49 protein-coding genes (1 of these 49 cut by a window edge) are annotated in these 57,340 nt (G+C 60.1%); 24 read left to right on the forward strand and 25 right to left on the reverse strand.

What is annotated here, in order from left to right:
- From carB to ACIX8_RS06610, 6 genes are all read left to right on the forward strand, one after another.
- Positions 1-2,904 carry the 3' portion of a carbamoyl-phosphate synthase large subunit gene (gene carB / locus ACIX8_RS06585; protein WP_014264553.1) on the forward strand. It extends 381 nt beyond the left edge of the window, so the window shows 2,904 of its 3,285 coding nt (coding positions 382-3,285); the start codon falls outside the window, past its left edge; the stop codon is at positions 2,902-2,904.
- An 8-nt stretch (positions 2,905-2,912) separates the two neighbouring features.
- Complete coding sequence (locus tag ACIX8_RS06590; protein ID WP_014264554.1) at positions 2,913-3,974, forward strand: dihydrodipicolinate synthase family protein; 1,062 nt, start codon at positions 2,913-2,915, stop codon at positions 3,972-3,974.
- 117 nt (positions 3,975-4,091) lie between these two features.
- Entirely contained in the window at positions 4,092-4,721 is a 630-nt protein-coding gene (locus tag ACIX8_RS06595) for an FMN-binding negative transcriptional regulator (RefSeq protein WP_014264555.1), read from the forward strand.
- A 209-nt stretch (positions 4,722-4,930) separates the two neighbouring features.
- Complete coding sequence (locus ACIX8_RS06600) at positions 4,931-6,058, forward strand: TIGR03435 family protein (protein WP_014264556.1); 1,128 nt, start codon at positions 4,931-4,933, stop codon at positions 6,056-6,058.
- A 71-nt stretch (positions 6,059-6,129) separates the two neighbouring features.
- Positions 6,130-6,435, forward strand: a complete 306-nt coding sequence (locus ACIX8_RS06605; protein ID WP_014264557.1) for a PadR family transcriptional regulator — start codon at positions 6,130-6,132, stop codon at positions 6,433-6,435.
- Positions 6,432-7,289 carry a hypothetical protein gene (locus ACIX8_RS06610; protein ID WP_014264558.1) on the forward strand — a complete coding sequence of 286 codons (858 nt, stop codon included), beginning with the start codon at positions 6,432-6,434 and terminating at the stop codon, positions 7,287-7,289. The genes ACIX8_RS06605 and ACIX8_RS06610 overlap by 4 nt, the downstream gene beginning before the upstream one ends.
- A gap of 130 nt (positions 7,290-7,419) precedes the next feature.
- On the opposite strand, the gene ACIX8_RS06615 is transcribed toward ACIX8_RS06610, so the two are convergent.
- From ACIX8_RS06615 to ACIX8_RS06640, 6 genes are all read right to left on the reverse strand, one after another.
- A complete protein-coding gene (locus tag ACIX8_RS06615; RefSeq protein ID WP_014264559.1) occupies positions 7,420-8,388 on the reverse strand; it encodes a tetratricopeptide repeat protein in 969 nt (322 codons plus the stop codon).
- A gap of 92 nt (positions 8,389-8,480) precedes the next feature.
- On the reverse strand, positions 8,481-9,251 hold the full coding sequence (locus ACIX8_RS06620; RefSeq protein ID WP_014264560.1) for an OmpA family protein: 771 nt from the start codon (positions 9,249-9,251) through the stop codon (positions 8,481-8,483).
- 101 nt (positions 9,252-9,352) lie between these two features.
- A complete protein-coding gene (locus ACIX8_RS06625; RefSeq protein WP_014264561.1) occupies positions 9,353-10,690 on the reverse strand; it encodes a PD40 domain-containing protein in 1,338 nt (445 codons plus the stop codon).
- A 63-nt stretch (positions 10,691-10,753) separates the two neighbouring features.
- Positions 10,754-11,548 carry a TonB family protein gene (locus ACIX8_RS25865; RefSeq protein WP_014264562.1) on the reverse strand — a complete coding sequence of 265 codons (795 nt, stop codon included), beginning with the start codon at positions 11,546-11,548 and terminating at the stop codon, positions 10,754-10,756.
- Positions 11,549-11,566: 18 nt separating this feature from the next.
- The gene (locus ACIX8_RS06635) at positions 11,567-11,974 is read right to left on the reverse strand and encodes an ExbD/TolR family protein (protein ID WP_014264563.1); all 408 of its coding nucleotides are present in this window, start codon (positions 11,972-11,974) and stop codon (positions 11,567-11,569) included.
- A 2-nt stretch (positions 11,975-11,976) separates the two neighbouring features.
- The gene (locus ACIX8_RS06640) at positions 11,977-12,756 is read right to left on the reverse strand and encodes a MotA/TolQ/ExbB proton channel family protein (RefSeq protein ID WP_014264564.1); all 780 of its coding nucleotides are present in this window, start codon (positions 12,754-12,756) and stop codon (positions 11,977-11,979) included.
- 960 nt (positions 12,757-13,716) lie between these two features.
- On the opposite strand from ACIX8_RS06640, the gene recN reads away from it, so the two are divergent.
- The 9 genes from recN (at position 13,717) to ACIX8_RS06690 (ending at position 24,132) form a co-directional block, all read left to right on the forward strand.
- Complete coding sequence (gene recN, locus ACIX8_RS06650; protein WP_014264566.1) at positions 13,717-15,408, forward strand: DNA repair protein RecN; 1,692 nt, start codon at positions 13,717-13,719, stop codon at positions 15,406-15,408.
- A gap of 472 nt (positions 15,409-15,880) precedes the next feature.
- A complete protein-coding gene (locus ACIX8_RS25870; protein ID WP_190273750.1) occupies positions 15,881-16,057 on the forward strand; it encodes a hypothetical protein in 177 nt (58 codons plus the stop codon).
- Between the two features lie 105 nt (positions 16,058-16,162).
- Positions 16,163-17,188, forward strand: coding sequence for a 4-hydroxy-3-methylbut-2-enyl diphosphate reductase (locus tag ACIX8_RS06660; RefSeq protein ID WP_014264568.1), 1,026 nt, complete (start codon positions 16,163-16,165; stop codon positions 17,186-17,188).
- A 48-nt stretch (positions 17,189-17,236) separates the two neighbouring features.
- Positions 17,237-19,267, forward strand: a complete 2,031-nt coding sequence (shc, locus tag ACIX8_RS06665; RefSeq protein WP_014264569.1) for a squalene--hopene cyclase — start codon at positions 17,237-17,239, stop codon at positions 19,265-19,267.
- A 54-nt stretch (positions 19,268-19,321) separates the two neighbouring features.
- On the forward strand, positions 19,322-20,476 hold the full coding sequence (gene hpnH, locus ACIX8_RS06670; protein WP_014264570.1) for an adenosyl-hopene transferase HpnH: 1,155 nt from the start codon (positions 19,322-19,324) through the stop codon (positions 20,474-20,476).
- A 2-nt stretch (positions 20,477-20,478) separates the two neighbouring features.
- Positions 20,479-20,937: a hypothetical protein gene (locus tag ACIX8_RS06675; protein WP_014264571.1), complete on the forward strand. Its 459-nt coding sequence runs from the start codon at positions 20,479-20,481 to the stop codon at positions 20,935-20,937.
- A gap of 283 nt (positions 20,938-21,220) precedes the next feature.
- Positions 21,221-22,237 carry a hopanoid-associated sugar epimerase gene (gene hpnA, locus ACIX8_RS06680; protein WP_014264572.1) on the forward strand — a complete coding sequence of 339 codons (1,017 nt, stop codon included), beginning with the start codon at positions 21,221-21,223 and terminating at the stop codon, positions 22,235-22,237.
- Positions 22,234-22,914: a phosphorylase family protein gene (locus ACIX8_RS06685; RefSeq protein WP_014264573.1), complete on the forward strand. Its 681-nt coding sequence runs from the start codon at positions 22,234-22,236 to the stop codon at positions 22,912-22,914. The genes hpnA and ACIX8_RS06685 overlap by 4 nt, the downstream gene beginning before the upstream one ends.
- 138 nt (positions 22,915-23,052) lie before the next feature.
- On the forward strand, positions 23,053-24,132 hold the full coding sequence (locus tag ACIX8_RS06690; protein ID WP_014264574.1) for an alcohol dehydrogenase catalytic domain-containing protein: 1,080 nt from the start codon (positions 23,053-23,055) through the stop codon (positions 24,130-24,132).
- A gap of 38 nt (positions 24,133-24,170) precedes the next feature.
- Here ACIX8_RS06690 and ACIX8_RS06695 read toward each other — a convergent pair whose 3' ends face one another.
- Both ACIX8_RS06695 and ACIX8_RS06700 read right to left on the reverse strand, forming a co-directional pair.
- Positions 24,171-24,938, reverse strand: a complete 768-nt coding sequence (locus tag ACIX8_RS06695) for an anti-sigma factor family protein (protein ID WP_014264575.1) — start codon at positions 24,936-24,938, stop codon at positions 24,171-24,173.
- The gene (locus ACIX8_RS06700; RefSeq protein ID WP_014264576.1) at positions 24,935-25,468 is read right to left on the reverse strand and encodes an RNA polymerase sigma factor; all 534 of its coding nucleotides are present in this window, start codon (positions 25,466-25,468) and stop codon (positions 24,935-24,937) included. Before ACIX8_RS06700 ends, ACIX8_RS06695 begins: the two co-directional genes overlap by 4 nt.
- A 518-nt stretch (positions 25,469-25,986) precedes the next feature.
- On the opposite strand from ACIX8_RS06700, the gene ACIX8_RS06705 reads away from it, so the two are divergent.
- A complete protein-coding gene (locus ACIX8_RS06705; RefSeq protein WP_014264577.1) occupies positions 25,987-26,982 on the forward strand; it encodes a metallophosphoesterase family protein in 996 nt (331 codons plus the stop codon).
- Between the two features lie 131 nt (positions 26,983-27,113).
- Positions 27,114-27,752 carry a heme-binding domain-containing protein gene (locus tag ACIX8_RS24410; RefSeq protein WP_223295476.1) on the forward strand — a complete coding sequence of 213 codons (639 nt, stop codon included), beginning with the start codon at positions 27,114-27,116 and terminating at the stop codon, positions 27,750-27,752.
- 138 nt (positions 27,753-27,890) lie between these two features.
- On the opposite strand, the gene ACIX8_RS06715 is transcribed toward ACIX8_RS24410, so the two are convergent.
- The 10 genes from ACIX8_RS06715 to ppk1 form a co-directional block, all read right to left on the reverse strand.
- Positions 27,891-28,121, reverse strand: a complete 231-nt coding sequence (locus tag ACIX8_RS06715; RefSeq protein ID WP_014264579.1) for a hypothetical protein — start codon at positions 28,119-28,121, stop codon at positions 27,891-27,893.
- The gene (locus ACIX8_RS06720) at positions 28,118-28,888 is read right to left on the reverse strand and encodes a cytochrome c oxidase subunit 3 (protein WP_014264580.1); all 771 of its coding nucleotides are present in this window, start codon (positions 28,886-28,888) and stop codon (positions 28,118-28,120) included. Before ACIX8_RS06720 ends, ACIX8_RS06715 begins: the two co-directional genes overlap by 4 nt.
- Positions 28,889-28,908: 20 nt before the next feature.
- On the reverse strand, positions 28,909-30,627 hold the full coding sequence (locus ACIX8_RS06725; RefSeq protein WP_014264581.1) for a cytochrome c oxidase subunit I: 1,719 nt from the start codon (positions 30,625-30,627) through the stop codon (positions 28,909-28,911).
- Positions 30,624-31,388, reverse strand: coding sequence for a cupredoxin domain-containing protein (locus ACIX8_RS06730; RefSeq protein ID WP_014264582.1), 765 nt, complete (start codon positions 31,386-31,388; stop codon positions 30,624-30,626). Before ACIX8_RS06730 ends, ACIX8_RS06725 begins: the two co-directional genes overlap by 4 nt.
- A gap of 88 nt (positions 31,389-31,476) precedes the next feature.
- Complete coding sequence (gene pdxT, locus ACIX8_RS06735) at positions 31,477-32,061, reverse strand: pyridoxal 5'-phosphate synthase glutaminase subunit PdxT (protein ID WP_014264583.1); 585 nt, start codon at positions 32,059-32,061, stop codon at positions 31,477-31,479.
- Positions 32,062-32,121: 60 nt separating this feature from the next.
- Positions 32,122-32,850, reverse strand: a complete 729-nt coding sequence (locus ACIX8_RS06740; protein ID WP_014264584.1) for a DUF7003 family protein — start codon at positions 32,848-32,850, stop codon at positions 32,122-32,124.
- A gap of 49 nt (positions 32,851-32,899) precedes the next feature.
- Positions 32,900-33,910: a pyridoxal 5'-phosphate synthase lyase subunit PdxS gene (pdxS, locus tag ACIX8_RS06745; RefSeq protein WP_044178004.1), complete on the reverse strand. Its 1,011-nt coding sequence runs from the start codon at positions 33,908-33,910 to the stop codon at positions 32,900-32,902.
- A 263-nt stretch (positions 33,911-34,173) separates the two neighbouring features.
- Positions 34,174-35,625: a M16 family metallopeptidase gene (locus ACIX8_RS06750; RefSeq protein ID WP_014264586.1), complete on the reverse strand. Its 1,452-nt coding sequence runs from the start codon at positions 35,623-35,625 to the stop codon at positions 34,174-34,176.
- Complete coding sequence (locus ACIX8_RS06755; protein WP_014264587.1) at positions 35,622-37,208, reverse strand: M16 family metallopeptidase; 1,587 nt, start codon at positions 37,206-37,208, stop codon at positions 35,622-35,624. The genes ACIX8_RS06750 and ACIX8_RS06755 overlap by 4 nt, the downstream gene beginning before the upstream one ends.
- Positions 37,209-37,426: 218 nt before the next feature.
- Complete coding sequence (gene ppk1 / locus ACIX8_RS06760) at positions 37,427-39,673, reverse strand: polyphosphate kinase 1 (protein ID WP_014264588.1); 2,247 nt, start codon at positions 39,671-39,673, stop codon at positions 37,427-37,429.
- Between the two features lie 341 nt (positions 39,674-40,014).
- Here ppk1 and ACIX8_RS06765 point away from each other — a divergent pair, with 341 nt between their 5' ends.
- The gene (locus ACIX8_RS06765) at positions 40,015-40,368 is read left to right on the forward strand and encodes a hypothetical protein (protein WP_014264589.1); all 354 of its coding nucleotides are present in this window, start codon (positions 40,015-40,017) and stop codon (positions 40,366-40,368) included.
- 143 nt (positions 40,369-40,511) lie between these two features.
- Here ACIX8_RS06765 and ACIX8_RS06770 read toward each other — a convergent pair whose 3' ends face one another.
- The 6 genes from ACIX8_RS06770 to ACIX8_RS06795 form a co-directional block, all read right to left on the reverse strand.
- On the reverse strand, positions 40,512-42,068 hold the full coding sequence (locus tag ACIX8_RS06770; protein WP_014264590.1) for a CoA-acylating methylmalonate-semialdehyde dehydrogenase: 1,557 nt from the start codon (positions 42,066-42,068) through the stop codon (positions 40,512-40,514).
- Positions 42,069-42,372: 304 nt separating this feature from the next.
- Entirely contained in the window at positions 42,373-45,135 is a 2,763-nt protein-coding gene (gene ligD, locus ACIX8_RS06775) for a DNA ligase D (RefSeq protein ID WP_014264591.1), read from the reverse strand.
- 10 nt (positions 45,136-45,145) lie between these two features.
- A complete protein-coding gene (gene ku, locus ACIX8_RS06780; protein ID WP_014264592.1) occupies positions 45,146-46,090 on the reverse strand; it encodes a non-homologous end joining protein Ku in 945 nt (314 codons plus the stop codon).
- An 83-nt stretch (positions 46,091-46,173) separates the two neighbouring features.
- Positions 46,174-46,938, reverse strand: a complete 765-nt coding sequence (locus ACIX8_RS06785) for a 2-keto-4-pentenoate hydratase (protein WP_014264593.1) — start codon at positions 46,936-46,938, stop codon at positions 46,174-46,176.
- Positions 46,939-46,987: 49 nt separating this feature from the next.
- Positions 46,988-50,275: a glycoside hydrolase family 2 protein gene (locus ACIX8_RS06790; protein ID WP_014264594.1), complete on the reverse strand. Its 3,288-nt coding sequence runs from the start codon at positions 50,273-50,275 to the stop codon at positions 46,988-46,990.
- 191 nt (positions 50,276-50,466) lie between these two features.
- On the reverse strand, positions 50,467-51,261 hold the full coding sequence (locus ACIX8_RS06795) for a TIGR00282 family metallophosphoesterase (RefSeq protein ID WP_014264595.1): 795 nt from the start codon (positions 51,259-51,261) through the stop codon (positions 50,467-50,469).
- Between the two features lie 44 nt (positions 51,262-51,305).
- Between ACIX8_RS06795 and ACIX8_RS06800 the strand changes: the two genes are divergently transcribed.
- A complete protein-coding gene (locus tag ACIX8_RS06800; RefSeq protein ID WP_014264596.1) occupies positions 51,306-52,376 on the forward strand; it encodes an aminotransferase-like domain-containing protein in 1,071 nt (356 codons plus the stop codon).
- 12 nt (positions 52,377-52,388) lie between these two features.
- A complete protein-coding gene (locus ACIX8_RS25570; protein WP_014264597.1) occupies positions 52,389-53,123 on the forward strand; it encodes a hypothetical protein in 735 nt (244 codons plus the stop codon).
- Positions 53,124-53,258: 135 nt separating this feature from the next.
- On the opposite strand, the gene lysS is transcribed toward ACIX8_RS25570, so the two are convergent.
- The gene (gene lysS / locus ACIX8_RS06810; protein WP_014264599.1) at positions 53,259-55,049 is read right to left on the reverse strand and encodes a lysine--tRNA ligase; all 1,791 of its coding nucleotides are present in this window, start codon (positions 55,047-55,049) and stop codon (positions 53,259-53,261) included.
- 87 nt (positions 55,050-55,136) lie between these two features.
- Here lysS and ACIX8_RS06815 point away from each other — a divergent pair, with 87 nt between their 5' ends.
- From ACIX8_RS06815 to ACIX8_RS06830, 4 genes are all read left to right on the forward strand, one after another.
- A complete protein-coding gene (locus ACIX8_RS06815) occupies positions 55,137-55,388 on the forward strand; it encodes an AtpZ/AtpI family protein (protein WP_014264600.1) in 252 nt (83 codons plus the stop codon).
- On the forward strand, positions 55,388-55,798 hold the full coding sequence (locus tag ACIX8_RS06820) for an ATP synthase subunit I (protein ID WP_014264601.1): 411 nt from the start codon (positions 55,388-55,390) through the stop codon (positions 55,796-55,798). The genes ACIX8_RS06815 and ACIX8_RS06820 overlap by 1 nt, the downstream gene beginning before the upstream one ends.
- Positions 55,799-55,842: 44 nt before the next feature.
- Complete coding sequence (gene atpB, locus ACIX8_RS06825; protein WP_014264602.1) at positions 55,843-56,574, forward strand: F0F1 ATP synthase subunit A; 732 nt, start codon at positions 55,843-55,845, stop codon at positions 56,572-56,574.
- Between the two features lie 132 nt (positions 56,575-56,706).
- Positions 56,707-57,012 (forward strand): ATP synthase F0 subunit C, encoded by a 306-nt coding sequence (locus tag ACIX8_RS06830; protein WP_014264603.1) that lies wholly within the window; start codon positions 56,707-56,709, stop codon positions 57,010-57,012.
- Positions 57,013-57,340 lie beyond the last annotated feature (328 nt).

A 57,340-nucleotide genomic window follows, 5' to 3' on the forward strand; every position in this document is an offset into this window, starting at 1 on the left:
CTCGAGGCGATCAAGAAGGCCGAAGACCGTCTGCTCTTCAAAGACGCGATGAACAAGATCGGGCTCGACATGCCGAAGTCGATGCTCATCAATAACCTTCGCGATGGGATTGAGTTCGCCGCGAAGCTGGGCTTTCCGGTGGTCATTCGCCCGAGCTTTACGCTGGGCGGATCGGGCGGCGGCATCGCCTACAACCGCGAAGAGCTGATGGAGATTCTGTCGCGCGGCCTCGACCTTTCGCCGGTGCACGAGTGCCTGCTCGAAGAGTCGGTGCTGGGCTGGAAAGAGTATGAGCTGGAGGTGGTGCGCGATCTCAACGACAACGTCATCATCATCTGCTCGATCGAGAACTTCGATCCGATGGGAGTGCATACCGGTGACTCGATCACGGTTGCTCCCGCGCAGACGTTGACGGACCGCGAATACCAGGTAATGCGTGATGCGGCGATTGCCGTCATTCGCGAGATCGGTGTCGAGACCGGTGGAAGCAACGTGCAGTTCGCGGTGAATCCGCAGAACGGCCGCATGACGGTCATTGAGATGAATCCGCGCGTCTCGCGTTCTTCGGCGCTGGCGTCGAAGGCGACGGGATTCCCCATCGCGAAGATCGCCGCGCGTCTGGCCGTCGGCTACACGCTCGACGAGCTGCAGAACGACATTACGAAGGCCACGCCTGCCTGCTTCGAACCGACGATCGATTATGTCGTCGTGAAGATTCCGAAGTGGCAGTTCGAGAAGTTCCCCGGCGCCGATGAGATCCTTGGGCCGCAGATGAAGTCTGTCGGCGAAGTGATGGCGATTGGCCGCACCTTCAAAGAAGCGCTGATGAAGGCGGTACGCTCGCTCGAGACAGGCAAGAAGGGCAGTGGGGATACGATCGATCCACGCAGATTGCGGCAGCGTCTTGTCACTCCGCATCCTGAGCGCCTGGCGTACCTGCGTTATGCCTTCGATCAGGGCATGAGCGTGCGCGAGGTTGCGCACTTCACCGGCATGGACCCCTGGTTCCTGCACCAGATGAAGACCATTGCGGAAGAGCTGAAGACGGTTGCGGAGAAGGGCATTGCCCTGGATGCGCATGAGCTGCACTCGGCCAAGCGCATGGGACTGTCGGATGAGAGACTGGCTGCGGCGTTTGGGCTCAACGGCAAAGACGCAACGGCGCAGGTGCGGTCGCTACGTGAGAAGCTCGGTGTGCGTCCGGTTTACAAGCTTGTCGATACCTGCGCGGCGGAGTTCGAAAGCTTTACGCCTTATCTCTACTCCTGCTTCGACGAAGAGGATGAGGCTGCGCCCACGGCGAACAAGAAGGTCATCATTCTCGGCTCCGGGCCGAACCGTATCGGGCAGGGCATTGAGTTCGATTACTGCTGCTGCCATGCGGCCTTCGCGCTGCGTGAAGATGGCTACGAGACCATCATGGTCAACTGCAATCCGGAGACGGTTTCGACCGACTACGACACCAGCGATCGCCTCTACTTCGAGCCGTTGACGTTTGAAGATGTGCTCGCGGTGTATGAGCATGAAGCTTCGGCGGGCGCGGAGATCGGGATGATCGTCCAGTTTGGCGGACAGACTCCGTTGAACCTGTCGCTGCCCCTGAAGGCAGCCGGTGTGCCCATTATCGGCACGTCGCCCGAGTCGATCGATCTTGCCGAGGACCGCAAGCGGTTTGGCAAGCTGATTACGGAGCTTGGTATTCCTCAGCCTGAAGGTGCGATGGCGACCAGCGTGGAAGAGGCGCTGGCCGGCGCGCGGCGTGTGGAGTATCCCGTGCTGGTGCGGCCTTCATACGTGCTGGGCGGACGTGCGATGGTGATTGCGTATGACGACGAAGCGGTCGTCCGCTATATGTCGACTGCGATCGAGTACTCGCAGGAGCGGCCGGTGCTGATCGACCACTTCCTCGAAGATGCGCAGGAGGTCGATGTCGACGCGCTGTGCGACGGCAAGGATGTGGTCATCGCCGGGATCATGCAGCACATCGAAGAGGCTGGCGTGCACTCGGGTGATTCCTCATGCGTACTGCCCGCGGTCGATCTCTCGGCTGAGGTGCTCGAGACGATTCGCAGCTATACGCGGCAGCTTGCGCTGGCCTTGAATGTGATCGGTCTCGTGAATCTGCAGTTTGCGATTCAGCGTGGCAAGGTCTTCGTGATCGAAGTGAATCCGCGCGCTTCGCGCACGGTGCCGTATGTTTCAAAGGCGACGGGCATTCAGCTTGCGAAGGTAGCTTCGCGCCTGATGACGGGCCGCAAGCTAAGCGAGTTGCTTCCGGAGCAGCTTGCGAGCGGACGCGATCTAGGCACGGGCAATCACTTCTTCGTGAAGTCGCCGGTGTTTCCGTGGGGCAAGTTCCAGGGCGTCGATCCGGTGCTTGGGCCGGAGATGCGCTCCACCGGCGAGGTCATGGGTGTGGCCGCAACCTTCGGTGAGGCCTTTGCGAAGGCCCAGACCGCGGCTGGCCTGCATCTTCCGCGTGAGGGCACGGTCTTCTTCAGTGTGAACGAGCACGATAAGGAGTCTGTCGCGAGCCTGGCACGCCGCTTCGTTGAGATGGGCTTCCATCTGGTGGCGACGCATGGCACCGCCGAGGTACTTGAGGACAGTGGCCTGCAGGTCGAGCGCGTATACAACGTGAACGAAGGTAGACCGAACGCCGTCGATCTCATCAAGAGCGACCGTATTCAGCTCGTGGTGAATACACCGCGCGGGCAGGAGAGCGTCTTCGATGAGCAGGCGGTTCGCCGTGCCGCGGTGACCGGCCGTGTGCCGACCATTACGACGCTGGCTGCTGCACGGGCTGCGGCGGATGGAATCGAAGCGCTGCAAAAGGGCGAGTATCGTGTTGAGTCGTTGCAGGCATTGCATGCAGCACGCAAGAGTGAAGCGGTTCTGGCGTAGGTTGCGGAATGTCTGGTGAAGCTATGTTGATCGACGGAATTCATATCCCTCTGACGGTGCCGTTCTATCGCGATGGCAACAGCTATCTGCGCAAGCTGGAGCACAACGTTGGCCGCTACTCGCTGACGCCTGCTGCTGGTCTGGTAGCTCTTGGACCGGGCAGCGAGGGGAGTACGCTCTCTGACGTTGAGACGGACGAGGTGCTGCAGGCTGTCGGCCAATCGGCGGCGCGCGAGAAGGTGTTGATCGCAGGGATCGCAAAGGACAGCGTGCGCCGTGCGGTGGCGATGGCGGAGAGCGCGGAACGTGCGAGCTTCGATTCGGTGCTGCTCGCGGCTCCGCACACCTTGCTGCCTGACGCTGAACTGGCGCTCTTCTTCCGCGCCGTTGCGGATGCTTCGCCGCTTCCGGTGCTGCTCTGGAGCCATGCGACGGCGCCGTCCCGGCAACTGCCGATTACGTTGGTCGCTGAGTTGGCAGAGCATGCCAATATCGTTGGACTGTATGATGCGGACCTGTCCGTTGAACGCTATGGTTTGATTGCTACAGCCACGGCTTCAGTGCGCCGGGATGTAACCGTGACTACGATCTTTGCGCCGGTGACGCGCCGGATGGTTGTGCCTGAGAGTGGTGAGGGGCCTGCGACATTCGTGTCCGCCGAATCGCTGGGTGGTGGCGCAGCCCTGGCCGTTGCCACGCCGAAGGCGACGATCAAGACACGCACGAAGACAGTTGGATTCCAGGTGATGGCTGCTGGAGATGCCAGTGAACTGTTGCCTCTGCTGGAGGCAGGTGTTCCGGGAGCGTTGCCGCGGCTGGCTGCGTGTTCTCCGCAGGCTTGCCATGAGGTCTTTGCGGCCTTCAAGGATGGCGATCCCGCGTTGTCCGCCGAGAAGGCGAAGCGGCTTCGCATGGCGGATGAGGTGATGCGGAAGCTTGGTGTCGCCGGGATCAAGTATGGTTGCGATCTGAACGGTTATTTCGGGGGATCGCCCCGGTTGCCGCGTCTGCCGTTGAATATTGAGCAGCGTGAGCTAGTGGAAGTGGCGTTGCGCGAGCTGCGGAACTAACAGCCAGTTCATCGGTGATTTGAAGTTCTGCGGTGGGGCTGGTTTGCGTTCAGCTACGAGCTGCGAGGTTGCGAGCTACGAGTTGAAAGGGTTCTCGTGCTGCGCGTAGGAGGGGCCGTGTACATTCCGAAGGTGAATGAAGAAAAACGGATTCCGGTTATCCATGCGTTGATTCAGGCTCATCCGCTCGCGTCCCTGGTAACGATGAGTTCCTCCGGTCTTTTTGCTTCGCACATTCCGATGGTGCTTGAGGCAGATGGTTCGGAGTTTGGTGTGTTGAAGGGGCATATCTCTCGCGCCAATACGCAGTGGCGCGATCTGACGCCGGACGTCGATGCCCTGGCCATCTTTGCAGGGCCGCAACATTACATCTCGGCTTCCTGGTATCCGGGCAAGCACGAGCATGGCAAAGAAGTGCCTACGTGGAACTATGCCGTCGTTCATGCCTACGGTCCGCTGAGGGTGATTCATGAAGCCGATTGGCTGTTGAAGCACCTGGAGGGGTTGACCGATATTCATGAGGCGTCGTCGGCCGTTCCATGGAAGGTCAGCGATGCGCCGGAGACGTTTATTCAGGCCTTGTTGAATGGGATCGTTGGATTTGAACTGCCGATCCGGCGGCTTGAGGGCAAGTGGAAGGTGAGCCAGAACCGCAATGAGCGCGACCGCTGCGCCGTGGTTGAAGGTCTCGATGCGCTCAACACTCCTGAGAGCCTGGCGATGAAGTCGCTTGTCGAAAAGATTTAGTTTTACCGTGGGCGTACTGTTTCTTGCAGTCAGTCTTGCTGGTGAAGTGCGGGTAAGGGCATCCGGAATTTTGTGGTGGGCTGGTTTGCGTTCAGCTACGAGCTGCGAGGTTGCGAGCTACGAGTTGAAACGGTTTTCTTTTGCCATATTGCTGAAGCGCAGTGTAACTTGTGCAGGTACACACCAGGATTCAAAAGAGGGATTCCAGCATGAGAGTGATTGCGCTTCGACTTGTCGCGGTTTTGCTGTTTGCAATTGGGGTGCTTCAGTCACAGGCCCAAGATCTCTCAGGAAACTGGCAGGGTACTCTGCAGGCGGGTAACGGTCTGCGGATTCTCCTGAAGATATCCAAGGCGGACACTGCTGGATGGAAGGGTGTGATGTACAGCATCGATCAGGGTAGTACCCCTATCAGCATCACCTCCATAACAGTAGACAAGCCGAGCTTTGGTTTTACCGTCAAGCCTCTGGATCTGACTTACGCCGGAACGCTGAATCCCGATGGGACCTCGATCGAGGGTAACTCGACGCAAAACGGCACGCCGCATGTGCTCAACCTCACCCACGTCACTCCGGAAAATACCTGGGCCATTCCCGAGCCACCGAAGTCTATGCCGACGGATGCGAAGCCCAAGTTTGATGTGGTTACAGTGAAGCCGAGCGACCCAAACAAGCCCGGGAAGCTATTTACGATTCGCGGGCGGCAGGTCTTAACGATCAATACCACGGTCAACGATCTCATTACCTTCGGTTATTCTCTGCAGACAAAAGAGATCTTGAACGCTCCTTCATGGATGGACGAAAAGTACGACGTTGACGGCGTGCCGGACGTAGAAGGCCAGCCGAATATTCAGCAGATGCGATTGCTGATACAGGATGCTCTGGTGGCGCGGTTTGGACTGAAGTTCCATACCGAGCAGCGGGAGATGACGGCCTATGCTTTGACCGTGGCCAAGGGCGGACCGAAGCTCACTCTGACTTCCGATCGGCCAAACTCGCCGGGAAATTTCATCTTCGGCGGCCTGGGCAAACTAAGAGTGACCAATTCCACCATGAAAGACTTCTGCCACGGCATGCAGGAGGCGGTGATGGACAAGCCGGTAGTGGATCAGACTGGATTGACCGAGCGGTATGACTTCAACCTGAACTGGACGCCTGACCAATCTCAGTTTGCGTCGTTCGGCGCGCATATCCCTCTACCGAATCCCGATGATCCGAACGCCTTGCCCAGCCTCTTTACCGCGTTGCAGGAACAGGTGGGGCTGAAGATGGATGTGACGAAGGCGAAGGTTGATGTGATGGTGGTCGATCACATCGAAAAGCCTTCCGGGAACTGACGCGCTCTTAGCCGCTACTGTAACTCGGTAGGGAGTAGTGTGCTACATTGTGATAGCATACTACATAGTTCATGAGTACCCCTCGTCTCTCCCATAGCGCGGCTCTCATCCTCAAGACACTCAGCCTCGGCTACTGCTTCGGCTTCGATGTCATGGAGGTCACCGGTCTGCCCAGCGGTACCGTGTATCCGGCACTCCGCCGTCTTGAGCGCGACGAGCTTGTTACCTCCAAGTGGGAAGCAGAAGAAGAAGCCGCGACCAACCAGCGTCCGGCCCGCCGTTACTATGAGGTCACGCGCGAAGGCAAAGCAGCCGCGCTCGCTGCCACTGAGCGATATCCACTCCTCGCCCGCCTTGTTTCGGAGAAGCACTCATGAGCCACTCCCTCCCCTCGCCTCTGCCGCTCTTCGATCGAATCCTCCTGCGCATCCTGGGGAAGGCCGTTCCTGCTGCCGAACGCGAAGAGTGGTTCCACACCTGGCAAGCTGAGCTTTGGCATATTCACCATCGGACTCGTAGCCGTCGTTCCCAGGCCCTGAGTGTCATGGTCGATCTCTCGATTGGTCTCATGCGTGATGCTCTCTGGCTCCGCACCGATAGCTGGAGACGCGCCCTAAGCGGTACAGCCACTCTTTGCCTCTCCTTGCTCTTCGCTCTTTGCCTGCTTTCCGCGCTGGCCTCCCTGGCGCTTAGCGGAGGTTGGCATGCGCTCAGCCTCAATCTAAGCAACCCCTCCAGGCGTTTCCTTATCGAAACGCCTCTTGTAGCCTTTGTCACGTTTGCTACGGCCTCACGCAGACATGTCAAACCCAGTGCAACCGGAAAAACAATGTACTGGATCAAGCGGCAGCTCTTCTTCGCTGCAAAGGCAACGCTTGTTCTGGCGCTCTCCTTTCTGTTGAGCACGGATATTTGCCAGCCCCTTCACGCTCCTCTGCCTATTACGGCAGACCTGGCTCAAGTGCTCATTTCCGCCTGCATCTCGCTGGTTGGCCTGCGCTGGGCCTTCCACGATCAGGGGCAGCGTTGCAACCAGTGTCTCCGCGTGCTTTCCACACCTGCGCGCGTAGGCCGTCCCTCGCATAATCTTCTTGAGTGGAACGGCAACGAGCTGGTCTGCCGGCAAGGCCATGGCATGCTCAGCATTCCAGAGATGGAGACGAGCTGGTGTCGGTCGAGCGAATGGATCACGCAAAATCCCGGGTGGGATCGGGTCGCAGGCGTTAGCTAGAGCTTTGGCAGAAGCAGATTCGCTGCGGGAATGACAACAAGAAAAGCAAAAGAAAAGGCTGAAGGCCAGATCTATTCGTGAATACCACAATAGGTCTAAGCTTCAGCCCTCTTCTTGTATTGCGCTGTTTTTACCGGCGCGGTGTAATCGGCACGCCCATGCCGTTGAGTTTGCTGCGGGCCTGGGAGGCCTCCGGAGACTGGGGGAAGCGCTGGATCAGCGAACGCAGTTCGCGGATACCGGCGTCGTTTTGCTTCATGGCGAGCAGGGCCTCACCCTTGTGTAGGTGGGCCGCCGGAATCTTGGCGTTGTCCGGGTAGCGTTCGAGCAGGTGGTCGTAGCTCTTGACTGCCGCTGTCGGCTTCTGGGTCTTGCTGTTGATCTCGCCGATGTAGAAGTAGGCGTTGCCCGCAAGATTGTCATCCGGATAGGCCTTGATGAGATCGTCGAACTCGGACGAGGCGAGAGCGTACTTGGCTCCCATGTAGTCGCTGTAGGCGGTGCGATACATGTCGGCTACTGGAGGAGCATCAGAGGCTGAGGGCTTGGCGTCGGGTCTTGTGATCGGTGCGGCGGGCTGATCGGCGGGGCCGCCGTTGTCGCTCGGTGCTGTGGGGGGGAGGACGTTGGAAGGCTGGGTCTGGGGCTGGGCTGCTGCCGGTGCGCCGGTTCCCTGGGGCAGGTTGCCCAGGATGGCGTTCGCCGACTGCTGCTGGTTCTGAATGTCGCTCAGCGTCTTTTCCATGCGCGCCATGCGGGCCTTCAGCTCGTCGAGCGTGTCGTTGAGAGATTGAACCTGGCCGGAGAGCTGATCGGACTTTGCGCCCGCTGCCTCCTGCTGGTTTTGCAGGCGCAGCTCCATTCCGTTGACGGCTACAGACATCTTGTTCACGGCGTCGGCGGTCTGCTGGACGAGATCTTTCATGACGCCCATGCGTTCGTCGTTGGATTGCTGCAGCCGCGCGACGGCGTCCTGCAACTGTTGAATCTGCGTCTGCAACTGGATCATGTCCTTGCTCACAGCGTGGGCGGGCAGACTCGAAAGCCCTGCAAAGAGCAGGGCTACAGCAGCGAAGCGTACAGGACGTGAATGGAACATGGGTGCAATCTCCTCAGGCTGAGATGGTCGGGGAACGGCAAACGCCGCGCAGGAGGATGAAGCAAGATCCTGCGCGGCGTCTGTCCCGATCGTTACTTGTCGAGCGTGAACTGGGCGCGGCGGTTCTGCTGCCAGCAGCTCTCGTTCTCTTCGGTGCAGAACTGCTTCTCTTTACCGTAGCTTACGACACGCAGGCGGTTGGCCGAGACACCCGCGCTGACCAGTGCTGTCTTTGCGGCGTTGGCGCGGTTTTCGCCGAGCGTGATGTTGTACTCGGCCGAGCCGCGGTCATCGCAGTAGCCGCCGATCAGAACCTTGATCGCAGGATGTGCGTTGAGGTAGCTGGCGGCGTGCATCACCGAGGACTGGGCGTCAGGGCGCAGATCGAAGCTGTCGTAGTCATAGAACAGATCCTGCACGTTCTGGTGGAAGGCGGCCTCAGAACCCATGTCGCCGTCGGTGTTGTTATCGGCTCCCATGCTGGGGACGACAGGAACACGCACGGTGACTCGCACATTTGCTTCGGTCACGCCGCCGTCACCCTTGGCGATCAGGTGGAAGTTGGTCGAGTTCGAAGGCGAGACGGTCTGGGTGCCGTTGATGGGCAACTGTCCAATGCCGTCGATGGTGACGCTGGTGGCGTTGGTGGTGCGCCAGTTCAATACGACGGACTGGCCGAGATCGATGGACGGCGGATCTGCGGTGAGCGAAGCGGTTGGCGCGGGACCTCCCGAGTTGTCAGGAGCGCCTGCGTTCGCGGGAATGGCGGACGCGTGATCGTGGTGGCAGCCTGTGATGGTGAGGAGCGCGAACGTGGCACCTAGCAGCGTCGCTTTCCAGGTATTTGATTGGCTTGAGATCATGGTCGTCCTCTTTCTTGGTAAATCTTCTGTAATCTTATACTTCACTATCTGGATACTGCTGATTTCGCAGCTAATATCGTATCACGATGTTCTTGTGGCGCTTACTTCCAGCTCCAGTTCGGCATGTCCGAGCCGGCGCCTGTCAGGGCCTGCTTCTGTGTGCCATCGGCCAGCATGGACATGATGCGTGTGTGAGCACCGTTGCCATTCGCGAAGACGATGTGGCGGCCATCCGGCGACCAGGAAGGGAAGTCGCAGGGGCCGATGTCATGCGTGAGCTGGATCCACTTCTTGGAGGCGATCTCCATGACGTAGATGTCTTGTCCGCCGGGAGCGCCGGGGCCGTACTTGCGATCCCAGGCGAAGGTGAGGAACTGTCCGTTGGGAGACCACGAGGGCGAGGTGGCATAGCCGCCGTCGGTGAGGCGCTGCACACCGGAGCCGTCCGCATCCATGATGTAGAGCTGCGGCAGGTGGGTGCGTCCGCTGATCCAGGCAATCTGGCCGCCGGTCTTGGGATTCCAGGTGGGGGAGACGTCCGGGCCGATGAAGCTGGTGATCTTGTGCGCGACGCGGCCTTCGGGGTCGGAGATCCAGATCTCAGGATCTCCGGTGCGTGAGGAGGAGAAGGCGAGTTGCTGACCGCTCGGTGCCCAGGCCGGAGAGACGTTCGTTCCGCCCGCGGAGGTGAAGTTCACGAGGCGGCCAAGCAGCAGGGAGTACATCTTGATCTGGAAGCCGTCTTTGCCCAGGGAGCTGAAGGCCACGCGGGAGTTGTCCGGAGAGACGCGCGGAGAGATCGAGATGGCGCCCAGATGGGTGATCTCGTGCTGGTTGGCGCCGTCGTAGTCCATCTCCCAGATCTCTTTGCCGGTGCCTGTGCGCTTGGAGTAGTAGATCTTCGTCTCGGCGATGCCGGAGACGCCACCGCCGAGGCGGGCGATGATCTCGTCGGCAAAGCGGTGGGCGATCTGGCGCGCGCTGTCGTCGCTGGCGGCTTCGTTGTACTGCTTGGCGAAGACCTGCGGATACTGCGCATTCTTGGCGTCGTCGAGGAAGCCGTTGACGACGAGGCGATCGTTGGCTACGCCGACGTTGCCGAAGGCGATCATCGCCGCGCTGGCCGGAGCTGCCGACCACTGCGCGAGGCTGATCTCGGCCTGGGTGCCCGGGGTGCTCTGCGGGATCATGTCCTTGGAGACCATGTCGAAGAGGCCGGCGGCGGTGAGGTCGGCGAAGAGCGTGGTGTCGAAGGTGTGTTTGTAGGCGGCGGGATCGCCGGCCTGAGGCTTGAAGTTGGCAACGGCGATACGAATACGGGTGGCGCCGCCGCTGGTCTCCAGGTGAAACCAGTCCTGGGCGTGCATCGAGGGTACTGCGATCGACGCAAACAGGACGGCAAAGAGGCTAACGTTCTTCCCTGCACGGATGGATTTCATTGTCCCTATCATTCTTCTGTAATGGTAGACGCAGATTGCGTGTGAAGAGTGGTTTGATCACTATTAACGGTAATCAAACTTGTATTCGATGGTGATGGAGTTGCCTTCCGGTAACTGTGGAAAGTTGTCCAGATGTTGAATGGCCCGGAGCGCAGCGGTATCGAGTGTAGAGGAGCCGCTGCGGGTTTCGACGTGCAGGTTCGCAACTGATCCGTCGCGCTGAATGTCGAAGAGCACTGTCACGCTTTTGTTCATGGAGGCGTTCGGATCGGCCTGCCCTGAGTAGGTGGCGTAGCTCTGGTTGACCGCGTTGGCCACAATTCTCAGGTAATACGCATAGCGATTGCCAAAGACGCGGTTCTGAACGGTGAGGGCGGCGGTACCATTTTTGAGCTGGGATACCGATTGTGGCAGCTGTGTGGCAGCGTCTCCGCTCGCCGCTTTGGGCGTTACCGGAGCAGGCTGGGGATGCTTAGGCGGCACCGGTGTCTCGATGGGCGCGACCTTGGGGATGACCTTTGCCGGCGTCTTCGCCTTGATCAGCACATCGGTTGGCTTGGGCGGTGGCTGGGTGGCTTCCTTGGGCGGAGGCTTGGGTGTGGGAGTCACGTCCTCTGAGGCAAGCACCGAATCTTTGACAGGCGCGGCTTTGGGGGGCAGCGGAATTGCCGAGACCATGGAGGCCTGGATCGCTCCGACGGAGGCCGTGTTTTCACCCCAGTTCGGGGCGTGAACGTGTTCGAAGACGGCCACGGCGGCAAGCCCGCCGATCAGGGCGAGATGCAGCACGATCGCTCCGGCAAGACCGCTGCCGAACCGGTCGTCCCGTTCCTCGCTCGTGGTGGCGTAATTACTCATCTGTCTTTCGTTCTTTTTCTATTTTTCTAGTGGCTGCGTCACGATGCTGATATTTGTGATGCCTGCTTGTTTGACGGCATCCATGACGGACGCGAACGCCCCGAAGGGCACCTTCTGGTCGGCGCGGACGTAGACGACGCGCTTGGTGTTCTTCGCAGTCGGGCCCAGCGCCGCAGGCAGGTCATGGATGTTGACCGGCTTGTCCTGCAGGAAGACGTTCTGGTCCTTGTCGATGGTGATGACGCTGTGCTCTTCGGTGAGCTGGTTCACGGTGCGGGTATGTGGCACGGCAACTTCGACGCCGCTCTGCAGCACCGGTGCGGTCAGCATGAAGATGAGCAGCAGCACGAGCACGACGTCTACCAGCGGCGTGATGTTGATGTCGGCGAGCGCTGTCTGCGTGTGTCCTCGCGAGGAGAAGGCCATGGTTAGAGCGTCCTCCGGCGGGGCTCTTCCTGAACCGGCGGAGCAGGCGGCGGAAGCAGAGCCGCGTTTTCGATGGCGTTCAGAAGCTCGCGGCCGAAGTCGTCGCAACGTGCTGCGAACTCGCGTAGCCGCGCGGTGAGCTGGTTGTAGCCGACCAGCGCGGGGATGGCGACGACGAGGCCGGCGGCAGTGGTGATGAGCGCTTCGCTGATGCCCGGAGCGACGGCCCGCAGGGTAGCTGCGCCGGCGGTTCCGAGACCGTGAAAGGCGTCGACGATGCCCATCACTGTTCCGAACAGGCCGACGAAGGTGGCGGACTGGGCGATGGTCGCGAGCCAGGTCATGCGCCGTTCCATGATGGTCACGGCTTCGCTGGAGGCGGTCTGCGCGGCGCGTTCCATGGCCTGGGGATTGGGCGGTGTGCCGCGGCCTCCGCTCTGGCGCTGGTACTCGTCGTGGATCTCATGGAAGACGGTGACGAGCGGGCTGGGCCGGAACTGGTCGGCGACAGCGGCGATCTCGCTCAAGCGCCCCGACTTGCGGAACGCCCGGACGAAGCGGCGGTTCTGCTTGTTGGCGGCACCGAAGCTTCTCCACTTCGAGAGCATGATGGCCCAGGAAAAGATGCTGGCCAGCAGGAGAATCCCGAGCACGGTCAGGGCCGTGGGTCCGCTGTTGTGCAGCATTTCGGCGATTGCACCGGAGTGCGCCGCAACGGGAGGCGGGCCGAGTTGGTCGGGTGTTGCGTCCTGCAGGAGTAGAGCGAGTGTGAGCACAGTCATAGCGTCAGGTTTAGTGTACTTGCGGGATGCGGTTCAGGTGTACCCAGGCAGGTACGGGTTCAGAGTTTCGGGGTGAGGGCGATCAGTGCAGGGTGTGCATCAAACATGGTCGCGTCAGCCGCTTCCTGTAGGGGGGATCAGCCCTTTGGCTCGCCGCTTCAGGCTCGTTTTGTAAGGGAAAAGATTCCACGGTAACCGCACCGCACTCTATGGTAAAAATTCATGACCCAGCTTCAGGCCAAGTCGTTAGTCCCTTCGACTACTTGCAAAACTGGGAGACGACGATTGAACCGTGGAGTGGCTGATGATGGTAGACGCGAGAAGGTCTAGATTTTATGTCTTAGTGATCTTGGCTTCGTCTGCTTGCCTCTGCGCCGCTGCGAGCCACGCAGCCGGATCCAGCCGCACGCCGTCCACGGACCATGGCGCATCTGCCGCCGGGCATGAAGTTGATCGGATGCCATTAAGGCCTGGGATCTGGGAAATCAGTATTTATCGGGATATGCAGGTTGTGTATGGACCTGTTCGTCAGGAACTTTGTTCTGATTCGCTCTATGGATATTTTTTCCCGTGGTATCCCTCTACAGAGAACCTCGGACGTGTTCTTCCTGAAGAAATCATCAGAACTAAAAATTGGGTTTGGCAAAACCCGGACGGAAGATACAGGTTTACCGGCGCTCTGGGTACAACACGTGGTGGCGAGGTCAGGATTGTGCATCTGATTACATTGCACGGCGACGATCATTATGAGGACGAGTTGACTGTGAGCAGCCACGTGTACACTCACCCTCTGAAACATGTCTACATCGGCAGCGGCCGTTGGGTGGCCCCAGCTTCGTGTTCAGTGCCAACGAAATAGGCTCTCAACCTGTATGACCCAATGCACTAAAGCAGAAAACCATCGATCGTTTTGATGCGCTTTTCCTTCGCCCCTGTTATGCTCTCGGTGACGAGACTCTCATGCTGCTGGAACTGCGCGCTGAAAACTACGCCGTAATCGACCACGCGGTCGCGGTCTTTGGCCCCGGCCTGAACCTGCTGACGGGTGAAACCGGTGCTGGCAAGTCGATCCTGATCGACGCCCTGGTGCTGTTGCTTGGAGGCAAAGCCTCCAGCGATCTCGTGCGCTTTGGCGCGGAGAAGGCGGTGCTGGGCTGCGTCTTCGAATCGACGATCGGCGCGGATGCGATCCTCGAGCGCAATGGCATCGACCCGGAGTCGGGAGAGATTCTTCTGCGGCGCGAGATTGGCGCAAACGGCAAGGGCCGCGTGTTTATTAATAATCAACCGGCGACGGTGGGAGTGCTGCGGCAGCTTGCGCCGGAGTTGGCGCTTGTTCACGCGCAGTCCGAGACGCTGATTGCCTTCGATGCCGAACAGCAGCGGTTGCTGCTGGACCGGTTTGGCGATCTCAGCTCCGAGGAGGTTGCGAACGCCTTCGACGTTTGGAGGGGACTCCGTACGCAGATCGAAGAGCTGCGCAACGCCGAGCAGGACCGCATGCGTCTTGTAGACCTGTGGAGCTTCCAGTCGCGCGAGATTGAGGCTACCGGTCTTACCGACGCGGAGGAAGATACGCAGTTAGAGGCAGAGAAGCGTGTGCTGGCCAATGCCGAGCGGCTTCTGACCGGCGCGAACGCCGCACAGGAGCTGCTGTACGAAGGCGAGACCTCGGCGGAGTCGCTGCTGGGAGCCGCGCTGCGACACGTCGAAGATCTGGCGCGGTTTGACGAGCAGTTCCGCGAGACGGCGCAGCAACTGGCGTCGGCCAAGGCGGGCGTTGAAGATGCGACTTCCGCGCTGCGCAAGTTTGCGGGGGAGATCTCGGCTTCTCCGGAGCGGCTGGGTGAGATCGAAGACCGCCTGGCGGCGCTGGACCGGCTGAAGCGCAAGTACGGCGCGACGCTGGGCGAGGTGATGAGCTTTGGCGCGGAGGTTGCGGGCAGGCTGGCAGAGCTGGAGAATCGCGATGCGAGGCTGCGGGAGCTGGAAGCCCAGCTTGCGACTGCGGCGAAAGCCTACGAGGCCGCCGCGCACCGCCTGAGCGAAGAGCGGGTAGCGGCTGCGCGGAAGCTGGGCAAGGTGGCGGAGCGGCAGATCAACGAACTCGCGATGCAGGCCCGGTTTGCGGTGGATGTGGTCTCCGATAAAGCTGCAACGGCCTGGGCGGCACATGGTTGGGACAGCGTCGAGTGCCGTATAGCGACCAATCCTGGTGAGCCGGTGAAGCCGTTGACGGAGATCGCGTCGGGTGGCGAGATGTCCCGCGTGATGCTGGCGCTGAAAGTTTCAGTGGAAGAGGGCGCTGCCGCGGCGGCTAAACGCAAGCGTACGGCGCTGCCGCGAACACTGGTGTTTGATGAGATCGACATCGGCATCGGCGGCAGGGCGGCGGAGGCCGTTGGGCAGAAGTTGAAGACGCTGTCGCGGGCTCAACAGGTGTTGTGTATTACGCATCTGCCGCAGATTGCAGCCTTTGCGGATCAGCACTTCCTGATCGAGAAGTCGGAGCGGCGCGGGAGGACGCAGACGGGGGTTCGCCAGATGGAGCGCCCGGAACGCGTGGAGGAGATTGCGCGCATGCTTTCGGGCGCGAACCTGACGGAGACCTCGTTGCGCCATGCGGAGCAGATGCTGGCGTCGAGCGTATAGGCCTCGAAGTAGTTCTCCTCGGCGGAGATTCCCTCCGTGGCTAAAGCCACAGAAATAGAGCCCCGCGGCGGCGGGGCTGAAGCCCCGCCCTTTCAAAACGGCAGTGGCGACGGCAGCGCGGGCAATAGCATTAAATCCCCTCTTGTGCAAGCAACTCGGCGCCATGCGGACAGCTCTTATTGAGCAACTGTTATGCCGTAAGGAGACTGCCATGCCAGAACCCAGGAAATGCGGACACGCGAGTTGTTCCTGCATCTGCACGGATGGCAAGAAGTTCTGCTGCCAGATGTGCGAAGACAGCAAAAATGTTACGGATTTGAGGTGCGACTGCAAACACTCGTGTTGTGGATAGAGTTTGCTGAAACGATGTGAAGAAAAGTAGAGAGGAAGCACAACCGAGGCATTTTTTTCGTGTCTAGGCAGAGAGATGTTTTTATATCGAGGGCCGAATTCTATGTCGAGGGGGCCGAACATGATCGAATCGCCAAATTCCGCGAAACGCCTGTTGCTTGCAACCGTACGTCCGATCATGACTTCTCCTCTGGCGATGGCTTTGCCTGGGGTGTTGGTGGCGGCCAGTCTTGGCGGGGTGGGGGCGTCGGTGGCCCAGCTTCTTCCGCTTTTTCAGCAGCCCCCGTCTGACGAATAAGGGCCTGCCATTGGTTGCGGCTCGGACCTGGGCCGGACCCTGGGATGCACCGGATGTGGTTCAAATCGGGTGCGTTGCTGCAGGGAAACGCGTATACTTGGGGGTGTGAATGCAGCCACCCTTGCTCCCGAAGATATTAACCAGAACGTAACCGGTTCCCCGGCGAAACGCGTCCTCCTGCTGAAGCCCCGCGGCTTCTGCGCGGGAGTGGTTCGAGCCGTGGATATCGTAAAAATTGCCCTGGATACCTTTGGCGCGCCGATCTATGTCCGCAAGGAGATCGTGCATAACAGCTACGTGGTGAACGATCTTGCCGGCAAAGGCGCTATCTTCGTCAACGAGTTGGACGAGGTTCCGGCCGGCGCACGCGTCATCTACTCGGCGCACGGCGTCTCTCCGGCGGTTCGCGAGCATGCCAAGGAGCGCGGCCTGAAGGTCATCGACGCGACCTGCCCGCTGGTTACCAAGGTTCACGTAGAAGCCATCAAGTTCGCCAAACAGGGCTATTCGCTCGTTCTCGTCGGCCATCGCGACCACGAAGAGGTTGAGGGTACCCAGGGTGAGGCCCCGACCGTAACGCAGGTCGTTTCAACGGTTGAAGAGGTTGCAGCGCTGGTGGTGCCCGATCCGAACAAGGTGGCCTACCTGACGCAGACGACGCTTTCGCTCGATGAAGCCCGTTACATGATCGAGGCTTTGAAGAAGAAGTTCCCCAACATCGTTGGGCCGCATGCGCAGGACATCTGCTACGCCACAGAGAACCGTCAGACAGCCGTGAAGAACGTCGCACACGGCGCGGACGTGGTTCTGGTGGTCGGCTCGCGGAACAGCTCGAACTCCAATCGCCTCGTCGAAGTCTCGCAGAACCTGGGAACGAACTCCTACCTGATTGATAAGGCAGAGGATATCCGGGCGGAGTGGATTGAAAACGTTTCGACTGTTGCCATTACGGCAGGTGCCTCCGCGCCTGAGATTCTGGTGCAGGATGTCGTTCAGTATTTGCAGGGTAAGGGATACGGATCGGTAGAAGAAGTCGAAGTGATGCCGGAGAATGTACGTTTCGGCCTGCCGCCGGAGATTGTGCAGGCGATCGCCTCCGCGCCTCCGATAGCGAGAGACGTCACGGCATAACCAGCGGCTGACTGTTACGGCAGCCGTTGAGGGATAACCATTTTCAGGATGAGTACAACACCGATCAATCCGAGTAATCCGGGGGGTACGGCTCCAAAGCAGCCACGGTTCGGCCGGCTCGACATGGCCATGGACCTTGTCATTGGTGGCATCAACCGGTCGGTTGAATGGCTGATGGGCGAGCAGGAAGAGCCAGGCTACTGGTGCGGAGAGCTTGAAGCCGACTCGATGCTCGAGGCGGACTATATCTTCATGCATACGCTGCTGGGGTCTGGCGACCGCGGCAAGATGGAGCGGTGCATCAACGAGATTCTGCGCCACCAGAACGCCGATGGCGGATGGAGCCTGTATCCCGGCGGTCCGTCGAATGTGCACTACGGCGTGAAGTGCTATCTCGCGCTGAAGCTGATGGGCTGGAGCGCCGACGATCCGGTGTTGGTGCGGGCGCGTGAGAACGTGCTTTCGCTGGGTGGCGTGGTCGAGTGCAATACCTTCACCAAGATCTATCTCTGCGCGCTGGGTCAGTACGACTATGACGCGGTTCCGGCTGTTCCGCCGGAGATGCTGCTGTTTCCGAACTGGTTCTACTTCAATATCTACGAGATCAGCTCGTGGTCGCGCGGCATTCTGGTGCCGTTGTCGGTCATCTACTCGACCAAGCCGTTCAAGAAGCTGCCGCCTGAGCAGGGTATCGACGAGCTGTTCGTCGGCGGCCGCGCCAATGCCGACCTGCATCTGCGCTGGAACAAGAAGAAGTTCTTCTCCTGGAGTAACTTCTTCCTGATGCTCGATCGCATGATGCACTGGGCTGAGCGTATCCACATTCGCCCGCTGCGCAAGATCGCGCTGAAGAAGGCTGAGAAGTGGATGCTGGACCGGTTCGAGATGTCGGATGGGTTGGGCGCTATCTATCCCGCAATGATGAACTCCATCATTGCGCTACGCTACCTGGGCTACTCAGAAGACGATCCGCAGTTCATCCGCGCGATGGACGAGTTCGAGAAGCTGGGCATTGAAGAGCCCGAGGTTCCGGATGCAAACCCGGCACGTTTCCGCATGCAGCCTTGCATGTCACCCGTATGGGACACCGCATATGCGGTCTTCGCGTTGGGCGAGGCGGGTGTTCCCAAGGACGATCCCCGGCTGCTCAAGGCTGCCGACTGGATGCTGTCCAAAGAAGTGCGGCACAAGGGCGACTGGGCGGTCAAGGTCAAGAACGTCGAGCCCGGCGGTTGGTACTTCGAGTTCAATAACGAGTTTTATCCCGACGTCGACGATTCGGCGCAGGTGCTGCTGGCCCTGAACTGCGTTCAGAACCCTCGCGAGCGCTACCAGTACGAGGTCTCGCAGCGGGCGTTGAACTGGATCTTCGCGATGCAATGCAAGAACGGCGGCTGGGCTTCGTTCGACAAGGACAACACGAAGCAGATCTTCGAGTCGATCCCGTTTGCCGACCATAACGCGATGATCGATCCGCCGACGGTCGACATCACCGGGCGCATCCTGGAGATGCTCTCCGGCTACGGCTTCACGCGCAGTGATAAGCGCGTGGAGAAGGCGGTCCAGTTCATCCTCAAGGGGCAGGAGCCGGATGGCTCGTGGTTTGGCCGCTGGGGCGTCAACTATCTCTACGGAACATTCCTGGTCCTGCGCGGGCTGGAGGCGATCGGGTACTCGTACCTGGAGCCGGCAGTGCAGCAGGCGGCGGAGTGGATCCGCATGGTGCAGAACACCGACGGTGGATGGGGCGAGACCTGCGGCACCTATGACGATCCGAACCAGCGTGGCGTTGGGCCTTCTACGCCCTCGCAGACGGCCTGGGCGATCCTCGGATTGCTGGCTGCGAACGATACCCGTTCGGACTCGGTAGCCAAGGGAATTCGCTGGTTGATCGAGCGTCAGCATGAGGACGGCTCGTGGGATGAGCTGATGCCGGGCCGCAATGGCGAGAGCTATTACACCGGAACGGGCTTCCCTCGCGTCTTCTACCTGGGGTATCACCTGTACAAGCAGTACTTCCCGCTGTTGGCGCTGACGACGTATCGCAAGGCGCTCGAGCGTGAACAAGCCGAAGCCTAAGACCGTACAGCAACATCGAATACATTACACACGAAGTATGAAGGAGTACTCAGCATGGCCGTACCTATCTCACAAGCCTGGACCGTAGCAACCTACGTTCTCAAGCAGAAGCTTTCGGGACGCAAGCGGTATCCGCTGGTGCTTATGCTCGAGCCACTCTTCCGCTGCAACCTTGCCTGCGCCGGCTGCGGCAAGATCCAGTACCCTGCGCACATCCTGAAGGCCGAACTAACGCCGGAGCAGTGCTTCAAGGCGGTAGAAGAGTGCGGTACGCCGATGGTGTCCATCCCTGGCGGCGAGCCTTTGCTGCACCCCCAGATGCCGGAGATCGTCGCCGGCCTGGTGGCCCGCAAGAAGTATGTTTACATGTGCACGAACGCGCTGCTGTTGAAAGAGAAGCTGCATCTCTTCAAGCCGTCGAAGTACCTCAGCTTCTCCGTGCATGTGGACGGAGAACGCGAGCATCACGACTTCGGTGTCTGCCGCGAAGGCGGATACGACGTTGCGATGGAAGGCGTGCGCGCGGCTGTGGAAGCGGGTTTCCGTGTTACGACGAACACTACGCTCTTCGATGGCGCAGACCCGAACTCGGTGCGCCGTCACTTCGACCAGATGATGGAAGCGGGCGTGGAGAGCATGATGGTCTCGCCCGGTTACACCTACGACAAGGCCCCGGACCAGAACCACTTTCTGGGCAAGGCGAGGTCGCGCAAGCTCTTCCGTGCCATTCTCTCCAATCGCAAGAAGACGTGGGAGTTCAATACGCACCCGCTGTTCTCGGAGTACCTCATGGGTAAGCAGGACTTCGAGTGCACGCCGTGGGGTATGCCGACATACTCCATCTTCGGATGGCAGAAGCCCTGCTACCTCCTGCAGGACGGTTACGCCGATACCTTCCAGGAGTTGATGGAGGCGACCGGATGGGAGAAGTACGGCGCCAAGAGTGGAAACCCGCAGTGCGCTAACTGCATGGTTCACTCCGGGCACGAGGCTTCGGCGGTAGATTACAACTTCAGCTCGCTGAAGGGATTCTGGACAACGGCTAAGAAGTACATCTTCCGTCCTCAATATGAGGATGCGGATGCTCAAAAGCTGTTGAATGAGTGGAAGTCCGAGAGCCGCGGTCCGCTGGTGCAGATCGCCGGGCAGACGCCGGTGGTTGTGACGACCTCGGTCAATGAAAACATGACCAGCGTGGCGGGAGACTAACGATGGCGACACCACAACAGGAACGTCTGAAGATCGAACAGCTCCAACAGGTCTCGGCGGACGAGATCGAGACGATTGCAGGCCGTGAACGCGAGAATCTGGAAGGTTGGATTCCTGCGCTGGCGTCGGAGGATGAGGTTCGCGACGCGCTGGAGAAGGCGTTTGATTATCGCGGCGACATCACAGTGACGCGCAAGGACGGCTCGAAAGTCGAAGGGTATCTCTACGACCGCTTCAATGCGCCGACGCTGGAAGCCTCGGTGATCCGTATCATTCCGACTCCCAAGCCGGGCAATCCGACGGAGCGGGTGAACGTCCGCTATGTCGATGTAGCCGCACTGCAGTTTACCGGCCGCGATACGGCTGCTGGCAAGACGTTCGAGGCCTGGGTGAAGAAGTACTGGGAGAAGAAAGCTGCTGGCGAGAAGAATATTCAGATCGAGCCGGAGAAGCTGGACTAGTTCTTTCGCTTTCAGCTCAGGACGCAGCTTGGGTGCATTGGCAGGTTAGATACAGGGGCTGAGAGGCCGACTCATTGCAGTTACCCATGAGTCGGGCTTTCAGCCTTTACCTCTTTATAGATCTGATTCCAGGCCAGCGGGCCGGTTGGTATAAAACCGCGCCTTTAGTGCTGGATCTGGTGTCTAATCCCAGAAGCAGATTTTCTTTGAGAATGACAGAAGCAAAGCGCCTGTTTCCGTGTTGAAGATCGTAGGTTAGCAAATGGCAGGAAGTCTCTAGCGCATGAATCTCTTCATCACGGGAGCCACGGGTTTCGTTGGCTCTCATATCGCGACGCTCGCTGCAAGGCAGGGCGCAAAGCTTCGCCTCCTGACACGCAAGACTTCGAATCTCACGCATCTTCCTAAAGCCGCCGAACTTGTAAACGGCGATCTGCGCGAGCCTGCGGGATTCGCCTCTGCTCTGCAGGGCTGCGATGCTGTGCTGCATGTCGCCGCTGATTACAGGCTGTGGGTCCCTGATCCTGCCGATATGTATAAGGCGAACGTCGAGGGTACGCGTGAGTTGCTGCGCCTCGCGCGCGAGGCCGGCGTGCCGCGCGTGGTGTATACGAGCAGCGTGGCGACCATGGGCTTCAGGCGCGACGGGACGATCGTCGACGAGAAGACGCCGGTGAGTGAGGCCGATATGATCGGCCATTACAAGCGTTCGAAGTGGCTTGCCGAACAGGTCGCGATAGAAGCCGCCGGGGCCGGGCAGCACGTCATGATTCTCAATCCGACGACGCCCATCGGTGCGCTCGACACCAAGCCCACGCCTACGGGACGCATCGTGGTCGACTTCCTCAATCGTAACTTTCCGGCGTATGTCGATACGGGGTTGAACCTGGTGGATGTGTCTGAGATCGCGCGCACGCATCTTGCGGCGCTGGAACGCGGTACTCCGGGAGAGCGCTATATTCTGGGCGGCGAGAATCTTACGCTGAAGCAGATCCTGGATCGGCTGGCCGCGATTACAGGACTGCCTTCACCGAAACACAAGGTGCCGCATGCCGTGGCGATGGCGTTTGCGTTCTTCGATGAGAACATCACGGGCAAGCTGCGCGGCAAGGAGCCGCGCGCGACCGTGGAAGCGGTGCGCATGGGCAGGAAGATGATGTTCGCGAGCTCCGCGAAGGCAGAACGCGAGCTTGGGTTCCAAGTGCGTCCGGTCGAGGATGCGCTGCGTGAGGCGTGCCACTGGTTTATCGCCAACGGCTATGCTCCCAAACATACTTCCAGCCAGGCAGGACTCGTATGAGCGGCTGCGTCGCCATCATTGCTGCATTGCCTCGCGAGATCGCCGGTCTGGTGCGTGGAACGAAGCCCGATGTTGGATTGCTGCACCGGGGCATTCATCTGCATCGGCTACCGCATGCCATCGTTGTTGCTGCAGGCATGGGCTCGCAACGCGTGACGCTCGCCTTTGCAGAGGCCATTGCCGCCGCGTCGATTTCAACGGTGATCTCGACTGGCCTGGCGGGTTCCTGCACCTCAGGTCTTGCTGCAGGCAATGTGGGCGAAGCGTCAGCGGTGATCGAGGCGCGTACCGGAGAGCGGTTTGTCACGGTGTCGCCGCAGTCAGCTTATGTGCTGGCGACAACGGAGAAGATTGCTAGTGTTCGCGAGAAGGGCCGCCTGGCCGAAACGTATGCCGCGACGATGGTCGATATGGAAGCCGCTACGGTCGCAAGGCTGGCGGCAGCGCATGAGCTGCCGTTTCGTGCGATCAAGGCGATCTCCGATGCGCATGACTTCGAGCTTGCCTCGCTGGCACGATTTGAGGGGAAGAATGGGAACTTCCGCACGGGAGCATTTGCGATTCATACGGCGCTGCGGCCGCATCACTGGCCGAAGGCGATGAAGCTTGGCCGGGCAAGTACGCTGGCCTTGACGAATCTGCACCAGGCGCTGCGTGAGGTCGTAGCAGCGGCGTAAGGGCTCGTGGCTGGGTGGCTCGTCGCTCGTTGCTCCTGTTATTCCTGTGAGGTTTGGAACCCTGTTTTGGGTTCTGTTGAGCTAAGAGGTATGAGGGATTGAGGGATGAGGGGTTGGGCCTTGTATTCTGGATAGATCATGTCTCGTACCATGCAAGCCGCTGTTTATCGTGCTCCCGATGATGTTCGTACAGAAACGATTGCTGTTCCCGAGATAGGTTCGGGAGAGGTGCTTGTTCGCATTGATACCTGCGGTATCTGCGGAACGGACCTTAAGAAGATCCATACAGGCTCTCACTCCGCACCGCGTGTCTTCGGGCATGAGATGGCGGGGACGATTGCGGCTGTGGGCGAAGGCGTGCATGGGTTTGCTGTGGGCGACCGCGTGATGGCGTTTCACCATATTCCGTGCGGACAATGCTTCTACTGCCGCAAGCAGACCTTTGCGCAGTGCGAGCGCTACAAGCTGGTAGGAACGACGGCAGGCCTGGGCGCTGCGGCGGGCGGCGGTTTTGCGCAGTACATCCGCGTGATGGACTGGATCGTCGGCGATGGCGTGACTCCTGCCGGATTGATCAGGATTCCCGACGATATTCCGTTTGAGCAGGCTGCGTTTATCGAGCCGGTCAATACGTGCTTCAAGGCGATTCAGCTCTTGCATCTTGAGCAGGACGATACGGTGCTAGTGATCGGGCAGGGAAGCATCGGCATCCTGCTGGCCGCGCTAGCGAGGCAGACCGGGGCGACGGTGCTGACCTCGGATATGTATGCCGAGCGTCATGCCATTGCGGCGAAGTTTGGGCTGGACCATCCGCTGGATGCGCGCGGCGATGTTGTGGCGGCGGCGAAGGCGGCAACCGAAGGCCGTGGCGCCGATGTGGCCCTGGTGGCAGTGGGCGCGGATGCCCTGATCGCAACGGCGATGCAGGCGATTCGTCCCGGCGGCCGTGTGATGCTCTTCGCGAGCACGCAGCATGGGACAGCTCCCTTCGATCCGGCAGCGGTCTGCATGGACGAGAAGACGCTGATGGGTTCTTATTCTGCGTCGGTGGCGATTCAGCAGGAGGGAATCGATCTGGTGTTTGAAGGCTATCGCTCGGGCAAGCTCGATCTCACGCAGTTGATCTCGCACCGGTTCTCGCTGGACGATGCCGCCTCGGCGGTTCACCTGGCGTCGAACCCGCAGCCGGATTCGATGAAGATTGTGTTGAAGCCCTAGGTGTGTCATTCTTCGACGAACTAAAAGACCCAGGACGCTTAGCGAGGCGATTGCGCCTCCACCAAGGCTGACATGAGGAGATCAAGGTCGGAGGGATTGACGTCGCTGACGGCGGTAATGCGCAAGTCATGCGTGTTGGCGTAATGGATGGTGAATCCGGATTGAGTTCCCAGCGACACCGGTGCACTTTCATTTGCGGATCTCTGGGTAAGAAAGATCGAGGCCCGATGTTTGCCGATGGTGAAGAGGAGAAGCGCCGCAGGCCGTCCATGAACAAAGGTGAGATCGCCGCCATCGAGGGTAGTCCCGGCAGGCAAAGCATTAGGCAGGTTGAAGCTGAACGGCAGTTTGCCCTGAAACCATGGTTTTACCGTGTGACGATCGCTCGAGATGACCTCAGGCGAGGAACCGCTGGATAGTACAGCCAGATGCTGATCGAGCAGTTCCGCGGAAAGGCTATTGGATTGGCGAGTCTCTCGCCACCCTATGAGCGAGACCGCAACGATAAGGCTTGCAGCCAGTGCGCCCCACGCCCATGAACGTATCGGATAGACGCGTGCGGGCCTCTTCGGTGCCTCCGGGCGAAGCTGCGCTGTGAGGCGGCTGAGTGCTTCTGGCGGCGCGATGACGCGTTCAGAGACACGTGTGGTGGCAGCCTTGAGCTGCATCGCGGACACGATGCGCAAAGCGCAGGAATGGCACGTGGCCAGGTGTTGCCTGAGGTCTTGTGCTTCGTTCGAAGACAGCTCGCCGTCGATATAGGCGCTCACCTGGTCGGAACGTAGATGTTGAGACTCTTGAATCATAGCGATCCCCCGACTTGCTGTCGCAACTGCTCGTGAAGGGTCCGGCGGGCACGAGAGATGCGCGACATCACGGTACCGATCGGAATGTCGAGAACCATCGCGATCTCTTTGTATTTAAGCTCCTCCACCTCGCAAAGCAGCAGGACTTCGCGAAGTTGCGGGTGCAGACTCTCCAGGGCTTCTGTCAGTGCCGCATGATTGTCGAGACGGAGCAGGTGATCTTCCGGAGTCGGACTTGGGTCGCTGACGTCGAGCAGATCGACCTGGTCCTCCAGAAAGACTGTGCGTGAGGCCGCGATGGCGGTCCGCGACGTAAGGAAGGTATTGCGCAGGATACGGAAGATCCATGCTTTGAAATTGGTGCCGGACTGAAAGGAATCGAAGGCCCGAAGCGCTTTGGAGATCGTCTCCTGCACAACATCTTCCGCCTCTTCATGACTGCGGCTCAGCCAGAATGCGTGGCTGTAGAGCGACGGCAGCAGAGGTAGCACGAATTGTTCGAAGCGCGCGCTACCGTTGGAGGCTGGCATTGTGCAAAGATCCTCAAGGCGACGTAGGGTCGTGGATGGGGGTGAAGTGGGCGAAGATTTTTTTCGTAGGAACCACACTTCTTCCATAACTATATTAGGCCCGGTTTATTCCAACGCCATCAATATAAGTAAGGATTGGCACCCCAGGTGTGCCATCAAACTGCAAACGCAGGGTGCGCGAAGGACGCTAAGTTTGCGCAGAGTTTTCTTTGCGTCAACTTGGCGTACTCGGCGCACTCGGTGTTTGCAGTCTGATGAGCGCTATTCTGCTGGCTTCAGAAGAAGCAAGAGAAGTGTTCGTGTAGGTGGTTACTTATCCGTCAAGCAAGCGCGCCGTGGCAGAGGTCCTCGAGTTGATGTGGGTGAGATCGGAGAAGTTTCTCTCGGTATGAGCCATAGCTCTTGTAACTAAATTAGGTCCGCTTTATTCCGTCGCTAAATTACTTTTTTTAGCGTGAATAAATTCCGTGTTCGCCAGTTCTCTATGGTGCAGGCAAATAAACCTAATGGAGCTGGATATGAATCGCTTTACGAAAGACGAGATAGTGCAGGAGAGTCAGGCGCAACCTGCTAGTGACGGAATCGACAGACGGAATTTTCTGGGATGCATGGCATGGGCAGGCACAGGTCTGCTTTGGACGATGGCCGGCGGTATTCCGGTATCGAAGTTATTAGCCCAGTCGGTAAAGCCCGGCGCCGGTGCCGGGAAGGTCGAAGATTTTTCCTTCGTCCAGATTAGCGACAGTCACATTGGATTCAACAAGGGTGCGAATCCGGATGTCACGGGGACCTTACAGAAGGCCATCGATAAGATCAACGTGGTTCCCGCCGGGATGAAGGCACCGGACTTCATGATTCATACCGGTGATATCACGCAGAACTCGAAGGCCTCGGAGTTCGACACGGCATCACAAATCATCAAGAGCGCCAAGGTTTCAGAGGTGTTCTACGTTCCGGGAGAGCATGATTTTTCGCTCGACGACGGTGCGCTTTACAAGCAGCGATACGGCAAGGGAACGGTCGGCAATGGCTGGTACAGCTATAACCACAAGGGTGTTCACTTTGTGGGGCTCAACAACTGCGTGCAGGTCGACGCGATGGGCAACCTGGGCGCGGATCAGCTGGCCTGGTTGAAATCCGACCTCGCTGGATTGAGCGCTTCAACCCCGATCGTGGTGTTCGCGCATATTCCGTTGTGGATGGTTTATGAGAAGTGGGGCTGGGGCACGGCCGATGGCGCACAGGCGCTTGCTCTTCTGAAGCGTTTTGGATCGGTCACCGTGTTGAACGGCCACATTCATCAAGTAGTGCAAAAGGTGGAGGGCAACGTCGCATTTCACACGGCGATGGCTACCGCCTTTCCTCAGCCCGCACCGGGAACCGCGCCGAACCCCGGACCGATGGTCGTTCCCGCCGGCAAGCTGCAGAGTGTGCTCGGGGTAACGAACGTCAAAGTCGTTCGCGGTCACAGTCATCTCGCTGTTGTCGATCACTCGCTGGAGGAGGGCGCTTGAGACATTCACGTGGAATCATCGCTCTGGCCGCAGCCGTGGCTGTCATAGGGGGATTGGGGCTTGTTCATCCGTTTGGTAACCCACGTGTCGAGCCTGGAAAGGGGCTCGACACGCTGTTGGTGCACGCAAGTATGCCTGCTGACGCGAAGAAAATCCTCATCAGCAAATGTGCTGACTGTCACTCGAATGAAACCCGGTGGCCGGTGTATGCACTCCTGGCACCCGGATCGTGGCTGATCGAGTGGGATATCGTAGAGGCGCGCAAGAAGCTGAATCTCTCATCCTGGGATCAGATGGCTGCCGATGCACAAGAGCAGATGATCGGAGAGATCATTCACGAAGCGAAGGCTGGTGAGATGCCGCCGTCGCAGTACCGTCTTCTTCATTGGAAATCTCAACTGACAACTCAGGATGTGGCAACACTCTCGAGTATGAAAACGAGCGAAGCAACGCAAGCGAGTACAAGCAGCTCTGGCGATGCCGCGCGCGGAAAGATGGTGTTTGAAAAGCGGTGCATGGGCTGCCACACGATGGAGACAGATCGGGAAGGACCGCGGCTGGCCGGTGTATTTGGAAGAAAGGCCGGAAGCGTGGCGGGATTCAACTACTCCGAGGGGCTAAAAAAATCTGGCATTACCTGGGATGAAGCTTCGTTGGAGAAGTGGCTCACCGACCCGGACATGATGGTGCCGGACAACAATATGAGCATCGGTGTTCCGAAGGCTCAGGAGCGGTCGGATTTGATTGCCTATTTCAAGCAATTTAAATAGCCGATCGAACGGGTCAGGGAGAGATACAGCATGTTCCTTGGCCAGCCACATTTGCTGCTCGCTGCCGCTGTACGCAGTCGGACCACAGATTGCGTACAGCGGGTCAGTATAGGTTCCTGATGCTCTCTACCGAATGCGTCAGCGTTCTCGCCGGATGAAGAGCGTTCCGGCGATGAACAACGCCGCGCCGGTGCCGCCGAGCAGATAGATGGCTTTGCGATAGGCGGCCTGCACCGCAGGCGGTGTCGCGCGGGTGTTGTCGAGACACTGCGAGCAGCCTTGGCCGAAGCTCTGTGCCGCGATGCCGAGCAGCAACAGGCTGACGAGCCATACCCAGCGCAGGAGGCTGGTTTTCAGGTGCCTTTTCATTGGCCGTACTCCAGCAGGACGAACAGGAAGATCCAGAGCAGGCCCATCGCGTGCCAGTACCAGACGGTCGCGTCGACGAGGATCTGTCGCGAAGCGAGCTGGTGGGAGCGGCGGAGTCCGATCAGCGCGGCGATGAGGGCACTTACGCCGATGAAGAGATGAATGGCGTGGGCGATGGTGATGAGGTAGAAGAAGTGGCTGCTGGGGTTCGACCGGAAGAAGACGTGCTGCGCGGCGAGCTGGTCCCAGGCTATCCATTGTCCCGCGAGAAATAGACCGCCAAGCCCAAGGGTTACGGAGAGCCAGGCGGCAGCGCGCTGCGAGGTGCGGCGGCTCAGGCCGATCCACTCGTCCATCACATCCACTTCGCGAAACATGCTGCGGCGGGCCATCTCCGCGCTGGCTGAGCTCAGGAGGAGCACGGCGGTGTTGAGCCAGAGGATGGAGGGGATGGTGGTTGGCAACCACTCGTTCACGTAGTGGCTGTAGGCGTCGAAGTGGCCGCTGGCCCGGGTGACGAAGAAGGCGCTGACGATGGCGATGAAGAACATCAGCACAGCGAACAGGCCGAAGAAGAGGCCCATGCGGACCTGAGAGAGTCGCTCGCGTGGGCCGCGACGGCCCTGGGGGCGATCGTTCCAGTTGTCGCCGCCTTCGCCATTACCGCCGGTGAGTTTGTCCGTGGGAGGTCTGCGCCCGGAGCCGTTATCGCTCTCGTGGGCGCGGTGGCGGCGATCGATCTCGGGCGGTGTGAGGATGGGGGACATGGCGTGCCTTGTTTTTCAGCTTACTCCGGAGGAAGCGTAGACGTCGCGCCTGATTCCCACTGCGGGTGAAAAGATACTCCATCCTCTGAATAGTGACAAGGGCCTCGATAGGTTACGAGGCCTGTGGGCTCGTCTTCGGTAGATGCCTCGTTGAAAGCCTGTGGTGCCCACTCCATCGTCGTTGCCGACCAGGGGTTGGGCGTTACGAGGAGGCGTGAGCGCAGGGTCAGCACGAGGTTGAGCAGGAAGGGAAGCTGCGCGCAGGCGAGGAAGAGGGCTGAGTAGGTGATGCCATGTTGCACAGGTAGGGTGGTTTGCAGCAACTGGCTTGCGGGGCCACTTCCACCGCCGGTGAGCTGGGCATACTGACGTGGCTCTCCTGCGAGTCCGGTCAGGTGCATCGGAAGGAACGTACCGTATGCCCCGATCAAGGTACCGGCAAAGTGCAGCTTGCCCAGCCGCTCCGAGAGCAGGCGACCGAAGAGCAGGGGGAACCAGTAGTAGGTCGCGCAGAAGAGACCGAAGATGCCGGCCATTGCCATGATGAGATGAAAGTGCGCGACGACGAAGAAGGTGTTGTGCAGGTACTCGTCGAGGATGGGCTGCGCGAGGATCGGGCCGGTAAGGCCGCCGGTGATGAACAGCGAGACGAAGCCGAGCGCGAAGAGCATCGGCGTGGTGAGCCGGGGGCGCGAGCGCCAGATGGTGGCAAGCCAGCTCAGGACCTTGGCGGATGAGGGCAGGGCGATGGCCATCGACGAGAGTGCGAAGACCGAGCCTGCGAAAGGGTTTAGGCCCGCGACGAACATGTGGTGTCCCCAGACGAGGATGCCGAGGAACCCGATGAGCAGGGTGGTTGCGATCATCAGCCGATAGGCAAAGACCCGGCGGTGCGCGAAGTTGGCCAGCACCATGGAGGTGAGGCCCATGCCGGGGAGGATGGCGATGTAGACCTCGGGGTGGCCGAAGAACCAGAAGAGATGGAGCCAGAGTAGCGGGGAGCCGTCGCCGTGGTGCTGCAGCAGGACACCGTTGACGAGATCGTTGGTGGGGATGAAGAAGCCGCTCTGCAGATGGCGGTCGCAGAAGAGCATGGCCAGCGCAGCCAGCAGCACGGAGAAGACGAGCACGCTGAGCAGGGCGGCGGTGAACCATCCCCAGACGGTGAGCGGAAGCCGCTGCCAGCTCATGCCTTCGCCGCGCAGCTTGACGATGGTTGTCAGAGTGTTGATAGCGCCCAGGGTGGATGCGAGGGAGAACAACGCGATAGCAGCGAGCCACACGTCCATGCCCTCGCCCTGGCCAGGGCCGGCGAGCGCGGTGGCGGAGAGTGGAGGGTAGGCCGTCCAGCCGGAGATGGGCGAGCCGCCGGGGACGAAGAACGCTGCCAGCAGTACCAGGAGAGCCAGGCCGGTAATCCACATGCTCGCGGCGTTGAGGCGGGGAAACGCCATGCGCCGCGCGCCGATCTGCGCAGGCAGGATGAGGTTGCCGAAGCCCGACTGTGGCGCGACCGTGAGCACGAAGAACAGCATCAGGGTCCCGTGCATGGTGACCAGGGCGAGGTACTCTTCGGGCAGAATGAGGCCGTGCAGCGGCAGAGACCACGCAGGCCAGGTGAGGTGCAGGCGCATCAGCAGCGAGAGTACGGTGCCGACGCAGGCCGCTGCCAGCGAGATTGCCAGGTAGCCGAAGCCCACGGTGCGATGGTGGGTCCAGCGGCTGTGTTGAGCTGTCATGGCTGACCTCGCTTGCCGGCGGCGGCTTCGTGGGCCAGCAGCCAGGTGTCGAACGCTGCGGGGGGAAGCACGAGCATCGTGGCCTGCATGCGATAGTGTCCGAGGCCGCACAGTTGCGTGCAGAGGATGGCGTAGCTGCCGGGCTGCGTCGGCGTGAAGTGGATGTGGGCCGTCTGGCCGGGCACGGCGTTCTGCTTCAGGCGCATCTCGGGTACGGAGAAGCCGTGGATGACGTCCTGCGCATGCAGCGCGAGATCGACTTCGCGTCCGACGGGCAGGACGAGCTGGCTGGTGACGAGATCGTCCGCACCGTGGCGGTCCGCCGGGTCGAGCCCGAGGGGATTGCCTTCGCCCGGCGCGACGAGAACGGGTTTGGTCTCGCCAAACGCAGCGTCTGTGCCGGGATAGCGGAAGTACCAAGCGAACTGCATACCCGTGACCTCCACCTGCATGGCCGTGAGGCTGGCGCCTGTGTAGCGCTGCGCTGCCCAGAGCTGTTGGGCGCGGGCTGCGAGGAATGCGAATAGCAGTGTGAGCGCGGCGAGCGGGAGGTACTCCAGCAGCAGCGTGTGGACCGGGCGGGAGGCGCGTCGCCGGAACATCAGGCCGGCGAGCAGGATCAGGTGTGCGAGCGCGAGTAGCGCCAGTGCGATCCAGAGGTTCAACAGCAGGTGGGCGTCGAGTGCGGGGCCGTGTGCGGAGGCGTCGACGGGCAGACGCCAGAAGCGTTGGCCGGTAGCGATCGCCTGCGCAGAGTGCATAAGTTGATTGTAGTGGTGTAGCTCGTAACTCGAAGCTCGCGACTCAATCCAGGGCGTTCAGGTCGAGCTATGAGTTTCGAGAGGCGAGTTACGAGCGGGCTTGATGGACCATGTCCAGGAAGAGTTGGTGGACGCGGGTGTCGGTGCTGAGTTCAGGATGGAAGGTTGCGGCGAGCAGCGGGCCTTTGCGAACGAGCGCGGGATCGTCGCCGCGGCGGGCGAGAATCTCGATGCCTTCACCGATACGGCTGATGCGCGGGGCGCGGATGAAGACCATCTCCATCGGGCCGCCGGGAAGCGTGGTTTCGGTGCTCAGGATGGCCGAGTCGTTCTGGCGTCCGTAGGCGTTGCGTTCGACGGCGATGTCGAGCACGCCGAAGGAGCGCTGTGTTGGATTGGCGACGTCCTTCGCCAGCAGGATGCAGCCGGCGCAGGTGCCGAACGTGGGCTTTGTGTGAACGAACTCATCGAGCGCGTCGTAAAAGCCTGCGCGTTCGAGATGCTTGAGGAAGGTCGTCGACTCGCCACCGGGGATGATGAGCCCGTCGAGCCCTGCGAGCTGCTCCGGCCTGCGCACCAGGCGAACGGATGCGCCGAGCTCCGTGAGGCGCTCGGCGTGAATGTCGTAGGCGCCTTGCAAGGCGAGGACACCGATGATGGGTCTATCAGTCATTTCTGTTCTTAAGTTTACTTTGAATGAGTAACAGACCAAAGATCGATCTATCACCCTGGACTACAGACGACCAGCGTCAGGCCAGTTTTGCCAGTGCGTGTTGGATGGCAACGACGGACGATAGTGTTCTACCTCTCCCGTAACAAGAACCTGGGCGAGTTGCTGAAAGGTCTCCGATTCGCTTGGGAGTTCGCCATTGACCACATCAGGATGGTGCCACTCTGCAAGATCTAATATCCGGGTCATATCGGGAAGCACGCTCAAACGCTGCTCCTGCGGAGTTGCGAGGACAGCACGAGTTGCGTCAGACAGGAAGCGACATAGTTCAAAGACCTGAACCTGTGGGGGTATTTCCAACTCGATACCGCGAAGCTTGTACTCCCCGAGAGAGGGTAATCGAAATGTTTGATTGCGGATTTCGATCTCTTCGACGCTCTCGGCGGCGAGTTCTCCATTCAGCCATGCCCCTTCGCTGATGGGGTAGATGAAGCGGGAATCGTTATGTGGATTCGTTGCTATGTAGCGGTCGTATGCTTCTCGACTGACATACTTTTCCGGTGCATCTCGGTTGTAGAGGGTGCTTGCGAAGGTATGAATATGGGTGTCGGGTAATCCGGAGCGAGGGGAGAATCCGAACACTTCAATCACCATCGCCCAGTCTGATACAGACCGGTAGAGCGAAAGATGCGTGCCGGCCAGATAGACGTAACCGTTGTCCAGCATTGGAAACGTAAAGGTTTCGCAACAGCGATCGAGAATGGAAAGAATATGTGCGGAGTCAAAGGGCATCCGCACATATTTTACATTCAGCCGGGCTGGCTGCAGATCACGGGCCGAGTTACCAACCGCGCGTTTGCATCAGGTTCTTCTCTTCGATCGCAGCAGCGGCGAGGCCTTTCATGCTTCCGATGATGGCTTCCGAGGCTTCGGCGACGATCTTCGGATCGTTGAAGTGCAGCGTTGCGAGGACGATGGCCTTGGCGCGTGAGACGGCTTCTGCGCGCTCTTCCGGATTACGGGGCTGGCCGACGTCCTTGCTGGTGCAGAGGCCGATCTCGGCATCCTGGGCGGTCCAGAGGTCGACATCGAGCGGCTTGGCGCCATCCTTCATGAAGATGCCGGAGCCGACGAAGATCGTCTCTGCGCCGAGCTGCATCATGAGAGCTGCGTCGGCGGGCGTTGCGATGCCGCCGGCGGAGAAGTTGGGGACGGGCAGTTTGCCGGACTTCGCGACCATGCGGACCAGCTCATAGGGAGCGCCGTGAACCTTGGCGGCGTTATAGAGCTCTTCGTCACCGAGCACGGTGAGGGCCTTGATCTCGCGAACGATCTGACGCATGTGCTGCACGGCGTGAACGACGTCGCCGGTGCCGGGCTCGCCCTTGGTGCGGATCATCGCAGCGCCTTCGGCAATGCGTCGCAGAGCTTCACCGAGATTGCGCGCGCCGCAGACGAACGGTGTCGTGAAGGCGTGCTTGTCGATGTGGTAGACCTCATCGGCGGGGGTGAGGACTTCGCTCTCGTCGATGAAATCGACGCCGAGCGACTGCAGTACCTGGGCCTCGGCGAAGTGGCCGATGCGGGCCTTGGCCATGACCGGGATGGTCGCGACGGCCATGATGTCTTTGATGAGCTTGGGATTCGCCATGCGGGCGACGCCGCCTTCAGCGCGAATCATAGCGGGGACGCGCTCAAGTGCCATGACGGCGACTGCGCCGGCTTCTTCAGCGATGCGGGCCTGCTCGACGTTCATCACGTCCATGATGACGCCGCCCTTGAGCATCTCGGCGAGACCTAATTTGAGCCGCAGCGACGGTGCTGCGCCAGTTCCGTTGTTTTCCTGTGCCATAGCGAACTCCCCCTGCAGCAGCGATGAGATGACCATCCTGCCCAAAGGGTAAGTTTATCAGTTTGTGATGGGCTATGTGATTACGGGCAGAAAGGGCGAGATTGGGGTCCTGAGGCGGTCGAAAGGCTCTCCCGAATCAGCGGGCATTCCCTCCGTGGCTAAAGCCACCTTGCTGAAAGTGATGATGCGGCGGGACTAAAGTCCCGCCCTTTCAAAGCACCAATCTTGCCTTTCAAAACAGTAATCCTGCCCTTCAGAGCACGCTATTGCTCTGAAGGGGCTCCGGGGATGCTGATGTCGAGCGTGGTCACCTTCCCGAGCCCGTCGAGTGGCGGCTGGATCTCGCTGGAGTTGCCCACTACGACGATGGCGAGCTTCTCCGGCTGGACATACTTCTGCGCGACGCGAGCCACATCCGCTGAGGTCACGCGTTCGATCCCGGCACGATAGCGTTCCAGGAAGTCCGCGGGGTAGCCGTAGACGGCGAGCGTTACCTGCTCGCTCAGCACCTTTTCAGGAGTGTCGTAGTGGAAGACGAAGGAGTTCAACAGATCGCTCTTGGCGCTACGCAGCTCATCCTCGGTGGGAGGATCGGTGCGCAGGCGGCGGACTTCGTCGAGCGTGGCCTTGGTTGCGGCCACGGTGCTGGAGCTCTTGGTGCCCAGGCCTACCGCGAAGAGTCCGGGATGGTCATAGGCCGCGCCGAAGTTGCCGCCGACGTCGTAGGCCAATCCGAGCTTCGTGCGAACGTTCTGCACGACCCGCGAGCCGAAGCCGCCGGAGAAGACCTCGTTCATCACGCTGAGCGCGTAGTAGTCGGGATTGTCTTCCTGCGTGCCTAGTCCGACCATGTACACGTTGGATTGATCGACATCGGCCTTGTTGGCGAAGTAAACGCCGGCTGGAGGCTCGGTGAACTCTACCTTGGCGGACTTGAGTTGAGTTCCACGCGGCAGGGGAGCGAAGGCCGCGCGCAGCTTCGCTTCCATCGCCTTGGCATCGAAGTCGCCGATGACGCCAACGATCAGGTTGCTGCCCGTAAATGTTTTTTCGTGCCAGGCGCGAAGGTCTTCGAGGGTGACGGCGGAGACCGTGGCGAGCTCTTCGGAGCGGCCGTAGGGATTGGTTTTGCCGTAGGCAATTTCGACGGCTTCGCGCTGGGCGATGCCGCTGGCGTCATCGTTGCGGCGTAGGATGCCGCTGGCGAGGCTCTGCTTGGCGAGCTCCAGCTTCTGCTGCTGGAAGGCGGGGTGCTGGAGCAGGTCCATGGCTACGCCGAAGACGCTGTCGAAGTCCTTCGCGAAGCTCGACCAGCTCAGGGATGTGGAGGCCTGGCCTCCGCCGGTTTCGACGGTTGCGGCCTTCGCGGCGAGTTGATCGTCCATGGCGTCGCCGTTTGCGGTAGCGGTTCCGCTGGTCCGCCAGGCTTCTCCGTAGAGCGATATGAGTCCGACCTTGTCGGCTGGTTCGTCGCGACTGCCGCCGCGTATGCGGATGAAGCCGCTCACGAACGGAAGCTCATGGTCTTCTTCGAGGAAGAGTTGAACGCCGTTGGGTAGCTCCACCTTGATCGGCTGGACAGGTTTGAACTCATGCAGCGTAGGAATCGGGATGGCTTTCCAGGGCTCGTGGGGTGCTGGTGTTTGAGCGAAGGCTGTTGTGGAGAGACCTGCGATCAGAGCCAGGGTAAGAAGGCGTGGGGTGAAGTTGGTCATTTCGCACCTCCATTGCCAGCCGCGACGGGTGTTGCGGTAGGCGCCTGGAAGTCGATGCGTGCGCTGGTGCGGTTGTTCTCGACGAACGTCTTGTTCGCGACGCGGCGGATGTCGGCTTTGGTGACGGCGTCGATCTTCGCCAGCTCCTGGAACATCACGCGCCAGTCGCCGAAGCTCGTCTGATACTGGGCAAGCTGCGAAGCGAGGCCGGCGTTGTCTCCGAGACCGCGCAGCAGGTCGGCGCGTGCGCGTGTCTTGAAGCGTTCGAGTTCGGCATCGCTGACGTCGGTGGTCTTCAAAGTATCGAGTTCCTTGTGGATCGCCGTGCGCAGTTCATCCGAGGTGTGGCCGCGCTGGGGAAGGGCATAGAAGGCGAACAGGCCGGGAAACTTGTTGCCGGGGAAGCCGCTGAAGCCCTCTGCCACCAGCGCAATCTTCTGGTCGCGAACCAGGCTGCGATAAAGGCGCGAGGTGCGGCCGTTGGAGAAGATGTCGGTGATGGCGTCGTAGACCGAGTCGTCGGGGTCGCGGTAGTCCGGCTTGTGGTAGCCCTCGAGATAGATGGGCTGTGTCGCCTCGCGCAGAACCACGGTGCGCTCGGCATGTTGCGGCGGCTCGATGGTGGTCAGCGGCTCAGGCTTGGGACCAGCGGGGATGCGGCCAAAGTAGCGTTCCAGCATGGGCAACGCGGTCTTGGTGTCGAAGTCGCCTACTACGGCTACTACGATGTTTGACGGAACGTAGTACTTGCTATGAAACGCGGCGGCTTCGGTCGCGGTGACCTGGGTGATGTCGCTCTCCCAGCCGACGCCCGGGCGGCCGTAGGGATGCGCCATGTAGGCTGCGGCGAGGAACTCCTCGATGAGACGGCCTTGAGAAGAGGAGTCGATGCGCATGCGGCGCTCTTCGTTGACGACGTCGCGCTCCTTGTAGAACTCGCGCGCCACCGGCCAGCCGATGCGGCCGGACTCCAGGTAGGCCCAGAGTTCGAGACGATTGGACGGCATGCTCCAGAAGTACTGCGTGGAGTCTTCGGCGGTTGAGGCGTTCAGTCCGACGGCGCCGTTCTCTTCGGCGATCTCGGAGAATTGATTGGGGATGACATAGGTTTGCGCGGTCTTTACCGCGTCTTCAAAGGCCTGGTGCAGGCTTGCGAGGCGCGCTTTGTCCTGGCCTACAGGCTTGCGAAATTCGGCGTCGTAGGCGGCATAGGCTTGTTCTACCTTGTCGAGAGCGGCTTTTTCGGCGGGATAGTCAGTGGTGCCGACCTCCGTGGTTCCTTTGAAGGCGATGTGCTCGAACATGTGCGCGAGGCCGCTCTGTCCGCCGGGATCGTCGGCGGAGCCGGCGTCGACCAGTGTGTAAAAGCTGAAGACCGGTGCCTCGTGGCGCTCGCTTAGTACGAGAGTCAGGCCGTTGGGAAGCACCTTGACTGTCGTGTGGCTTTCCATCTGCTGCTCGTACTTGTCCTGGGCCTTGAGTCCTGGAAGGAACAGCAGGGTCACTGCGGCGAGAGTTGCTGTGCGTAAGACCTTGCTGCGCCATGGCTGGAGCTCGTGCGGGCGGAGTGCAGACGTAACCATCGAACCTCTTCCTCGAGATAGAACGCTTTGTGCGTTCTGTTATCGGCGATTCTATTCATATGTCGGGGGATACACCAACTGGGGGTGTGAGAGGCAGATTGATCGCCTGTCTTGAAGGGGCAGGGCTTCAGCTGAAGCCCTGCCCCTTCAAAGCGAAAGCCTGAGCTTTGCTCAGGCTTTCAACGTAGGACATCATTCGGATGTACTGCACAAATTTCTTACGAGCGTGCTCTCTTCGGGGACGCTTCGGTTGCGGCAGGCAGGGCTGTCGGCAGATCGGAGGCCTCCTGCCGGTTTTCGCCGGAGTCCGAGGCGGTTGCGTGTTCCATGAACCAGTCCTGCGCGCTGATGCGTTTGCCGCTGCCGGTTGCGCGGATGTAGGTTCCATCGGGCTGCATCAGACGTGCCTTCACGTCATCCTTCAGGTAGGTTTCGAGGATCTCCTTGCGGAGCCTGTGCTTGCCGTTTTCATCGACGATGGGGAAGACGACCTCGCAACGCTCGTAGAGGTTACGCGGCATCCAGTCGGCGCTGCCGGCATAGACCTCTTCGTGGCCTCCGTTGGCAAACCAGAAGATGCGGCTGTGCTCAAGGAAACGGCCGATGATGGAGCGCACGCGAATCCGCTCGCTCAGGCCGGGAACGCCGGGACGCAGAGCACACATGCCGCGTACGATCAGGTCGATTTCAACCCCGGCCTGCGACGCCGAGTAGAGAGCTTCGATCGTCTTGGTGTCGAGCAGGGCATTCATCTTGGCGATGATGTGCGCCTTGTGTCCCTTGCGGGCATGAGCCTCTTCGCGGGCGATCAAGGCGAGCATGTCGTCGGCCAGCGTAACGGGAGCGACGAGCAGCGGGCGGTAGGTCTCGTGGCTGGCTTCCCAGTTGGCGGTCAGGTAACGGAATACGCGCTGCATGGCTTCGGTCAGTTCGGGCCGCGCCGTCAGCAGGCTGATGTCGGTGTAGAAGCGCGCGGTGACGGGGTTGTAGTTGCCGGTGCCGAGATGCGCGTAGCTGCGCACGACGCCATCGGGATCGCGCCGCCACAGCAAGGCCAGCTTGCAGTGCGTCTTGAGGCCGTAGATGCCGTGGAAGACCTGCACGCCGGCGTCTTCGAGCTCGCGCGCCCAGCGGATGTTGGAGGCCTCGTCGAAGCGGGCCATCAGCTCGACGACTACCGTTACGTCCTTGCTCTGCGCGGCTTCGGTGAGAGCGCGGAACATCGAGGAGTCGGCGCTGGTGCGGTAGAGCGTCTGCTTCATCGAGATGACGCGTGGATCGTTGGTGCCTGCGGCGATGAACGCCTCGACCGTGTTGTAGCTGTCGTAGGGGTGGTGCAGCAGGATGTCACGCTTGCGCAGCTCGTCGAAGACGTCACGGGCTTTGGGCCCGAGCTGGAGCCGCCGCCCGTGGAACTCGGGGAACTTGAAGTCGGAGGTCTTGATCTCCTTGTAGAGATTCATCAGGCGGTTGATGTTGACGGGAGCCTGGGTGCGGAAGACCTGCCACTCCTCGAGCTCGAAGTTGATGCGCAGCCGCTCGGCGATCACATCCGCCGCGGTGGCGTCGATCTCCATGCGCACGACGTCGCCCTTGCGGCGATTGTGGAGCTCGGCGGCTACGCTCTCCAACACCGACCGGGCTTCTTCTTCCTGCATGTAGAGATTGCTGTTGCGCGTGACACGGAACGCTGCCCGCCCCAGGACCTCGTAGCCGCGGAACATGCGCTCGGAGTGCGCTTCGATCAGTTCATCGAGCAGTAGGTAGTTGCGCTGGCCATCGCGTTCCGGCAGTACTACCAGGTCGGGCAGGGAGCGCGGAATGGTGATGACGCCGAGGACCTTGGGGCTGCGAACTCCGACGCGGTTCTTGCGCTTGTGACGCAGCAGCAGCGCGAGGCAGAGCGCTTTGTTGAGCACACGCGGAAAGGGATGCGAGGGGTCCAGCGTGACGGGAGTGAGCAGGGGATCGACCTGATCGTGGAAGAAGCGCGCGGCGAAGAGGCGGTCCTCTTCGGTCATGTCTTTCCATTTCACGAGGTGAATATTAGCGGCTTCAAGCGCCGGAGCCAGGCGCTCGGTCCAGCACTGGTCCTGGTCGGTGGCGAAGCGGTGCAGCCAGTCGCGCAGGCGGTCCATGCGCGCGTCCGAGGTGAGGCCGCCTTCGTCCGGCTTCTGGGGGAGGCCGAGGTCTTCTTCCATCTGCTGCAGGATGCCGGCGACCCGGATCTCGAGGAACTCGTCGAGATTGCTGGCGGTGATGGCGAGAAACTTCAGGCGCTCCAGCAGCGGATTGGTGGCGTCATCGGCCTCTTCCAGTACGCGGCGGTTGAACAGCAGCCAGCTCTCATCGCGGTTGATGTAGCGACTGGGCGTCTTTGAAACATCGGCGGCTGGTGAAATCGGTTGTTCCACTGACTTCCTCACGCTTACTTGCTTTTTGGCGACTTTTTTCTGCTGGGCCATGTGTTGGATCAGGGTAGCGCACTCCGGTGATGGCAAATGTTAATAGTGGTTTGCAGTTGGGGGAAACGAGCCAATGGGGTGAAGGGCCCCGACCCATTACAGGGGATGAAGCCTTCTCCAGGCCTTTGGTTTGGGCTGGTATAAGTCCGCTCCTTCGACGCTGTATTTTCGCGTGTTGCTGTGGGATTGCCGCCTTTCCTATCCCTGCAAGTCCTGGCCAACGCTTACAGGACTGCGTAGTGAAGCGCCAATCCACAAGACGAGAAGCGACGCTTACAGGTATCTTGGAGACCAAGGGAACATTAGTTCCGGGTTACTGCGTCTTTCAAGGAGAAATCTCAATGACAAGAATTACGATCGCCGGAGTTGCTTTAACTGCCGCCCTTTCGCTCGGTCTCGCTCAGGCACAGACGGTTGGACAGGACCTGAAAGATGCCGGTCACGATACGGCTCACGCCACCAAGTCGGTAGCGCACGATACCGCCCACGGAACCAAGGTCGCCGCGCGGGATACCGAGCATGGCACGAAGGTAGCTGCGCACGACACCGCTCATGGGACCAGGGTCGCGACACACAAGACCGTTCGCGTTACCAAGAAGGGCGCCCACAAGACCGCCGAGGGTACACGCACGGTGGCCCACAAGGTTGAAGGCAAGCCGGATACGCATGTCGAAGAGCATCACGACACGCACTAAGCTTGGGCAAGACGACCAAAGAGCGGGAGGAAGCAGATTCACTCGCTACGCTCGGAATGACAACCAGAAAAGCAAAAGCAAAAGCTGAGAGACAAAGGCCGTTCCGATTGGAGCGGCCTTTGTCTTTGTGTGCAAGAGAGTAGCTATCCGAGCGTAGGCATCGTTGTGTCGACGCCGGTGCGGATGCCTGTTGGCCAGCGTGCTGTCACAGTCTTGATGCGGGTGTAGAAACGTACGCCCTCGGGACCGTGCACTGCGTGGTCGCCGAAGAGAGAACGCTTCCATCCGCCGAAGCTGTGGAAGGCCATCGGCACGGGGATCGGCACGTTGATGCCGACCATGCCCGCCTGCACACGCCGTGCGAAGTCGCGGGCAGTGTCGCCGTCGCGAGTGAACAGGGCTGTGCCGTTACCGAACTCGTGATCGTTGATGAGCTGCAGCGCTGTCTCGAAGTTGTTGACGCGTACTACGCCCAACACCGGCCCGAAGATCTCTTCCTTGTAGATCCGCATCTCCGGCTTGACGTGATCGAAGAGGCAGGCCCCGAGGAAGAAGCCGTCGCCCTGGGGCAGTGCGCCCTGGCGTCCATCGACGACGAGCTCCGCGCCTTCGGTGGTGCCGAGTTCGACGTAGGTTGTCACCTTGTCGAGATGGTTTTTTGTTACAAGCGGACCTAGGTCCGCCTCGCCCGTCGATGCGTCTTGTGCGCCATCGCCCACGCGCAGATTGGAGATACGAGTCTTGAGCTTTTCGATCAGCGTGTCGGCGGTCTGGTGGCCGACGGTTACGGCAATGCTGATCGCCATGCAGCGCTCGCCCGCCGAGCCATAGGCTGCACCGGCGAGGGCGTCGGCCGCCTGGTCGAGATCGGCATCGGGCATCACGATCATGTGGTTCTTCGCCCCGCCGAGGGCCTGCACGCGCTTGCCGTGCTTTGTGCCTTCACGATAGACGTACTCCGCGATAGGCGTAGAGCCGACGAAGCTGACGGCTTGAATCGTGGGGTGAGCGAGAATCGCGTCGACCGCGGATTTGTCTCCGTGCACGACGTTGAAGACACCATCGGGAAGACCGGCTTCCTTGAGCATCTCGGCAAGAAGGATTGAGGCACTGGGGTCGCGTTCGCTGGGCTTCAGCACGAAGGTGTTGCCGCAGGCCAGAGCGATGGGGAACATCCACATGGGCACCATCGCGGGGAAGTTGAAGGGGGTAATGCCGGCGACGACGCCGAGCGGTTGCCGCATCGACCAGCTATCGATTCCGGTGCCAACCTGCTCGGTGAACTCGCCCTTGAGAAGCTGCGGAATGCCGGTAGCGAATTCGACGACTTCGAGACCGCGCGTGGCCTCGCCTTTAGCGTCGGAGAAGACCTTGCCGTGCTCGCGATTGAGAAGGGCGGCTACTTCGTCGAGGCGGCGCTCGTAGATCTCGCGGAAGCGGAAGAGCACGCGGGCGCGGCGCAGCGGCGGAGACGAAGACCACTCTGGAAAGGCGGCAGCAGCGGCCTGCACAGCTTTGTCGACCTCGGCATTGGAGGCGAGGGGAACGTGGGCCTGCACCTTGCCGGAGGCGGGGTGGTACACGTCGGCGAAACGGCCTGACGTTCCGCGAACGGCAGTGCCGGAGATCCAGTGGGTGATCTCGCGAATGTCGATGGTGGAAGACCTGGTCGGGAGGGGCGATGCGATGGCGGCGGACATGGGGTTCTCCTTGCGGGAAGAAACCAACATCGTAACAGGTGGAGGTTTCTTTGGAGTTCTGTGGGGTGGTGGGCACCTTTGCTTTTCTGGTTGTCATTCCGAGCGCAGCGAGGAACCTGCTGTCTCCCGCTCTTCGCTCGTACCTCCCAGAAACCTACAGGCTAGAACTGAAACAACTACGCTGGAGGGTAACGTTTGTGGCATCGCCAACGAAAAACGGGAGACAGCAGGTTCGCTCGCTGCGCTCGGAATGACAACCAGAACAGCAAAAGCAACAACAACGGTTTTGCTGGTTTGTAAAACCTCATGCCTGCTCAAAACTTGCAGGATCGAGCTTCTGACGAGTCGTCAGCATCGCCTTCCATGGATCGTTGCGGAGTCGCGAGCGCCATTCGTCGAAGTTCTTGACGGAGTACACGGGACGCTCCGGGAGCTTCAACGCGGACCACGGTAAGGGCAGCGAAACATGCGCTCCCGCACGGGCGCGTGGCGAGTAGGGAGCGACTGCGGTTGCCCCGCGTTCATTGCGCAGATAGTCGAGATAGATCTTTCCCTTGCGCGCGGACTTGGTCATCTTCGTTAGATAAAGCGTGGGATTCTCTCTTTCCATGCTCTCGACGAACTTGTGAGCCAGCGCTTTGAGCTGTGGCCAATCTAACTCGGGCTGGATGGGAGCGACGACGTGTAATCCTTTGCCGCCGGTGGTCTTTAGAAAGCTTTCCAGGCCTGCTTTCTTCAAGCGTTTGCGGACCTCCGCTGCTGCGTCGCAGAGCGTCGACCATGGCAGCGATTCATCTGGATCGAGGTCGAAGATCAGCCGGTCAGGATGTTCGAGATCGTCGTTGCGCGAACCCCACGGATGCACTTCCAGCACGCCCATCTGTGCCAGGTTGATGAGCGCTTCCGTTGTGTTGAGTGTGATGTAGGGCTCCGGCTCTCCGGTCTTTTTATTCGGGACGTCGATGCCTCCGACACCCGGCGGCAGCATGTGATTGACGTGCTTTTGGAAGAAACAGGGTTTGCCCGTGCCCTCAGGACAGCGCACAAGGCTGAGAGGCCGGTCGGCGATGTGCGGCAACATGTGCTCGGCGACGCCCTGGTAGAACGCGGATAGGTCCGCCTTGGTGAGGCCGCTCTCAGCGTCGAGGATCTTGTCCGGATGGGTGAGACGTATCGAACCTGTTGTTGCCGTTTTCGTCGCTGTCTTGGCGGCGATGGGTACGGCTGCTCGATGCGTGGCTACTACGGGTGCAGTTTTCGCTGGACGCTTCGATGTTCCTTTGGGCTGAGGTGCGACGGTTGCTTCTTCCCGTTGAACTTCCTTAGCGGGTTTGTCTTCGCGCAATCCAAGAAATGCGGCTTGACGCACGAGATTGTCCGCCGTCCAGGTGGCAAACCGGACCTGCGCAACGAGCTTAGGTTTCACCCAGATAGCATCTCTGCGCCCATCTACGGGAACTCGGGCGAAGGGCATGGACCTGTTTTCTAAATCACCAAGTTGTTTGCGTAACGTGCGTCTTGTCTTTTGTGTAAAGCCTGTGCCCGTGCGGCCTGAATAGATTAGTTTGCCGTCGCGGTAGTAGCCCAGGAGAAGGGAGCCGATGCGGTCCGGGCCTTCGGAGGAGAGTGTATAGCCACCGATAACGAACTCCTGTTCGCGAAGGCATTTGGACTTGAGCCACTCCCCGCTGCGGCCGGAGGAGTATGTCGAAGCGCCCCACTTGGAGATGATGCCTTCTGCATGAAGCTCGCAGGCCTGGTGGAACATGGATTCGCCGCCGGTCTCGATGTGCTCGCTCAGGTGAACTGAGCCGATGCCTTCGCCAAGAATCTCCGCTAGCAGAGCTTTGCGTTCGCGCAGGCTCAGACCTCGGGTGTTGCGGCCGTTGAGGTGCAGCAGGTCGAAGCAGAAGTAGGTCAGAGGATGCTTCTCTCCATCCTGAAATGAGGCCTGCAGATTGGCGAAGCTGGTGGTGCCGTTTTCACTGACCACGACCACCTCTCCGTCGAGTGTTGCGTTCTCGGCGGGCAGCTTCGTGATGTCCTTCGCGATAGCGGGCATGCGGTGGGTCCAATCGAGACCCTTGCGTGTGAGCAGCTGAACGTCACTGCCAGATTTGCGCGCCTGGATGCGATAGCCGTCGAGCTTCAGCTCATGCAGCCAGCCCTCTTTCCCGGGAGGTCCTGTAGCCTCGAGTGCGAGCTGCGGCGAAAGAAATGCGGGTTGCGTCTCCCTGGGTAGATCTTTGAGCGCAGCGTCATTCTTTGCCTTCGGCGATCTCGGGGATTGCGCCTTTTTTTCTGGTGCAGCGGGTTTCTGTCTGTGCCAGGCCTTGCCGCGTGCGGTGTCCTTGGAGTTCCAAACGTGGTCTTCCTGTCCTGCGATCTGATCCAGTGTGCGGCCAGTCACGGCGGAGTCGGGCGCTTCGTCGGTGATGGAGGGATCGTCCTTGCCGCGTTCGAACTCGTCGTGCTCCTTGATGAGCAGCCAGTTCGGCTTGCGCTCGTTGGCGGCTTTGCCACCCATGCGCACGAGCGTCCACTTGCCCGTCATCTTTGTGCCATGCATCACGAACTTCAGACTGCCTTCGCGCAGACCGGCATCGACGTCCTCGTGCCCGGGCTGCGGCTCCCACGTGCCCTGATCCCACACCATGACGGTGCCGCCGCCGTATTGCCCTTTGGGGATGATGCCCTCGAAGCCACCGTACTCCATCGGATGGTCTTCTACCTGGACCGCGAGCCGGCGGTCGCCGGTGAAGTAGCTGGGGCCCTTCGCGACCGCCCAGCTCTTCAGCACGCCGTTCCAGCCGAGGCGGAAGTCGTAGTGCAGGTGGCTCGCAGCGTGCTTTTGAATCACGAACGGAAGGCCGGAGGCTTTGGCTTTCGTAGATTTGCCTTTGCCGCTGGGTTCGGCTGTGACCTTGAAGTCACGCATCTCGCGATAACGCGCAAGCTGTTCATCGACGGCATCCGCAGCCGAGGCGTGTGTTTTGTGCGGGGTCCTCTTAGCGGCTGTTTTTTTGCTGGCTGGCTTCCGCGACACGGCTTTTTTTGTTGGCGCCATCACGAGCCTCCTAGGCTGACTTCCGTTTCGGTGTCGCCTTCGATTTCGCTGCGTGGGGCGTCTGCTTCTTCGCGGCGCCCTTCACCAGCGCGAGGCCGTGCTTCTTTGCGGCCGTCTTCTTTGCGGGGTGGCTGTCTCCGCTGACGCTCTTCCTCAAGGCATCCATCAGGTTGATCACCTTGCCCTTGGCGGGCGCGGGCGCTTCCTCGCGTGGAACCGGAGCATGCTTCAGCTTGGCCTCGACGAGTTCCTTTACTGCGACTTCATAGCCATCGACAAACTTTGAGGGATCAAAAGGCTTGGCTTTGCGCTTGATGAGCTCTTTTGCCAGCGAGAGGGAGTCGCTCGAGACCTTGATCTTCTTGATGTCCTGAAAGTATTCGGCGGGGTCGCGCAGTTCGGCTGCATAGCGCATGGTGTACGCCATCATGCCGCCGTGGGCCTCTGAACCTGCTGGGACGATGGCGACAACGTGCTCGCGGCCGCCAAAGGCAATCTTGGAGATCGCGGCCTTGCCGGTGTCTTCCAGTGCCTGGCGGACCGTAGTGAAGGCCTCGGTCTGCGCGTCGTTTTCCGGCACGACGAAGTAGGGCTTCTCAAAGAACTCCGGGGGCAGTTGCTCGCGATCGACGAACTGCGTGACCTCCATGGTGTGCTTGGAGGGCACGCGAAGATGTTCGAGCTCTTCGGGTTCGATGGTGACGTACTGGCCCTTGCTGTACTCGTAGCCCTTGACGATCTGGCTGCGTCCGACGACCTCGTCGGAGTCGGCAGCTTCATCTGGATCGTTCTCGATTGCGCTCGCCAGCACCTTCTGGTGCCTGACACGCTCGCCGGTTTTGCGGTCGATCTGATGAAAGTGAATGTCGCTCTTTGCTTCCGTTGCGACGAAGAGCTTCACGCCGAAAGACACCAGCGAGATCTGTATCTGTCCGCTCCAATAAGGACGAGCCATAGCTGCACCTCAGGCGAAATTCACCATTTAAGTGAGAGTGCATGGCTGGACTGCGGGATGTATAGCGATTCCGGGGTTTTGTCTTAGGCGAAGCGCAGGCTGACGCTGCCTACGGTTGAGAAGACTACATCCGCAGCGGAACCAGCCGAAGCCTGGGTGTTGCCGGTCCACGATCCTGTCGTGATCCATTGACCTTTGCGCAGGCCGCCGGTGCGTGCGGCGCCTTCGTTTGCCAGCCAGGGGAGCAGCTTTACCAGGTCGCCCGAGGTGTTCGAGCCGGTGCGCTCGACGCGAATGACGCCATCGACCGCCAATGTGACCTTTTCAGTGTTGAAGTCGACCGACTGCCAGTTATCGAATGCAGGACCGTAGATGAAGCCGCCGTGCATCTGCAGATCGGCGAGCGTGGAGTTGCGGTCGGCCTTGGTGGAATCGCTCAGCCCTGGCTCGAGCACCTCGATCACGGGATGGCACGAGGCCATGGCTGCCACAGCTTCTTCGCGCGAGTAGGGTGTGGCACGCGGCGGCAGGTCTTCCCCTACGAGAAACGCGATCTCCGCTTCAAGTCCGCGATACCACCGGTCACCGTCAATCACGCTGCCGCTGGTGGCGACCCACTGCGCGGGCATGGGGGCATACATCGGAGTAGCTTCCGGATTTGGCGCGCCGATCTTCCAGCCGCCGATCTCGCCGTAGGCTGCGGCGATCATGTCCTGGACGGCATAGACCTCGTCGAGATTGGTGGGACGAAGCTCTTCGGGCAGATCGGCGATCGGGGTATTGGTGCGCCGTGCGTCCAGCAGCAGGTTGGCTGCGGCTTCCAGTTGATTCTCGCGGTCTCCGGTCATTGTTTCCTCCCACATCGTTTTCTAGTGTGCATGATGGTGGGTGCGGCCGTCACGTCGTCAGCCAGCGCAACGTATTCGCCAGGAACCTCTGCTGCAGCACGGGATGAAGCTCCGGCACACGATGAAAGAGCAGTTTGCCCTTGCCGAGCTTTGCGGTGAACGTGCCTGCGCCCACCTTGCGATCATGGTCGCGCGAGTAGCCTACGATCACATCGACACCCGTGCCTTCGACCAGCAGCCCGTTCGATTGACGTCCCTTGGCCTGATAGAAGTTGCCCATGGCCTGATCGACCGGCATACCGCTGAACAGGGCATGCTCGCGCACGAAGTACCAGTTGCCCATCCACGGCGCGCGGAAGTCGCCCACGGCGCCGTTGTAGGTGAACGCTCCGGCTGCCGCCAGCTCCCTGGCAACGCCATCGGAGAGCGTGTCAGCCTGGGGGATGGCCAGCAAGGGTGTTCCTGCCTGCACTGCTTCAAGGATGCCGTGCTGCAGATGGCCAAGCTGTGTGGGCGTAGGAACTTCCCCTGGCTCGGGCGCATGGCCCGGCTTCATCACCGGCATGACTTCGCCGGTAGTTTCGCCGACCTGTCCTTCACTTTCCGTGTGCGTTGTAAGGCCGGAGGAGACGATGAGGTTGTACCTCTCGCCGGGCTTGAAATCGACGACTTCAAGCCCGATCTGCGGATGGAGAGCCTGTAACTGCTGGCGCAGGGCAGGGGTGATCCCGGAGACGCCCACTCTCAGCGGTGTGCGATACATCATCTCAGGTACGTTCGTAACCCAGAGCTCTTTGGTCTGGGTCGAGAGCAGCGCGGACGAGAGCGAGAACTTGAAGCGATACAGCCCTTCCTCGTCGAGCGCCGGTGTCTCGAATCCCTCCTTGAGCAGATAGCTGAATTGATCGACGGCGTGCTCAGGCGCGGGAAGTGTGATGAGGTCTTTGCGTTTGCCGCTCGGCGTAATCATGGCGAACGTAAGGGTGCCGGTCGCTGCCTGCGGTGTGTCGTTCGCAAGATAGAGATCGAAGGTTGCGGGATTGCCGCGCGTGACGCACATCGCGCGCTGTTTTGCGATCGGCCGCACGGGCATCAGCGAGCCGGAGATGAGCCTGGGGTCGGCCTTGAAGTTGCGCAGATTGTCGACGATGCCGGAGTGGTTTTCAATGGCCGTCGACTCCCATCCGGAGATGGCTGCGAAGTCGAGCTCATCGGAGATTCGCGCGTTCTCCATGTAATTTCCCCATGTCTCGTAGCAGGTCTTGCCGACGGCGAGGAAGACGCTTTCTGCGGTGGGGAATGCCTTGCGGAAACCCCACTTATCGAGGAACTTCTCGTAGCTCGCGATGATCTCTTCGTGGTCCGTGAGGTCGTAGCTGATGCCGCCGTATTTTTTGTAAGTGTCCGTAATCTGGTGGACCATGAGCGAGTGGTTATCGGGTCGCGCGCAGCCTTCCATCTCGCCGAACTCGGTGATGACGTCTTTGTGCGGGGCCCGGTAGGTGTAATCGGTGGGAGACTTATAGAACTCGTCGTACCACTGATCGCCCGCGCCCTGATGCTGGTTCCACCATCCGCCCCAGGCCTCTTCGTCGGAGCGATGCAGCTTCGGGTTCCAGGGCTCGAACCACGCCTGCGCGGCCTTGCGAGGTGGGGCGACAAAGCCGTCGTTGAGCACGATGCAGCGGCTCGGGTCTTCGGCGCGCATGGCTTCGAGCACGGCGATGGTATCGGGATTCTTGAGGTCTGCTCCGATCTCGTTCTGCAGGCAATACTCGATGACGGACGGGTGCGAGCGGTAGGCCTTCACCATCTCCACGCACTTCACGAACATGTAGCGTTGGGCAAACTTTTCGGCCTCGCTCGTGGGCTTTTCCATCACGACGCTGTTGGCGTTTGCCACCGTGTGGGAGGGTAGTTTGCCGATGGCCATCTTGCCCGCGCCGGGCTCCATGTAGCGCAACAGACCTAGCCGGTCATGCGCGCGCAATACGTCCTCTTTCGCGAGATTGCGATGGAAGTTCAGGCAGTTCAGCCCGAGCTTTTTAGCTTGTGTGACCTCCTTCTCGGCCAACTCCGGGACGGGAAACATGCCGTTCAATCCCCAGAAACCCCAGGAGATGGAGCTGTAGATGCGGATGCGGCGGCCGTTGAGACGGAAGAGCGCGTTCTTTCCGAGGCCCTCCGGTGCGAAGGAGCGGAAGCCGAAGGAGATGGTCCGGGTGTCGCTACTCCCGTCTTCATCTACCCATGTGGTGCGCAGATGATATAGCGTAGGGCTTTCCAGATCCCATGTTGAAACCTTGCCGGCACTCATTCCTGCATCGTGCTCAAGAACTCTCTGATGCAATGGTCCCTTTGCTGTTTTGGTTTCGAGGAGGATCTTTCCTGTCGCGGGATCTACAACCTCGTGATGCAGATAGCCGATGGGTTGGCTATCGCCGACGATTTCGGTGGAAGCACGCGCATAGATCCTGCCGGGAGAGGTGTCGTTGAGTACCCAGAGCTCGCGAATTCGCACAGATCCTTTATGTGCGCTGATCGTCATGCCGCGATCGAGGCCGCCGAATCCATGCGAGCGATAGAGCGAGACCTTGCCCCACTTCGCATTCAGACCGTCTACCCAATCGAATCGTCCGAAAGGGTTGGTGATGCGGATGGCGAGAATGTTTTCGCCACCAGGGTTTGCGGCATGGGTTAGCTCTGCTTCGAACGGCAGCTCCTCCATGATGGAGTAGCCCACGAGCTTTTGGTTCAGATAGACCTCTGCGCGAAGATGCGCTCCGCGGACGTGCAGGAAGATGCGTTTGCCCTGCATGGCCGCAGGGATATCGATCTTGCGATACCACCACGACACGCCGAAGTATGCGCCATTTTGCGGGACGTCGTCATCGGCGGGTGGCGCGGCGTTATGTGCCGGCGCGGCGTAGCGGTACTCCTCCGGCGTATAGGGCCTCGAACCGAACTTTCCCCAGAAATGCTGCTCGACGGTTGTGGGCAGCAGGATCTCTTTGCCTGCCTCTGGCGTCAGCACGCTCCAACCGCCGGTCGGTGGGCTTACGGGCAACGGCGAGTCTTTGCCGTGGACGACTCCGTTCGCATCCTGGCGAATGTCTTCCGGAAGAAAGAGGTCGTCGCTGGCCCACGCGGCCTTCTCGTCGATCCACAGATGCCAACCGTCGTCGGGGATGAGTGTGCCGCTTTCAGGGTAGGGAGGTGCACCCTGTTCGACGGGTTGCTGCGCGGCCAGCCGAACGCCTGATGCGAGCGTGGCGGCAGCACCGGCGGTTGCGGCGCTCTGGAGGAAGCTACGGCGGGTGAAAAAGCTGTCTGACATGTCGCAGCGAGTTTAGCGCAGACGTAAGACTGCTGGCGATTGTGTGGATTGAAGGGGATGGCTTTCAGGTCGTACGAAAGGGGCTAGCCAAGTGGCCAGGGTGCAGAGACGGCGGGACTGAAGTCCCGCCCCTTCAAAGCAAAACAGACAGCAAATTTCCTTCGGGAATAACAGAAAGAAAAGCGTGAGCGTTACTCGCCGAGCATGAACCGCTGTACGCGGCTGGCGCGGCCTGTGCCGCCGTCGCACCCGATCAGCGTCGCGCACATCTTCGGGTTGCCCTTTGCTGGCTCGAACTTGCCTGGCATGCCGGTGAGAAAGCGCTTCAGTACCAATTCGGTCTCGACGCCGATCACCGAATCGTACGGGCCGGACATGCCGACGTCACTCTGATACGCTGTGCCTCCGGGGAGCACGCGCTCGTCCGCGGTGGGGATGTGGGTATGGGTGCCGAGCACGGCTGTCACACGGCCGTCGAGATACCAACCCAGCGCGACCTTCTCGCTGGTGGCTTCGCCGTGTACGTCGAGCAGAATGACCTTGGCGGTGATCTGGCTGAGCAGTTCGTCGGCCTTGCGGAACGGGTCGTCGCACGAGGACATGAAGACACGGCCCTGCAGGTTCATCACGGCGTACTCCTGGCCGTTGGGGAGGGAACCCTGGTAGAAGCCGAAGCCCGGAGTTCCGACCGCGTAGTTCGCAGGGCGGAGCACACGCCGTCCGCGCACGTGCGACTCGGCGGGAACGGTCATGTACTCGAAGATCTCCTTCTTGTCCCAGATGTGGTTGCCGGTGGTGATGACGTGCGCGCCGAGGTCAAAAAGCTCTTCGGCGATCGACGGCGTGATGCCGAAGCCGCCGGCGGAGTTTTCGCCGTTGATGACCAGCAGATCGACCGAGTTGGACTCGACAACGTGGGGAAGGTGTTCGCGGATGATATGGCGACCGGGCGAGCCAAAGACGTCGCCGACAAAGAGAATATTCACTGCATGAGTCTACAGCTTCGGGGTGAGGGAAGTATGCTGGGTGCATGATCGAGATGCAGTACAACTTCCCTTTGTTGCCGGGGCAGCCGGAACAGTGGCGCGAACGCCTGCGGGCGGCGGTGGATGCCCTGGACGAGAACAACTTCAATGAGCTGCGGCCGACCTTTCGCAGCAACCAGACGGCGCTCACGAACGCCGGAGCCAGGTGGATGGGAACGCCGCCGGAGCGGACGTTTCTGACCGAGGGCGGGCACCACGGCAGCTTGATTTCGCTGATGGTCAGCGGGCTGGCGGGACAGACGATTGCTGTCGATGCGGCGGCCTATACGGGAGCGCTGGTGCAGGCTCGTGCGATGCGGTGTCCGCTGATAGGCTGTGCCGTGGACGATGAAGGCATGGTGGCGGAGAGCCTGCGGGAGCACTGCGCGGCCGAAGGGAACCGTGTCGCTGCGATCTATGTGACCCCAACGGTGCATAATCCGCTGGGGTGTGTGGCCTCGCTGGCACGGCGCGAGGCGCTGGTGGCGGTGGCGAGAGAGTTTGATCTGCTGATCGTCGAAGATGACGCGTACGGCTATATGGAACCGGATGCGCCGCCAACGCTGGCGAAGCTCGCGCCGGAGCGCACGTTCTATGTGCGAGGGCTGAGTAAGAGCTATGCTCCGGGGGCGAGGACGGGGTTTCTGGTCGTTCCGGAGAGGTTTATTCCGGGGTTGTCCTCCGCGATCATGAATTCGGCTACGGGGTCTTCGCTGGTGCATAATCGCGCGGCGGTGTCGTTGGTCGAAGATGGGACGCTGGACCGCGTGATTGCGGAGAAGAATGTAGAAGGCGCCCGCCGCAACGCGGCAGCACGCTCGTTGTTAAGGAACCGCTGCTGGGCGGGGGCTCGCGCAGCCTGGCATCTGTGGGTGAACCTTCCTTCGCATACGACGCCGCAATGGTTTGAGCAGCGCATGATCGAGCGAGAGGTGGCGATCAGCGGAGGCAACTGGTTTGCGACGAGTAAAGATGCGCCGAATGGCTTTCGCATCGCGCTGGGCGGGGAAGTAGATGCAGAAAGGGCGCTGGAAGGCGTGGCGAGGGTCGCGGAGGAGTTAGATCGGCTCTCGTAGCTGAGGCAGGAGGTGGACATTCCGAAGATACGCAAGATCGTGTTGGTGTTGTGCACGGCAATGATTGCCGTGCCGTTGCTTTTCTCCGCAACGATGTATGCAAGCGCTTGGTACTGCCGAATTCAAGCTCAGCGATTGTTAGCGTGCGTTAGAAGCCTACAGCCGGGAATTACGACGGAGGCAGAGTCTCATCGCTTGCTTCGTCCAGTTCAAGGGCATCTGCATTGGGGCCGTCGGGTCACTTCTGAGCGACCGTTTGTGGTGACGGAAGAATATCAAGTAGCAAACAGTCCTTCTTGGATGAACTTTGTTTTTATGCATACCCCAGATCCGTTGCGAGGCGTTATTGGCGGTCATCTTATGTTGGATGGGGCTATGTTCGCGGTTTTGCAAGAGTTTAAGAGTGGCATACTCTCAAAACTATATGTCTATGAGACGAGTGATGGGGTCGGACATCCCTTTAGTGCTCATGCCACAATCTATGGCCACCACGCGACGGATGATGTGCCTCAATGGTCCGATAGAAGAGAGTTTAACGGTTATCTCGTTAACTCTATGCCGCTCATAGCAGATACGGAGGGGCGACCGCTTGCCAGGCTAGTTCTTTTTCGTGAAGATGTCTTTGTCGATGAGCGAGGAACTGTAGAACAGCGCCGCAAAGCGCTGGATTTTCACCTCGAATGTCTCACGGCTATCAGGGGCTGTCACGATGCTTCGCTCATCCTTCAACCTGAGCCCAATCCATAGCTCTCGGGTAGATGGATCGCCAGGCGGAGTTCTGGAATTTCATGCTTTGAGCTTTGAGCTACGAGTTTCGAGATGCGAGTTTTCTCGTACCTCGCATCTCGAAACTCAAAGCTCATTGGAAAACAGGGATGCTGGCTATTCCGCCGACTCCCCATGCTCCTGCTCCTCTTCCTTCGCCGCGACAGACTTCGCCTGTGGACGCATCAGCGGGAAGAGAATGACATCGCGAATCGAGCGTGAGCCGGTCAGTAGCATGGTCAGACGGTCGATACCGATGCCCTCGCCGCCGGTCGGAGGCAGGCCGTAGCCGAGGGCGCGGACGTAGTCTTCGTCCATCTGGTGGGCCTCGTCATCGCCACGTTCGCGTTCGGTGAGTTGGGCTTCGAAACGAGCACGTTGATCGTCGGGATCGTTGAGCTCGGAGAAGGCGTTGCCGACCTCGAAGCCGCCGATGTAGAACTCGAAGCGCTCAACCCAGTCGGGTTCGTCGGGCTTGACCTTCGAGAGCGGTGAGACCGCGAGAGGGAAGTCGTAGATGATCGTGGGCTGGATGAGGTGCTCTTCGGCAACGATCTCGAAGAGCTCTGCAATGCACTTGCCATACGGTGTGCCGGACTGGATTGCTTCGCGGCAGTGAAGTAATGTCTTTGCAACTTCAACCGATGGATGCGCATAGATACTGCCCGACTCCTGTAACGGCAGGTTGGCAATCGCGCGATCCAGCCACTCGAGCATAGCGTTTGCACTGGCAAAGTCTGCTACTTCGGGTTTGGCCAGGATATTCTCCGGCCAGAAACGAAGGATCGCCTCGCGCATCGACAGCTTTGTCCACTTGCCAAGATCAATCTCGACGCCATTGAAGTTTGTGATCGTTGTACCGTTCACTCCCTTCGCGACTGTCGTGATGAGTTCCTGCGTGAGGTCCATCAGGTCGTGGTAGTTCGCGTAGGCCTGGTAGAACTCCAGCATCGTGAACTCGGGGTTGTGCTGGGTGCTGACGCCTTCATTGCGGAAGTTGCGGTTGATCTCGTACACGCGGTCGAACCCACCGACTACCAGCCGCTTCAGGTAAAGCTCCGGTGCGATGCGCATCGAGAGTGGGATGTCGAGAGCGTTGTGGTGGGTCTTGAAGGGCCGGGCCGCAGCGCCGCCTGCGATGGTGTGCAGCATCGGTGTTTCGACTTCGAGGTAGCCGCGCGTGTCGAAGAAGTTGCGAAGGGCTCGCAGAATCGCCGCGCGCTTGACGAAGACCTCACGGGCGGCGGCACGGGTCTGGACGGGCATTCCTCCGGCTGGTTCGATCTCGGGTGCCGGCGCATCGTTGGCGGTGTCGTCGGAGGACGGTGGAACTTCGCTCTCAAAGTCGCCGGTGTCCGTAAAGAGATCGAGATAGCGGCGACGGTAGCGGAGTTCGATGTCGCCAAGGCCGCTGTACTTGTCGGGCAGGGGGAGCATCGCCTTGGTGAGGAAGGTGATGGCAGGCTTGTCGTTGACAGGAGAGGCGTGCAGTGTGAGTTCGCCGGTGCGGGTGCGCATCAGGTAGCCGCGCACGCCGATGTGGTCGCCGAGGTCGAGCAGCTTGTAGAGCGCGAAGAGGTCTTCGCCGACGTCGTCCTTGCGGACGTAGATCTGCAGGCGCTGCCCGCCCTGCTGCAACTGCGCGAACCCAGCCTTGCCCTGGACGCGGATGGCCATGATTCGGCCTGCAATAGACGCTTCGACGCGTGTGGCTTCCAGCTCCTCGCCCGATTTTGGGTCGCCGATCGCGCGCAGCTCGGGGATGGTCTGGGTGAAGTCGAAGCTGTTGGGGTAGGTGCTGTCGGCGTGGCTCAGGCCTAGCTTTTCGCCGATGGCGGCGATCTGCGCGAGCTTCTCGCGGCGTAGCTGGTACAGGTTTTCTTCGAACTGGCTCTCAAACTGGGACAAAATCGGGCTCGCTTTGCTGTTGGTCTTGACGCTTCAGTATATCGGGGCGGTTGGCCCCCACCGCCCCCGGGGTGATAAGTTTGGGCGATGGCCGATGACAGCAACATCCCGAAGAAGCCGCATGGCGCGCTCGGCGACCTCGTGAAAGCCGAGTCGATGATCCAGCTCGCCATTGCACTTCCGGCTGGCTGTCTCATCGGCTGGTTGGCCGGGGCGGCAGTAGATAAGCACTTTCATACCTCGTGGGTAGGGGTTGTAGGAATTTTGCTGGGAGCCGTGGCTGGTTTCATTCAGATATTCAGAACGGCCTCACGCTACCTTAAAAGGGGAGGCAACTGATGCTCGCCCTTGACGGTTTTAGTGATGACGACTTCCGCCGGACCATGCTGCGCGCGTTGCGGCTGCTGGCGATTGTCACAGTGGTGGCGCTGCCGGTGCTGTGGTGGAAGCTTGGCTGGCAGAGTGCTGTTCTGCTGCTGGTAGGCTCTGCCATTTCGGGCTCCGGCTTATGGGAGTGGCTGCGGCTGATGACCGCCGTCATGGCCCGCATGGATGTTGGGGGAAAGGCCCGCCCGATGGGTCTCGTTTTGGTCGGTTTCTTCCTCAGATTGGGCCTGACCATCGTGGTTCTGTATGTTAGTCTTAAGTTTCTGGATGGTTCGGTTTACGCGCTCGCAGCGGGCATTGGACTGGGCATTTTCGCCCTTTCGTTTGAAGCTCTTCGTCTGGTCAAAGCGTGGACGGTTTAGCTCCCTGAGCGGCCTGAAACCCAGCCCTCCGACAACGATTCGATATGATGCCTCAGCTCTTACTAACCAGAACTCTGAACCACTACTTCGCCGGTCCGGCGAATGCGTTGCTGCACGCGGTGCATGTAACCCCTGAGTCCTATAAAGCCCCGATCACCAACGCTGTGGCGATGGAGCTGCTGGTCTTTGTGGTGCTCATAGGATATTTCGTGCATGTGCGGCTGACCCTCAGTGTCGAGAAGCCGGGCGGTGTGCAGCACCTCGCTGAGATCACCAACGAGTTTGTCTCCGGTCAGGGCGAGCAGATCATAGGGCATGGGTATGAGAAGTTCACCTCCTACCTGTCGGCGCTGACACTGTTCATCCTGCTCTGCAACCTGGCAGGTCTGGTTCCGGGATTGGAGTCGCCGACGGCCAACCCCACGGTGCCGCTAGGTCTTGCTCTGATCACCTTTGTTTACTACCACTTTCATGGCATTCGCTCGAACGGTCCGGCTTACATCAAGCAGTTCCTCGGGCCGGTGTGGTGGTTGTATTGGCTGCTGTTCCCGATTGAGATCATCTCGCATCTTGCACGTGTGCTATCGCTCACGGTGCGTTTGTACGCGAATATGTTTGCCGGCGATCTGTTGACGATGGCGTTCTTCTCGCTCATCCCGGTTGGCATTCCGCTGATATTTATGGGCCTGCATCTTGGTGTAGCTGTAATTCAGGCGTATGTGTTCATGCTGCTGGCGATGATCTATCTGTCCCTCGCAGTGGCGCACGATCACTAGACTTTGACATTCCCGCGAAGGGGTGCCCCCTCTTCGCGGTGCGATCTACCGCCGCTCCAGCGTGAGGGAGCCAGCACGGTGAGCTTCAACCACCCACTGGCGGCGAGATTAACGGGGGCAAGGAGTAACACCATGAAGAAGCTGCAATATGTGTTTATGGCTCTGGCCGCGCTGCTTATCGCGACGCCGGCGTTTGGTCAGGAGGCCGCAGGTGCGGCCGCCCAGTGGGTTCCGCTTGCTGCCGGTCTGAGCATGGCTCTGGCTGCCGGTCTGTGCGGTCTCGGTCAGGGTAAGGCGACTGCTTCGGCTACCGAGGCTCTCGCGCGTAACCCCGGCGCTCGTCCTGGAATCTTCATCTTCCTGATTCTCGGTCTCGCCTTTATCGAATCGCTGGCTCTGTTCACATTCGTTATCATCTTCCTCAAGGTTCACGCCTAAATCGATCTCGGAAACACGAAGGGCCTCCGCTGCGGCGGAGGCCCTTCTGTTTGTGCTTGTAGGGAGGTCACTAGCCGGTGAAGTGACCTATGCGGGTAGAGGCTTGCCTTTGTTTTGTCCTTGCTTTTCTAGTTGTCATTCCGAGCGGAGCGAGCGAATCTGCTGTCTCCCGTTTTTCGTGAGTGCCACCAAAACCTTACGTGCCAGCTGCCTATACATCTCAGGGGGAGTACGAACAAAGAGCGGGAGGAGGCAGGTTCGCTCGCTCCGCTCGGAATGACACCAGAAAAACAAAAGCAATAAAAGCAGCAGCAAAGTAGAAGCAAAA

The organism is Granulicella mallensis MP5ACTX8, from assembly GCF_000178955.2.
Taxonomy (GTDB): domain Bacteria; phylum Acidobacteriota; class Terriglobia; order Terriglobales; family Acidobacteriaceae; genus Granulicella; species Granulicella mallensis.

Excerpts from the sequence above, each read along its gene's own strand:
- ACIX8_RS06590 (WP_014264554.1), top strand. The coding sequence starts at position 2,913 with ATGTCTGGTGAAGCTATGTTGATCGACGGAATTCATATCCCTCTGACG.
- ACIX8_RS06600 (WP_014264556.1), top strand. The coding sequence starts at position 4,931 with ATGAGAGTGATTGCGCTTCGACTTGTCGCGGTTTTGCTGTTTGCAATT.
- ACIX8_RS06605 (WP_014264557.1), top strand. The coding sequence starts at position 6,130 with ATGAGTACCCCTCGTCTCTCCCATAGCGCGGCTCTCATCCTCAAGACA.
- ACIX8_RS06610 (WP_014264558.1), top strand. The coding sequence starts at position 6,432 with ATGAGCCACTCCCTCCCCTCGCCTCTGCCGCTCTTCGATCGAATCCTC.
- ACIX8_RS06615 (WP_014264559.1), bottom strand. The coding sequence starts at position 8,388 with ATGTTCCATTCACGTCCTGTACGCTTCGCTGCTGTAGCCCTGCTCTTT.
- ACIX8_RS06620 (WP_014264560.1), bottom strand. The coding sequence starts at position 9,251 with ATGATCTCAAGCCAATCAAATACCTGGAAAGCGACGCTGCTAGGTGCC.
- ACIX8_RS06625 (WP_014264561.1), bottom strand. The coding sequence starts at position 10,690 with ATGAAATCCATCCGTGCAGGGAAGAACGTTAGCCTCTTTGCCGTCCTG.
- ACIX8_RS25865 (WP_014264562.1), bottom strand. The coding sequence starts at position 11,548 with ATGAGTAATTACGCCACCACGAGCGAGGAACGGGACGACCGGTTCGGC.
- ACIX8_RS06635 (WP_014264563.1), bottom strand. The coding sequence starts at position 11,974 with ATGGCCTTCTCCTCGCGAGGACACACGCAGACAGCGCTCGCCGACATC.
- ACIX8_RS06640 (WP_014264564.1), bottom strand. The coding sequence starts at position 12,756 with ATGACTGTGCTCACACTCGCTCTACTCCTGCAGGACGCAACACCCGAC.
- recN (WP_014264566.1), top strand. The coding sequence starts at position 13,717 with ATGCTGCTGGAACTGCGCGCTGAAAACTACGCCGTAATCGACCACGCG.
- ACIX8_RS25870 (WP_190273750.1), top strand. The coding sequence starts at position 15,881 with ATGATCGAATCGCCAAATTCCGCGAAACGCCTGTTGCTTGCAACCGTA.
- shc (WP_014264569.1), top strand. The coding sequence starts at position 17,237 with ATGAGTACAACACCGATCAATCCGAGTAATCCGGGGGGTACGGCTCCA.
- hpnH (WP_014264570.1), top strand. The coding sequence starts at position 19,322 with ATGGCCGTACCTATCTCACAAGCCTGGACCGTAGCAACCTACGTTCTC.
- ACIX8_RS06675 (WP_014264571.1), top strand. The coding sequence starts at position 20,479 with ATGGCGACACCACAACAGGAACGTCTGAAGATCGAACAGCTCCAACAG.
- hpnA (WP_014264572.1), top strand. The coding sequence starts at position 21,221 with ATGAATCTCTTCATCACGGGAGCCACGGGTTTCGTTGGCTCTCATATC.
- ACIX8_RS06685 (WP_014264573.1), top strand. The coding sequence starts at position 22,234 with ATGAGCGGCTGCGTCGCCATCATTGCTGCATTGCCTCGCGAGATCGCC.
- ACIX8_RS06690 (WP_014264574.1), top strand. The coding sequence starts at position 23,053 with ATGTCTCGTACCATGCAAGCCGCTGTTTATCGTGCTCCCGATGATGTT.
- ACIX8_RS06695 (WP_014264575.1), bottom strand. The coding sequence starts at position 24,938 with ATGATTCAAGAGTCTCAACATCTACGTTCCGACCAGGTGAGCGCCTAT.
- ACIX8_RS06700 (WP_014264576.1), bottom strand. The coding sequence starts at position 25,468 with ATGCCAGCCTCCAACGGTAGCGCGCGCTTCGAACAATTCGTGCTACCT.
- ACIX8_RS06705 (WP_014264577.1), top strand. The coding sequence starts at position 25,987 with ATGAATCGCTTTACGAAAGACGAGATAGTGCAGGAGAGTCAGGCGCAA.
- ACIX8_RS24410 (WP_223295476.1), top strand. The coding sequence starts at position 27,114 with ATGCCTGCTGACGCGAAGAAAATCCTCATCAGCAAATGTGCTGACTGT.
- ACIX8_RS06715 (WP_014264579.1), bottom strand. The coding sequence starts at position 28,121 with ATGAAAAGGCACCTGAAAACCAGCCTCCTGCGCTGGGTATGGCTCGTC.
- ACIX8_RS06720 (WP_014264580.1), bottom strand. The coding sequence starts at position 28,888 with ATGTCCCCCATCCTCACACCGCCCGAGATCGATCGCCGCCACCGCGCC.
- ACIX8_RS06725 (WP_014264581.1), bottom strand. The coding sequence starts at position 30,627 with ATGACAGCTCAACACAGCCGCTGGACCCACCATCGCACCGTGGGCTTC.
- ACIX8_RS06730 (WP_014264582.1), bottom strand. The coding sequence starts at position 31,388 with ATGCACTCTGCGCAGGCGATCGCTACCGGCCAACGCTTCTGGCGTCTG.
- pdxT (WP_014264583.1), bottom strand. The coding sequence starts at position 32,061 with ATGACTGATAGACCCATCATCGGTGTCCTCGCCTTGCAAGGCGCCTAC.
- ACIX8_RS06740 (WP_014264584.1), bottom strand. The coding sequence starts at position 32,850 with ATGCCCTTTGACTCCGCACATATTCTTTCCATTCTCGATCGCTGTTGC.
- pdxS (WP_044178004.1), bottom strand. The coding sequence starts at position 33,910 with ATGGCACAGGAAAACAACGGAACTGGCGCAGCACCGTCGCTGCGGCTC.
- ACIX8_RS06750 (WP_014264586.1), bottom strand. The coding sequence starts at position 35,625 with ATGACCAACTTCACCCCACGCCTTCTTACCCTGGCTCTGATCGCAGGT.
- ACIX8_RS06755 (WP_014264587.1), bottom strand. The coding sequence starts at position 37,208 with ATGGTTACGTCTGCACTCCGCCCGCACGAGCTCCAGCCATGGCGCAGC.
- ppk1 (WP_014264588.1), bottom strand. The coding sequence starts at position 39,673 with ATGGCCCAGCAGAAAAAAGTCGCCAAAAAGCAAGTAAGCGTGAGGAAG.
- ACIX8_RS06765 (WP_014264589.1), top strand. The coding sequence starts at position 40,015 with ATGACAAGAATTACGATCGCCGGAGTTGCTTTAACTGCCGCCCTTTCG.
- ACIX8_RS06770 (WP_014264590.1), bottom strand. The coding sequence starts at position 42,068 with ATGTCCGCCGCCATCGCATCGCCCCTCCCGACCAGGTCTTCCACCATC.
- ligD (WP_014264591.1), bottom strand. The coding sequence starts at position 45,135 with ATGGCGCCAACAAAAAAAGCCGTGTCGCGGAAGCCAGCCAGCAAAAAA.
- ku (WP_014264592.1), bottom strand. The coding sequence starts at position 46,090 with ATGGCTCGTCCTTATTGGAGCGGACAGATACAGATCTCGCTGGTGTCT.
- ACIX8_RS06785 (WP_014264593.1), bottom strand. The coding sequence starts at position 46,938 with ATGACCGGAGACCGCGAGAATCAACTGGAAGCCGCAGCCAACCTGCTG.
- ACIX8_RS06790 (WP_014264594.1), bottom strand. The coding sequence starts at position 50,275 with ATGTCAGACAGCTTTTTCACCCGCCGTAGCTTCCTCCAGAGCGCCGCA.
- ACIX8_RS06800 (WP_014264596.1), top strand. The coding sequence starts at position 51,306 with ATGATCGAGATGCAGTACAACTTCCCTTTGTTGCCGGGGCAGCCGGAA.
- ACIX8_RS06815 (WP_014264600.1), top strand. The coding sequence starts at position 55,137 with ATGGCCGATGACAGCAACATCCCGAAGAAGCCGCATGGCGCGCTCGGC.
- ACIX8_RS06820 (WP_014264601.1), top strand. The coding sequence starts at position 55,388 with ATGCTCGCCCTTGACGGTTTTAGTGATGACGACTTCCGCCGGACCATG.
- atpB (WP_014264602.1), top strand. The coding sequence starts at position 55,843 with ATGATGCCTCAGCTCTTACTAACCAGAACTCTGAACCACTACTTCGCC.
- ACIX8_RS06830 (WP_014264603.1), top strand. The coding sequence starts at position 56,707 with ATGAAGAAGCTGCAATATGTGTTTATGGCTCTGGCCGCGCTGCTTATC.